General features: G+C 61.1%; 50 protein-coding genes. 40 read left to right on the top strand and 10 right to left on the bottom strand.

Annotation, left to right across the window (positions count from 1 at the left end; genetic code table 11):
* The 5 genes from ACR0NJ_RS19240 to ACR0NJ_RS19260 form a co-directional block, all read left to right on the top strand.
* A partial coding sequence (locus ACR0NJ_RS19240; RefSeq protein WP_480818713.1) for a hypothetical protein occupies positions 1-384 on the top strand: 384 nt, incomplete at its 5' end.
* A gap of 78 nt (positions 385-462) precedes the next feature.
* The gene (locus ACR0NJ_RS19245) at positions 463-1,353 is read left to right on the top strand and encodes a haloalkane dehalogenase (protein WP_480818714.1); all 891 of its coding nucleotides are present in this window, start codon (positions 463-465) and stop codon (positions 1,351-1,353) included.
* A gap of 113 nt (positions 1,354-1,466) precedes the next feature.
* A complete protein-coding gene (locus ACR0NJ_RS19250) occupies positions 1,467-2,426 on the top strand; it encodes an HlyD family secretion protein (RefSeq protein WP_480818715.1) in 960 nt (319 codons plus the stop codon).
* The gene (locus tag ACR0NJ_RS19255; RefSeq protein ID WP_480818716.1) at positions 2,423-3,349 is read left to right on the top strand and encodes an ABC transporter ATP-binding protein; all 927 of its coding nucleotides are present in this window, start codon (positions 2,423-2,425) and stop codon (positions 3,347-3,349) included. Before ACR0NJ_RS19250 ends, ACR0NJ_RS19255 begins: the two co-directional genes overlap by 4 nt.
* On the top strand, positions 3,346-4,491 hold the full coding sequence (locus ACR0NJ_RS19260) for an ABC transporter permease (protein ID WP_480818717.1): 1,146 nt from the start codon (positions 3,346-3,348) through the stop codon (positions 4,489-4,491). The genes ACR0NJ_RS19255 and ACR0NJ_RS19260 overlap by 4 nt, the downstream gene beginning before the upstream one ends.
* Positions 4,492-4,548: 57 nt before the next feature.
* On the opposite strand, the gene ACR0NJ_RS19265 is transcribed toward ACR0NJ_RS19260, so the two are convergent.
* Positions 4,549-5,907: a tetratricopeptide repeat protein gene (locus ACR0NJ_RS19265; RefSeq protein ID WP_480818718.1), complete on the bottom strand. Its 1,359-nt coding sequence runs from the start codon at positions 5,905-5,907 to the stop codon at positions 4,549-4,551.
* Between the two features lie 174 nt (positions 5,908-6,081).
* Here ACR0NJ_RS19265 and ACR0NJ_RS19270 point away from each other — a divergent pair, with 174 nt between their 5' ends.
* The 13 genes from ACR0NJ_RS19270 to ACR0NJ_RS19330 all read left to right on the top strand — a co-directional run bounded on the left by ACR0NJ_RS19270 (position 6,082) and on the right by ACR0NJ_RS19330 (position 21,886).
* Positions 6,082-6,309 carry a hypothetical protein gene (locus ACR0NJ_RS19270; RefSeq protein WP_480818719.1) on the top strand — a complete coding sequence of 76 codons (228 nt, stop codon included), beginning with the start codon at positions 6,082-6,084 and terminating at the stop codon, positions 6,307-6,309.
* 24 nt (positions 6,310-6,333) lie between these two features.
* Positions 6,334-7,566 carry a DUF3179 domain-containing (seleno)protein gene (locus ACR0NJ_RS19275; protein WP_480818720.1) on the top strand — a complete coding sequence of 411 codons (1,233 nt, stop codon included), beginning with the start codon at positions 6,334-6,336 and terminating at the stop codon, positions 7,564-7,566.
* Positions 7,563-9,227: a sulfatase-like hydrolase/transferase gene (locus ACR0NJ_RS19280; protein WP_480818721.1), complete on the top strand. Its 1,665-nt coding sequence runs from the start codon at positions 7,563-7,565 to the stop codon at positions 9,225-9,227. Before ACR0NJ_RS19275 ends, ACR0NJ_RS19280 begins: the two co-directional genes overlap by 4 nt.
* 68 nt (positions 9,228-9,295) lie before the next feature.
* Positions 9,296-10,114: a hypothetical protein gene (locus tag ACR0NJ_RS19285; protein WP_480818722.1), complete on the top strand. Its 819-nt coding sequence runs from the start codon at positions 9,296-9,298 to the stop codon at positions 10,112-10,114.
* A 464-nt stretch (positions 10,115-10,578) separates the two neighbouring features.
* On the top strand, positions 10,579-11,685 hold the full coding sequence (locus tag ACR0NJ_RS19290; RefSeq protein ID WP_480818723.1) for a cytochrome-c peroxidase: 1,107 nt from the start codon (positions 10,579-10,581) through the stop codon (positions 11,683-11,685).
* 11 nt (positions 11,686-11,696) lie between these two features.
* On the top strand, positions 11,697-12,881 hold the full coding sequence (locus ACR0NJ_RS19295) for a cytochrome-c peroxidase (protein WP_480818724.1): 1,185 nt from the start codon (positions 11,697-11,699) through the stop codon (positions 12,879-12,881).
* Between the two features lie 5 nt (positions 12,882-12,886).
* Positions 12,887-13,456 (top strand): arsenate reductase (azurin) small subunit, encoded by a 570-nt coding sequence (locus ACR0NJ_RS19300; RefSeq protein ID WP_480532654.1) that lies wholly within the window; start codon positions 12,887-12,889, stop codon positions 13,454-13,456.
* 14 nt (positions 13,457-13,470) lie between these two features.
* Positions 13,471-16,152: an arsenate reductase (azurin) large subunit gene (locus ACR0NJ_RS19305; protein ID WP_480818725.1), complete on the top strand. Its 2,682-nt coding sequence runs from the start codon at positions 13,471-13,473 to the stop codon at positions 16,150-16,152.
* Between the two features lie 144 nt (positions 16,153-16,296).
* Positions 16,297-18,504 carry a HEAT repeat domain-containing protein gene (locus ACR0NJ_RS19310; RefSeq protein WP_480818726.1) on the top strand — a complete coding sequence of 736 codons (2,208 nt, stop codon included), beginning with the start codon at positions 16,297-16,299 and terminating at the stop codon, positions 18,502-18,504.
* Between the two features lie 15 nt (positions 18,505-18,519).
* Positions 18,520-19,005 (top strand): plastocyanin/azurin family copper-binding protein, encoded by a 486-nt coding sequence (locus ACR0NJ_RS19315; protein WP_480818727.1) that lies wholly within the window; start codon positions 18,520-18,522, stop codon positions 19,003-19,005.
* A 119-nt stretch (positions 19,006-19,124) separates the two neighbouring features.
* Positions 19,125-19,688, top strand: coding sequence for a GbsR/MarR family transcriptional regulator (locus ACR0NJ_RS19320; protein WP_480818728.1), 564 nt, complete (start codon positions 19,125-19,127; stop codon positions 19,686-19,688).
* Between the two features lie 63 nt (positions 19,689-19,751).
* The gene (locus tag ACR0NJ_RS19325; protein WP_480818729.1) at positions 19,752-20,390 is read left to right on the top strand and encodes a DUF4166 domain-containing protein; all 639 of its coding nucleotides are present in this window, start codon (positions 19,752-19,754) and stop codon (positions 20,388-20,390) included.
* 8 nt (positions 20,391-20,398) lie between these two features.
* Positions 20,399-21,886, top strand: a complete 1,488-nt coding sequence (locus tag ACR0NJ_RS19330) for a TIGR01777 family oxidoreductase (RefSeq protein ID WP_480818730.1) — start codon at positions 20,399-20,401, stop codon at positions 21,884-21,886.
* Here the strand turns inward: ACR0NJ_RS19330 and ACR0NJ_RS19335 are convergent.
* The 6 genes from ACR0NJ_RS19335 to repA form a co-directional block, all read right to left on the bottom strand.
* On the bottom strand, positions 21,883-22,500 hold the full coding sequence (locus tag ACR0NJ_RS19335; protein ID WP_480818731.1) for a rhodanese-like domain-containing protein: 618 nt from the start codon (positions 22,498-22,500) through the stop codon (positions 21,883-21,885). The two genes, ACR0NJ_RS19330 and ACR0NJ_RS19335, sit on opposite strands and share 4 nt — an antisense overlap.
* A complete protein-coding gene (locus tag ACR0NJ_RS19340) occupies positions 22,497-22,697 on the bottom strand; it encodes a YgaP family membrane protein (protein ID WP_480818732.1) in 201 nt (66 codons plus the stop codon). The genes ACR0NJ_RS19335 and ACR0NJ_RS19340 overlap by 4 nt, the downstream gene beginning before the upstream one ends.
* Positions 22,698-22,762: 65 nt before the next feature.
* Positions 22,763-23,404 (bottom strand): Crp/Fnr family transcriptional regulator, encoded by a 642-nt coding sequence (locus ACR0NJ_RS19345; RefSeq protein ID WP_480818733.1) that lies wholly within the window; start codon positions 23,402-23,404, stop codon positions 22,763-22,765.
* A gap of 91 nt (positions 23,405-23,495) precedes the next feature.
* Complete coding sequence (gene repC / locus ACR0NJ_RS19350) at positions 23,496-24,695, bottom strand: plasmid replication protein RepC (protein WP_480818734.1); 1,200 nt, start codon at positions 24,693-24,695, stop codon at positions 23,496-23,498.
* Positions 24,696-24,894: 199 nt separating this feature from the next.
* Positions 24,895-25,830, bottom strand: a complete 936-nt coding sequence (gene repB / locus ACR0NJ_RS19355) for a plasmid partitioning protein RepB (protein WP_480818735.1) — start codon at positions 25,828-25,830, stop codon at positions 24,895-24,897.
* Positions 25,820-27,043, bottom strand: coding sequence for a plasmid partitioning protein RepA (gene repA, locus ACR0NJ_RS19360; RefSeq protein WP_480818736.1), 1,224 nt, complete (start codon positions 27,041-27,043; stop codon positions 25,820-25,822). The genes repB and repA overlap by 11 nt, the downstream gene beginning before the upstream one ends.
* A gap of 194 nt (positions 27,044-27,237) precedes the next feature.
* Here repA and ACR0NJ_RS19365 point away from each other — a divergent pair, with 194 nt between their 5' ends.
* On the top strand, positions 27,238-27,501 hold the full coding sequence (locus ACR0NJ_RS19365) for a type II toxin-antitoxin system ParD family antitoxin (protein ID WP_480818737.1): 264 nt from the start codon (positions 27,238-27,240) through the stop codon (positions 27,499-27,501).
* The gene (locus ACR0NJ_RS19370; RefSeq protein WP_480818738.1) at positions 27,498-27,812 is read left to right on the top strand and encodes a type II toxin-antitoxin system RelE/ParE family toxin; all 315 of its coding nucleotides are present in this window, start codon (positions 27,498-27,500) and stop codon (positions 27,810-27,812) included. Before ACR0NJ_RS19365 ends, ACR0NJ_RS19370 begins: the two co-directional genes overlap by 4 nt.
* Before the next feature lie 3 nt (positions 27,813-27,815).
* On the opposite strand, the gene ACR0NJ_RS19375 is transcribed toward ACR0NJ_RS19370, so the two are convergent.
* Positions 27,816-28,871: a tyrosine-type recombinase/integrase gene (locus ACR0NJ_RS19375; RefSeq protein ID WP_480818739.1), complete on the bottom strand. Its 1,056-nt coding sequence runs from the start codon at positions 28,869-28,871 to the stop codon at positions 27,816-27,818.
* A 187-nt stretch (positions 28,872-29,058) separates the two neighbouring features.
* Between ACR0NJ_RS19375 and ACR0NJ_RS19380 the strand changes: the two genes are divergently transcribed.
* The 13 genes from ACR0NJ_RS19380 (at position 29,059) to ACR0NJ_RS19440 (ending at position 41,346) form a co-directional block, all read left to right on the top strand.
* Positions 29,059-30,006, top strand: a complete 948-nt coding sequence (locus ACR0NJ_RS19380) for a hypothetical protein (RefSeq protein ID WP_480818740.1) — start codon at positions 29,059-29,061, stop codon at positions 30,004-30,006.
* Between the two features lie 84 nt (positions 30,007-30,090).
* Positions 30,091-31,047 (top strand): AAA family ATPase, encoded by a 957-nt coding sequence (locus ACR0NJ_RS19385; protein WP_480818741.1) that lies wholly within the window; start codon positions 30,091-30,093, stop codon positions 31,045-31,047.
* Positions 31,044-31,949 carry a DUF58 domain-containing protein gene (locus ACR0NJ_RS19390; protein ID WP_480818742.1) on the top strand — a complete coding sequence of 302 codons (906 nt, stop codon included), beginning with the start codon at positions 31,044-31,046 and terminating at the stop codon, positions 31,947-31,949. The genes ACR0NJ_RS19385 and ACR0NJ_RS19390 overlap by 4 nt, the downstream gene beginning before the upstream one ends.
* A complete protein-coding gene (locus tag ACR0NJ_RS19395; protein WP_480818743.1) occupies positions 31,946-32,308 on the top strand; it encodes a hypothetical protein in 363 nt (120 codons plus the stop codon). Before ACR0NJ_RS19390 ends, ACR0NJ_RS19395 begins: the two co-directional genes overlap by 4 nt.
* Positions 32,301-33,263 carry a VWA domain-containing protein gene (locus ACR0NJ_RS19400; protein WP_480818744.1) on the top strand — a complete coding sequence of 321 codons (963 nt, stop codon included), beginning with the start codon at positions 32,301-32,303 and terminating at the stop codon, positions 33,261-33,263. Before ACR0NJ_RS19395 ends, ACR0NJ_RS19400 begins: the two co-directional genes overlap by 8 nt.
* A complete protein-coding gene (locus tag ACR0NJ_RS19405; RefSeq protein ID WP_480818745.1) occupies positions 33,260-34,159 on the top strand; it encodes a VWA domain-containing protein in 900 nt (299 codons plus the stop codon). Before ACR0NJ_RS19400 ends, ACR0NJ_RS19405 begins: the two co-directional genes overlap by 4 nt.
* Entirely contained in the window at positions 34,156-34,830 is a 675-nt protein-coding gene (locus tag ACR0NJ_RS19410) for a hypothetical protein (RefSeq protein ID WP_480818746.1), read from the top strand. Before ACR0NJ_RS19405 ends, ACR0NJ_RS19410 begins: the two co-directional genes overlap by 4 nt.
* The gene (locus ACR0NJ_RS19415) at positions 34,827-36,008 is read left to right on the top strand and encodes a hypothetical protein (RefSeq protein WP_480818747.1); all 1,182 of its coding nucleotides are present in this window, start codon (positions 34,827-34,829) and stop codon (positions 36,006-36,008) included. Before ACR0NJ_RS19410 ends, ACR0NJ_RS19415 begins: the two co-directional genes overlap by 4 nt.
* 109 nt (positions 36,009-36,117) lie before the next feature.
* Entirely contained in the window at positions 36,118-36,837 is a 720-nt protein-coding gene (locus ACR0NJ_RS19420) for a response regulator (protein ID WP_480818748.1), read from the top strand.
* A gap of 9 nt (positions 36,838-36,846) precedes the next feature.
* Positions 36,847-38,004: an FIST N-terminal domain-containing protein gene (locus ACR0NJ_RS19425; protein ID WP_480818749.1), complete on the top strand. Its 1,158-nt coding sequence runs from the start codon at positions 36,847-36,849 to the stop codon at positions 38,002-38,004.
* A gap of 2 nt (positions 38,005-38,006) precedes the next feature.
* A complete protein-coding gene (locus ACR0NJ_RS19430; RefSeq protein WP_480818750.1) occupies positions 38,007-40,262 on the top strand; it encodes a PAS domain-containing hybrid sensor histidine kinase/response regulator in 2,256 nt (751 codons plus the stop codon).
* 47 nt (positions 40,263-40,309) lie between these two features.
* Positions 40,310-40,984: a hypothetical protein gene (locus ACR0NJ_RS19435; protein WP_480818751.1), complete on the top strand. Its 675-nt coding sequence runs from the start codon at positions 40,310-40,312 to the stop codon at positions 40,982-40,984.
* A complete protein-coding gene (locus tag ACR0NJ_RS19440; RefSeq protein WP_480818752.1) occupies positions 40,981-41,346 on the top strand; it encodes a hypothetical protein in 366 nt (121 codons plus the stop codon). Before ACR0NJ_RS19435 ends, ACR0NJ_RS19440 begins: the two co-directional genes overlap by 4 nt.
* Positions 41,347-41,364: 18 nt before the next feature.
* Here ACR0NJ_RS19440 and ACR0NJ_RS19445 read toward each other — a convergent pair whose 3' ends face one another.
* The gene (locus tag ACR0NJ_RS19445) at positions 41,365-42,177 is read right to left on the bottom strand and encodes a quinoprotein dehydrogenase-associated SoxYZ-like carrier (RefSeq protein WP_480818753.1); all 813 of its coding nucleotides are present in this window, start codon (positions 42,175-42,177) and stop codon (positions 41,365-41,367) included.
* Between the two features lie 122 nt (positions 42,178-42,299).
* On the opposite strand from ACR0NJ_RS19445, the gene ACR0NJ_RS19450 reads away from it, so the two are divergent.
* Positions 42,300-43,331 (top strand): quinoprotein relay system zinc metallohydrolase 2, encoded by a 1,032-nt coding sequence (locus tag ACR0NJ_RS19450; RefSeq protein ID WP_480818754.1) that lies wholly within the window; start codon positions 42,300-42,302, stop codon positions 43,329-43,331.
* Positions 43,332-43,337: 6 nt separating this feature from the next.
* On the opposite strand, the gene ACR0NJ_RS19455 is transcribed toward ACR0NJ_RS19450, so the two are convergent.
* Complete coding sequence (locus ACR0NJ_RS19455; RefSeq protein WP_480818755.1) at positions 43,338-43,946, bottom strand: hypothetical protein; 609 nt, start codon at positions 43,944-43,946, stop codon at positions 43,338-43,340.
* A gap of 164 nt (positions 43,947-44,110) precedes the next feature.
* Between ACR0NJ_RS19455 and ACR0NJ_RS19460 the strand changes: the two genes are divergently transcribed.
* The 6 genes from ACR0NJ_RS19460 to ACR0NJ_RS19485 all read left to right on the top strand — a co-directional run bounded on the left by ACR0NJ_RS19460 (position 44,111) and on the right by ACR0NJ_RS19485 (position 49,798).
* The gene (locus tag ACR0NJ_RS19460; RefSeq protein ID WP_480818756.1) at positions 44,111-45,223 is read left to right on the top strand and encodes an S-(hydroxymethyl)glutathione dehydrogenase/class III alcohol dehydrogenase; all 1,113 of its coding nucleotides are present in this window, start codon (positions 44,111-44,113) and stop codon (positions 45,221-45,223) included.
* A 1-nt stretch (position 45,224) separates the two neighbouring features.
* Entirely contained in the window at positions 45,225-46,058 is an 834-nt protein-coding gene (fghA, locus tag ACR0NJ_RS19465; protein ID WP_480818757.1) for an S-formylglutathione hydrolase, read from the top strand.
* A gap of 55 nt (positions 46,059-46,113) precedes the next feature.
* Positions 46,114-46,470, top strand: a complete 357-nt coding sequence (locus ACR0NJ_RS19470; protein WP_480818758.1) for a c-type cytochrome — start codon at positions 46,114-46,116, stop codon at positions 46,468-46,470.
* A gap of 131 nt (positions 46,471-46,601) precedes the next feature.
* Positions 46,602-48,404 (top strand): lanthanide-dependent methanol dehydrogenase XoxF5, encoded by a 1,803-nt coding sequence (gene xoxF5, locus ACR0NJ_RS19475; RefSeq protein WP_480818759.1) that lies wholly within the window; start codon positions 46,602-46,604, stop codon positions 48,402-48,404.
* A 64-nt stretch (positions 48,405-48,468) separates the two neighbouring features.
* Positions 48,469-48,972: a c-type cytochrome, methanol metabolism-related gene (locus ACR0NJ_RS19480; protein WP_480818760.1), complete on the top strand. Its 504-nt coding sequence runs from the start codon at positions 48,469-48,471 to the stop codon at positions 48,970-48,972.
* Positions 48,956-49,798 carry a substrate-binding domain-containing protein gene (locus ACR0NJ_RS19485; protein ID WP_480818761.1) on the top strand — a complete coding sequence of 281 codons (843 nt, stop codon included), beginning with the start codon at positions 48,956-48,958 and terminating at the stop codon, positions 49,796-49,798. The genes ACR0NJ_RS19480 and ACR0NJ_RS19485 overlap by 17 nt, the downstream gene beginning before the upstream one ends.
* The last annotated feature ends 79 nt before the right edge of the window (positions 49,799-49,877 follow it).

Below are 49,877 nucleotides of genomic sequence, written 5' to 3' on the forward strand. Positions count from 1 at the left end.
CCTGACACGACCGCCATCAACCCGACGCCCGGCGCTTCAAAACCCGTCACGCTGCGCGTGATCTTCATCCTGAACGCGCTGAAAATTCTGCTGGCCTTTGGCTTCTTCGCCGCCTTCAAATTCTACGGGCTGCAGGTCGGAGAGCTGGCTGGCCCGCAAGCCGCCAACCTGATGCTCTATACGATGCTGGGCTATATGCTGACCTTTGCCTGCATCGTCGCGTCGATCCTAAAGCGCAGCATGATCGGTATCCGCGCCGCGATTGCCGTTGATTTTCTGGTCTCGATCCCGGCGACCGCAGTCATCGGCTTTATCATCGCGATCATCAGCATGGGCCTGACCTTCACCGCCCCTGTCCGCGCCTATTTCGCGTATCATGGTTAAGATCAGCCTCCGGCCCGCATGGTATGATGAGGCGCTGGGATTAATCGAAGAGACTCGCAACGCAGAAAGGGCGGCCCAATGAGTACCGAACAGGGGATTTCACCCGACTTCCCGTTTGACTCGAAATATGTCGAGGTGAACGGGCAGCGCATCCACTATGTCGATGAAGGCGAGGGCGCACCGGTTCTGTTTCTGCACGGCAATCCGACCTCATGCTATCTGTGGCGCAACATCATCCCCTATGCCGCGCGGCAGGGTCGCGCCATTGCGATGGACCTGATCGGCATGGGCAAATCGGACAAGCCGGACATCCCCTATCGTTTCGTCGATCACGTCCCCTTCGTGGACGGCTTTATCCAGGCGCTGGGGCTGCGGAACGTGACGCTCGTCATCCATGACTGGGGCTCGGCGTTGGGGTTTCACTATGCCCACCGCAACCCTGAGAACATCCGCGGCATCGCGTTCATGGAGGGCATCATCCGCCCGATGAGCTGGGCCAGGTTCCTGCCCGACTTCCGTACCGGGTTTCGCATGATGCGGACGCCGGGTCTGGGGTGGCTGATGATCTCGGGCCTGAACATGTTCGTCGAGAAGATCCTGCCAAGCGCCATTCTGCGCGACCTGACCCCGGCAGAGATGGACCACTACCGCGCGCCCTACCCCACCGCGCGCAGCCGCAAGCCGCTTCGGGTCTGGCCCTGCGAGATTCCGATCGACGGAACGCCAGCGGATGTTCATGACATCGTCACTGGCTACAGCCGCTGGCTGGGTGAAACCCAAACCCCGATGCTGATGTTCCACGCCACGCCCGGAGGCACCATCGGGCCAAAAGAGGTCAATTGGTGCCGCCAAACCATCCAGAATCTCGACGTGGTGGATATCGGCAAAGGCATCCATTTCCTGCAGGAAGATAACCCCCATCTGATCGGAGAAAAGCTGGAGGACTGGCTGACGCGACTGCCCGCGTGACCCTGTCCTGTCATGTTTAGCGGCTGAACCGTATACATAAATCGGATTTCCTGATTTTATGCTTTGACGATCGCCCAACGCGTTCAAAGGCCAAGCACCGGAGGGAAAACCTGTTGAATCTGACGATCTCCATACCCTTGATTCTGGCGGCTGTCCTGCCCGCCTTTCTGGACCGGTGCTCTGGCCCCGATACCAGCGTCGCCTTGGGCGTATTGGCGCGCGACCGGGTGGCTCTGACCGCGACGGCCAGCGAAATCGTCGTCGATTTGCCGGTGGCCGAGGGCGCTGTTGTCAAGGCAGGCGACACGCTGGTTCAGCTTGACCCCACCCTGCAAAGCGCAAAGCTGGCCCTGGCGCAGGCTGAACTGGAAAAGGCGCAGGCCACGCTACTGAAACTGCAGGTGGGCCCGCGCGAGGAAGAGATTGCGATTGCCGAGGCCAAGGTTGCAGGCGCTGTTGCGCGTCTTGCCGATGCCGAGGCCATCTATGACCGAAACGCCAGATTGGTCGAAAACTCGGTCGTGACCGAGGCGCAAGTGGCAAATGATCTGGCCCTGCGCGATTCCGCGCGCGCTGAACTGGCCAGCGCTCAGGAGTCCTTGAAAGAGCTACAAAACGGCACACGCCCCGAAGACCTTGCGGTTGCCGAGGCCAATGTGCGGGCGGCAGAAGCCTCGGTCGCCGCCGAACAGACCGTGCTGGACGATTTGACGGTCACGGCCACCCGCGACGGCGTGTTGGATTCCCTGCCGTGGAATTTGGGCGAACGCGTGACATCCGGCAGCCCGGTTGCCGTGATGGTCACGGGCCAGACGCCATACGCGCGCGTCTACGTGCCCGAGCCGCATCGCGTCAATCTGAAACCCGGCGACACGCTGGACGTGCGCGTGGACGGGCTGGCCGATCCGCTGGACGGCGTGATCCGCTGGATCAGCGATGACGCCTCGTTCACGCCCTACTACGGGTTGAATCAGGATGACCGGACCCGGCTTGTCTATCTGGCCGAGATTGACCTGCCCACCGCATCCCCGGACCTGCCCGCCGGAGTGCCCGTGCAGGTCCCCATGCCATGAATGATGTCGTCGTCTCGACGAAAGGTCTGACCCGGCGGTTCGGGGACAACACTGCCGTGAACAATCTGGACCTCGAAATCCGAACCGGCCAAATCTACGGCTTTCTCGGCCCCAACGGCTGCGGCAAGACCACGACCATGCGCATGCTGACGGGGTTGCTGACCCCCAGCAGCGGGGCGATCTCGGTTCTGGGTCAATCGATGCCCGAAGCGGCAGAGCCGCTGAAGAATGAGATCGGGTATATGACCCAGATCTTCTCGTATTACCGTGACCTGACCGTGCTGGAAAACCTGAGGTTCGCGGCCGAGATTTACGGCATTCCGGTGAAGTCGGCCAAGGATCGGATTGACGAGTTGCTGCGGACCTACGATCTGACGACGAATGTCCATCAACTCAGCGGCAGCATGAGCGGCGGACAACGACAGAAACTGGCCCTTGCCGCAACCGTCATGCATCGCCCGAAACTGCTGTTTCTGGACGAGCCGACCTCGGCCGTTGATCCCGAAACCCGCCGCACCTTTTGGGAGCAACTGTTCGATCTGGTCGATCAGGGCGCGACGATGATCGTGTCGACCCATTTCATGGACGAGGCCGAGCGCTGTCACCGGCTGGCCATCCTGCAGCACGGGGTGAAAAAGGCCGATGGCTCTCCGCGTCAGTTGATGGACGATCTGCAGGCCGACGTTGTCGAGGTTGAAGGGCCTGACTTGAGAAAGGTGAAACACGCGTTGGACGGTCAGCCCAAGATCCTGTCGACGGCGCAGGTCGGGTCGCGGCTGCGCGTGCTGGTGGACAAATCCGAACCTCAGCCGGTGGATATGCTGCGCGGCCAGCTTGCTGCGTTTGCCGACCTGTCGCTGACCCCGCAGCGACCAAATCTGGAAGACGTGTTCGTCAGTGCCACACGGGGGCCGGAACAGTGATCTCTCCTCGTCGTATCGCCGCTGTGCTGAAGAAAGAACTGCTGCAACTGCGGCGGGACCGGATGACCTTTGCCATGGTCATCATGATCCCGCTGATCCAATTGCTGCTGTTTGGTTATGCGATCAACACCAACCTGCGCCATGTGCCCGTGGCGGTGGTGGATCAGTCCGGAACGGAACTGTCCCGCACATTGGCGCAGATCGTTCAGGCCACGCAGGTCGTTACCGTCACCGAACAGCTGACCACCCCGCAAGAGGCCGAACGCGCGATCACCGAATCCCGCGTGCGCGCCGCGCTGATCATTCCGCCGGATGTCAGCCAGCGCCTTGCCCGCAGCCCGTCGGTCGGGCTGGGCCTGCCCAACGCAACCGACCAGACCAGCAGCCGACCGGTTGCCCATTGGATCGTCGATGGCTCGGACACGATGGTCGCCAGCGCGATCAAGTCCCTGCGCACGATGCCTTTGACAGAACTGCTGAGACAGCCACCAAACCGGCAAGTGCCCACGTTTGAGGTGACGCTTTATTTCAACCCCGAGCAGCGGTCGGCGGTCAATATCGTGCCGGGTCTTGTCGGTGTGATCCTGACCATGACAATGATCCTGTTCACCTCGGCCGCCATCGTCCGCGAACGCGAGCGGGGCAACATGGAGATGCTGATCAACACCCCGATCAAATCGATCGAACTGATGATCGGCAAGATCATCCCCTATATCTTTCTGGGTCTGATACAGGTCGCAATCATCCTCGGCCTCGGGCACGTGCTGTTCGATGTCCCGATAAACGGCGGGCTGGGTACTTTGCTGGTTGTGACGTTGCTGTTCATCATCGCCAGCCTGTCGCTGGGGCTGGTGATTTCCACGCTTGCGCAGAACCAGCTTCAGTCGATGCAGATGACCATCTTTGTCCTGCTGCCCTCGATCCTGATGTCGGGCTTCATGTTCCCCTTCGACGGCATGCCGCAACCGGTCCAGATGATTGCTCAGGTCCTGCCGGCGACCCATTTCATGGACATGATCCGCGGCGTGGTCCTGCGTGACGCGTCGCTGTATGAATTGCGGTGGGAAATCTTATGGATGATCGGGTTTGCCGTTTTCGGATTGTTGGCGGCTACCCTGAGGTTCAAGAAACGGTTGGGGTAAGTGGCGCGGCTTCACACCAAGTGGACAGGGCGAAGCGGCCCCGCGCCCAAAAAGAAATCACTTCTCACCTTGCGAAGGCTCAATGGCGTCGAGTGCTGTTATGATCTGCTCGGCATGGGATGTGTCGGCAAACAGGGTCCGGAACAAAGCGGCCAGAGGGTAGCCCGGCCAGGCTTCGTCCAAAAGCAGAACCGTCGCGCGGGCCTGTTCGAGTTCGCCCAACCGTTGATAGCTGGCGGCAAGATAGCCGATCGAGATCGCGCTGACCGGGTCCCCCAGCCTGATCGCCTCGTTGAACTGGTCCACGGACCCCTGAAAATCCTGCAGGTGATAGCTGGCCGATGCCAATACGCTGCGATAAGGGAACCTTCGGTCGGTGGTGTCGCTGTCCTGCGCGCGGCGGGCCGATGCGATGGCGCGCTCGAAATCGCCGCTGAACAATGCAATCAAAGCGTCGAAATTCGTGACGTGGATATCGTCCGGTGCCAGGCTGGCCGCGCGCGCAGACTGATCGAGCGCCGCGTCGAAATCACGGCTGGCAAAGGACACCATGGCAAGCGCCGAGTGGCTCCACCCCTGGTCCGACGCCAGTTCCAGCGCCGTGTTGGCATGTGATCTGGCGCGGTCCAGCAAAGCGCGCTTTTCGTCACCGGGCGGAGAGGTGATCGCCAGAATGCCCAACGCCTGCGCCGCGCCCGCATAGCCGCCGAAATACGTGTCATCCAACGCAATCGCCCGCTCGAACATACCGCTGACAGCCTGAAGCCGTTCACGATCAAGGGCCGGAAACATCAGCGGGCGCGCTTCGCTCACCAGATTGACCGCCTGCAATTTGGTTGGGTTGGTGGAAAACAGCGCTTCTCGGACAGCTTGTTGCTGTCTGCGGTCTTCGGAGGGCGCTGCGGCGTTTTGGGGGGGTGGCGACGTTCTGAAATAGAACACGCTTCCTGCGACAAGTGCCAGCGCCGCCAAAACTGCGGCGGCCAAATTCCAACGCGGCCGAGGGGGGCGGGTCGGAACCTGGCTCTGTTCAGACTGCAGCACCTCGAACCGGGGCACGTATCCGCCGGGGTCGATGTGGATACGCAGGCACTGATTTTTGCCCGAGTTCGAATAGTAATTGGCCAGTCTTCGGCGCATACGCCCGGCATCGACACGCACGACGGCCATCGGGTCCCCACCCGCGTTCAGTGAAATGCCGTACACATCCTCGGCAATGGACTTGGCGCGAATGTCCCCGGATTGGCCCGCCAACAGCTTTTCGACCACATAGCGCAGAAAGGACTGCAGCCGCTCGGCCCCGTCGAATTCCGGGCTGTCCAGAACGGCCTGCAAGGCCTGCCGAATCTCGGAATCCGGCGGGTCTTTCCGGCGCGGACCGGGGTCTGTTTCAGAATCTGGATGTGGTGACGACATCGCTTTGGCAGCTTTCCGGCGGGCCCTAAACCCCTGATAAATAACGTGTTACGTCGTAACATACGTTAAGATACCTGAATATGTAAGAGGCTTTCAGCGATACTGAACCGGAAAGGAGGGGGAAAATGCCCCGCCACCGGGGCCTTGTCAGGAATTCCCCATCAGGGGTGCGATATGGATGCGTTGTCGATGTTGTTTCCGGATCAGGCAAATGAAATCGGACGCCTGCGCAGCTCGGACACGGTGTTTGCCCAGATCTGTACCGATTACGAGAAACTGGCCGCGCTGCTGCCCTGCGATGCCAGCGCCCCGACCTACCCGGATTTGCACGACAGCCTTCGGGGGCTTGAAAGCGAAATCCGGCTTTATCTGGCGTCAAAGCCGACGCCCTCCGAACTCTGACCACGATACGAAAAGGCGATCTCAATGCTGGCCAATCTTCTGTTTTATGCCGGGCTGATCCTGTCGATGACCATCGGGTTCATGTATTTTCGTGATCTCGGCGATGTCAGCCAGATGGTCCTGAAGGTCAAGCGGAACAACATGATCCGCTTCATCCGCAATGAAAACACCTATCTCGCCGCCGGTCTCGGCGGGTTGGTCTTGCTGCTGATCGGTCACTGGATGGGCGGCGGCCCCGGCTGGCTGTTTTTCCTTGGCGTGCCTGCGGTGACCCTGCTGATCATCTTCCTGTTCGTGTTCCCCTGGGTCTGGGTTCATGTGGGATTGCGCAACCAGCAAAACAGCGCGCGCTATTATCCGATCTCTGAGGCGCGGAATTTCATCAACCCCTCTGCCAGCGTTTTGGTGATCGAAAACAACGGCCATGCACGGGCACATTCGGACGCGCAGCTGATGCGGCCGCATCTGGCCGGGGATGCCCAGGGGCTGGGTGGCGACGACATCGTGATGACCTATTGCGCCATGGCCAATCTGGGCCTGGCCTACAAACCGGTGATCGACGGCAAGCGGCTGGACCTGGAAGTGATGGCCCAGCACGGCAACAACCTGATCCTGCGCGACAACACCACCGGAGAGCCGATCCAGCAGATCTATGGCCATTTCGACAGCGATGCCTCGAAACAATCCGCAATGCAGCCCTGGCCAACCTTCCGGATGAGCTTTCGCGGGTTTCAGAAGGCCTATCCGAATGGCGAGGTTTTTCTGAACAAACCGTCTTCGAACCCGTTGCTCAGACTGTTCGATACGTTCACCGAAACCGTATTCTCCTCGGGCATCGCCAAACAGCATCAAGAGGCCGCGCCGGTGATGGACAACATGAGCCACAGCGATGACCGGTTGCCGAACAAGACCTATGTCTGGGGTGTAACCGTGGGCGACGACGCGGTGTGCTGGACCGATGATTTCATTGCCGAAAACCACGGGCTGATCAACGCCACGGTCGGCGGCCGTGATGTCGTGGTATCTTACGACCCGGCCTATGAAAGCGTCGGCGTCTGGTACAATGACAGCGGCGCGCCCGTTAGGGAAATTGACTTTTTCGGCCATGCAGATTGCGGAACGCTCAGCCGCGTTGAAACCCTGCGATCGGGGATGTTCTGGCATGTCTGGGTCGAGTTCTTTCCCGGCACCGATATCAACCGCAAAACCGATCCCGATCCCGCAACGGAACCGACCCAACAAGGAGCTCCGAAATGAAAAACCTGTCTGGCCTGTCGGCGCTCATGTGTCTTGCGGTTACGTCCGCGACCGCTCAGGAAAGTCCCATCATCCATGATGCCGAGTATTATATTCTCGAGGCCCAGAACGCCGACCAATGGGCGGCGGACAATGCCGAGGTCGACCAGCTGCTCGACGCCTTCCGCCGCTCGAACGGGGGCAAGCCGCCCAACATCCTCAATATCCTGATCGACGATATCGGCTTTGGCGATCTGGGGATACCGGAACTGAATGCCGTGCGTGGGTATTCGACCCCGCACATAAACGCCTTTTCCGACGAGGCGATGCGGATGGTGCGCATGTATACCGAGCCCTCCTGCACCCCCACGCGGGTTGCGATGATGACCGGGCGGCTGCCGGTGCGTATGGGCATGGGCGACACCACCGTCGACATCGCAGGGTTCGGATTGCCAGCGGATGAGGTGACACTGGCCGAGGTCCTGTCGGACGCGGGCTATGCAACCGCCCACGTCGGCAAATGGCACATGGGCGACATCCCCGAGGCCTGGCCCCACAATCAGGGGTTCGACTGGGCAGGTTTCCCGGTGCATCAGCAGGGCCAGCTGACAATCTACAATGATGACGCGATCAAGGAACAGGTCTCGGTCGGAATATCGGATTTCGACGACCGGTTCATTCTGGACGATTTCTTTCGCCCCGACCCTGCCGCCATGGTCACCGGGCTGGAGGCCGAACGGGGCGGCACTGCGCGCGAGGTCGAGATGACCGCAGGCGAACGGTGGACGGCCGAAAAATATGACGACATGAACAAGCGCTATCAGGATCAGACGCTTGAAAAACTGCGGGAACTGGCGGGCGGGGACAAACCCTTTTTCCTGCAATACTGGCCCCTGATCCCGCTGGACAATACCCGCGCGGGCCGGGGCGGGCCGCAATCGCCAAACGGCGGGCTTTATGTCGACAAGATGCAACTGCTCGATAGCTGGCTGGGTGACATCTTCAACGAAATGGACGCGCTTGGCCTGACCGAAAACACCATCGTCATCGTCATGGGCGACAATGGCCACTTTACCAAATACTCGCCGCAATCGGGTTTCACACCGATGGTGTTCGCGGGCGGCAAGGGTGACGTGTCCGAGGGCGGTATCCGGGTCGACAGTTTCATCCGCTGGCCCGGAATGATCGAAGCCGACGGCATCGTCGGCGATATCGTCCACGTGTCCGACCTGTATACAACGCTGGCCCGCTTTGCCGGGGCCGAGGCCGGTATCCCCCGGGACAGACTGGTCGATGGCGTCGATCAGTCAGCGCTGCTGCTTTTGGGTGAAACAAAAGGGCGGCGGGATCACCTGATCGTTTATTCCGTCCACACCCCCCGGGCGATCATCAAGGATCAGCTCAAGCTGCGCATTCCAGGCTCCGGTGAAAGCGCGATCCTTGCGGATTTCTTCGATGTTTACCGCGACACGCATGAAAAATACCCGGTCTCTACCGAGGTCGGGGCCTGGGGCGGTCAGGAATTCGTGCGCATTCTCGGGCGTCACCTGAAGCGCAAGGAAAAATACCCCGATACCGAACCTGCGCGCGGCGTTCCCTATGAAGGCATCGAAAACCTGCGCCCGGAAACCGAGGCCGCTGTCGAGGCCTTCCTGCTCAAGCAATCCTCGGTCAGCAAATGACCGCAGCACGCCGCGTCGGCACCCCCGATAACCGGATTTCGCCGGACCACACGCAAGGAGATTGACACATGGCCCTAAGATCAGCCCCCTGCGCCGCAGGCACCATTGCCCTGTCCTGCCTGCTGGCCTGCGGCGCGTCAGCCCAATCGCTGCCCGCGCCGGGGCAGGCGGATGACGGTTGGCGGCAAAGCTTTGGCCTTTATCTGTTCACGCCGCTCAGAACCACGGGCACATCGACCGTGGCGGGCGTTTCAGCCGATCTGGACCTTGATCTCGGCGATGTGCTGAACGTCCTCGATTTCGCCGCCGCCGGGCGGTTCGAGGCATGGAACGGGGATCTGGGGATCATCGTCGATGCCAACTACGTGGGCATCGGAGAGGATACGACCCTGCCCGGTCCCCGCAGCTCGGCCGTGGATATAGATGTGCGCCAGAAATGGTTCGCGGTCATGGGGGCCTACCGCGTCGCGAACGGAACCTACGGCACCGGGAACCAGCGCTACAGCGTCGATCTTCAGGGGGGCATCCGCTACAACTCGATCCGGCAAGAGATCAAGTTCACCACCCCGGGCCCGACGACCCCACCCACGCTGGGCGGCGACGAGGGCTGGATCGAGCCGGTCGTCGGCGCCCGCGGCATGTGGCGGCTGAACGAGCGCTGGACAACCATCGCCTCGGTGGACCTCGGCGGTTTTGGAGCCGGGGGCAATGACCTGCAGATCGGCGCGAATATCGGCTTCGACTATCAGCCCTGGGACAGAACCGCGCTTACCTTCGGCTACCGGTTTTTCAGCGTCGATTACAGCGACACGCTGAGCACCGGCGAGTTTGCCTATGATGTCACGCAGCACGGGCCGTATTTTGGACTGAAGATATTCTTCAACTAGCGTGTAACCCCTTATCTGCGACCGATCTGACGGCCAAGGATCGGAGCTGATACCCGCTGCTGCCCCGACCCATCCACCTTCTCACCAAGTGGGGATGTCATTTCGCGGAACCACGCCCGGAAAGGTGGGTGGTTCGGCCAACTGGCGGCTGCTCTTTCGGTTCGAATCGCACCGGGATGTCATGCACGGTTTTCGGGTGATTCCTGTGGGATACGGGCCCTGGGGTTCTGATCTGAGCAGGGGTTACGATCATAAGGCAACGGGCTTTGGCGCGCGTTTTGCCCCATGTTGCCCCAAAATGCGGCATCCGTCTGACTTGGCCTGAGGCGGGTTGTCGCGTACCCCAGCTAAATCCGCGCACTTTAATCCAGATCAAATCGCCGCCCCATGGCCCTCCCTATGGTCCGCCATGCCGGTCCCCGGCCATGCCGAGAAGACCGGACTAGCGAAAAAGGGGCTTTTAAATGACAACCAAAGCCAGAACATGGTTCTCGGCGCTGTCGACAGTTTCGTTGCTGACGATGGGTGCCGCTTACCCGGTTCACCAGGCCCAGGCAGAGCAGCCGGGCCCGGTAGAAGCCATTGAGTTCGACCCTGCCAAGGCGGCACTTGGCAAACGACTTTTCTTTGATCCGCGACTGTCGGGCGACGGAGAGCTGGCCTGCGCCAGCTGCCACCAGCCGGAAAACGGGTTTACCGACGGGCAGGCCCTGTCGGATGCCTATACGGGCAACCTGCATTTCCGCAACGTGCCGACGCTGATCAACAGCGCCAAGCGCAACGCGTGGTTCCATGACGGGCGCATAGGCACCAACCTCAACGACGTGACCCGCGAAAGCATCACCGAGACCTATTCCATGAACATGGACATGCGGATGATGCAGGAACGCATCAAGCAGGACCCGGTCTATGTCGAGATGTTCGAAGCCGCCGGATTTGGCGAGCCGTCGAATGGCGGCGTGCGTAATGCGATCCCGGAATATCTGAAAACCCTGATATCGCGCGGGGCACCGTTTGATTCAGGCGAGATGTCGGACGAGGCCAAGGCAGGGTACGAGCTGTTCAATGCCAGCGGCTGTAACTCCTGCCATTCGGGTGAGCGGTTCACCGATGACCTGCCGCACAATATCGGCGTTGGCGACAACCCCGATATCTGGGCGGAACCGACACGGCACATCACCTTCGTGACGATGATGAAGTTCCTCGGCGTCGAGAATTACATGAACCTGCGTGCTGATCCCGGTGCCTATATCCGCACCCACACCGCCGACACCTTCGGCACCTTCATGACCCCCACGTTGCGCGAGCTGACCTATACGGCGCCGTATATGCACAACGGCACGATGGAAACGCTCGAAGACGTGGTGTCCTTCTACAACGCCGGTGGCGGTGATGACGAAAACAAGGATCCGCGCATCAAGCCGCTTGGCCTTTCCGAGACCGAACAAGCACAGCTGGTGGCCTTCCTGAAGGCACTGTCCGGCGAGCTGCTGACCGGTCCTGACTTCGTCGCCGAGGAAATCGATACGGACTATGCGCCGATCGAGAACTGGCGCGAAACGACAAACTGAGGAGTGGACCCATGAAAGACCTTAAGTCTTACCTTTCAGGCACAATCGCCACCGCTGCCTTGTTTGCCGCCATCGGTTCGCAAGCGTTTGCTGCGGACAGTATGGAAATTGAGGCCGGTATCGGCGGGGCAGACCCCGACCCCGATGCGCCGCTGGTGGCGCTGGGCGAGCCGCCCATCCCGCTGGACAACCCGCAGACCGAGGCCAAAATCGAACTGGGCAAGATGCTGTTCTTCGATCCGCGTCTGGGCGGGAATGAAACGACGCCCTGTTCGGCCTGTCACCTGCCCGATGTGGGCTGGGACGTCGAGGCACCGATTTCGTTCGGCTATCCCGGCACGACCCACTGGCGCAACAGCCAGACGGTTGTGAACTCGGCCTATTACGGCAAACTGTTCTGGGCAGGCTCATCGAAAAGCCTTGAAAGTCAGGCCAAATCCGCCGCAAGCGGTGCGGTTGCCGGCAACGGCGAATCCGACATGATGGAGGCGCGACTGGCCTTCGTTCCCGAATATGTCGAACGCTTTAACGATGTCTTCGGCGATCAGTGGCCGCGCATCGGCAACGCATGGCGGGCCATCGCTGCGTTTGAACGGACCATCGTTCAGACCGACACGCCCTTCGACAACTACCTGCGTGGGGATGATGCGGCGCTGAGCGACGAACAGAAACGCGGGCTGGAGCTGTTCACCGGCAAGGCGCAATGTTCCGAATGCCACAACGGCGCGCTGCTGTCGGATGAGAAATACTACAACACCGGCGTTCCGCCCTATAGTGGCTGGGAAGATGACGGTCTGGCGCAGATCACCTTCCGGTACGAGCTTTATTCCAAAGGCTCGACCGAGGATTTCTATCGCCACACCAAGGACGACCCCGGCTTCTATTTCCGCACCAAGGAAAAGGCCGATCTGGGCAAGTTCCGCACGCCTTCGTTGCGCTACACCCTCTACACCGAACCCTACATGCATAACGGCATGCTGGAGACGCTCGAGGATGTGGTCGAATTCTACAATCAGGGCGGCGGCGAGAATGAATTCGCAGCAACCAAATCCCCACTGATCCAGCCGCTTGGCCTGAATGATCAGGAAAAGGCGGATCTGGTGGCCTTCCTGAAATCCCTGTCCGGTGACGAGATTCTGGTCGAAGAACCTGATCTGCCGGATTACCAGCCGCTTCCCGCGGCAGCAGAGGAGTAAGCGTCATGAAAGATCATAACGCAACCGGATGCAGTTGTACGGGTGAGGCCAAGAAGGCCTGCACCGTGAACCGCCGCCAGTTCCTGTTCGCCTCGGGCGCAACAACCTTTGCCGTGATGGTGGCCATGCCCACCCGCCACGGTCAGGCCGAACAGGTTCCTGCCCTTGTGTCCACCTATCCGCGCAAGCTGATCGGCAAACTGTCCGAACTGGAACAGGATGTGCCCGTAGAGTTCTATTACCCCGATGAGGGTGACTATTCGGACTCGATCCTTGTGAAAACCGGCGTGGAAAGCGGCGGCGGCATCGGCCCGCAAAAGGATGTTGTGGCCTTCAACCTCACCTGCACCCACCAGGGCGGGTCGATGTATGACAGCTACAAGCCTGAACATAAGGTGCTGGGCCCGTGCCCGCTGCACCTGTCCACCTATGACGTGACACGGCACGGCATCCTCGTCTCGGGGCAGGCCTATCAGTCGCTGCCGCAGGTCCTTTTGGAACTGGACGGTGATGACATCTACGCCGTTGGCATGTTCGGCCTGATCTACGGCCGCTACGACAACCTGATTGCATAAGGGGAAACGGAAACATGGCAACCCCGTATTACGTACCCGAAACCAACGTCCCGCTGCCGCCCAAAGGCGCCGAGGTCATCTCGACCGCCTGCGACTATTGCATTGTGGCCTGTGGTTACAAAGTCTACCGCTGGCCCGTGACGGCCAAACCCGGTGGCCCCACCGCGGACGAAAACGCCTTTGGCGAGGATTTCCCCGTTGCACCTTTGGGTGCATGGGTCGCGCCGAACCAGCACAATATCGTTCTGCACAAAGGCCAACCGCACCATGTGGTGATCATTCCTGACAAGGACACGCAATACGTCAACACCGACGGCGACAGTTCCTTACGGGGCGGGTGTATCGCGCAGAAATGCTATAACCCGCAGACACCGACACGCGACCGTCTGAAGACACCGCTGATGCGGATCTATGGCACGCTGATGCCGGTTCCGTGGGATCTGGCGCTGGATGTGGCGGCTGAGGTGGGCAACCACGTCATCGCCAAGCACGGCACCAATGCCTATGGCGTGAAAACCTTCAGCTATCAGTATATCGAGAACACCTATGCGATCTCGAAATACGCGCTGCGCCATATCAACACCGCGAACTTCACCTTCCACGACACGCCGTCCGACGTGACCTCGACCCCCGGTTTCCGGGATGCGGGTTTCGACAACTTTGGTCCGTCTTATGAAGACTGGCGGGATGCGGAAACCCTTCTGGTCTGCGGCACTGACCCGTATGAGACCAAGACCATCCTCTATACCCAGTGGATGATGAAGGGGATGCAGAACGGTCAGAAGGAAATCTACCTGATCCCGCGCCGGTCTGCCGGTGTGGCCCATGCCGAGAAGATGGGTGGCCTGCATATCGACGTTCTGCCCGGCACCGACCTGCTGGTTGTCAATGCCATTGCCCGCGTCATCGTGGAAAATGGCTGGGAAGACAGCGACTGGATCAAGAAATGGGTCAACAACAAGTGGGAAAGCTCGTCCGGCTTCGGTCAGGGCACCCGGAACACGCCATGGCAGTGGCGCACAACCTGGGGCAAGTTCCAGACCAAAGGCTTTGAAGACTGGAAAGAGTGGCTGCTGTCGCAGGACGAGTTCTCGCCCGAGAACGCAGCCGCCATGGCCGAAATCGACGTGCAGAAAATCTATACTGCCGCCGAATGGCTGGCCAAACCCAAGGCAGATGGCACCCGGCCCAAAACCTCGGTCATGATCGAGAAAGGGTTCTACTGGTCCAACAACACGGGCAACACACAGGCGATTTCCGCTCTGGGCATCATCTGTGGCTGTGGCGGCCGTCCGGGTCAGGTCATTGGCCGGGCCGGTGGTCACCAGCGGGGCGGCGTGAAGGGCGGGAAATACCCGCGCAACAAATCGCCCGAGAAACTGCCCGGTCGCCGTCGCCGCGCCATGGATACCGACCGGTATCTGATCGCAGGTCATACCCGTATGGCCCACGTGATCGGCACCACATGGATCCAATCCATGTGCGGCAGCCAGCAACTGGCCGACAAGTTCGAGGAACTGACCGTCCGCAACCCGCACCAGATCGCCAGCTTCGATAAGCAAGAGATGATCGATACGCTGAAGGCCCGTGCCGACAGCGGCGGCATGGTGGTGATCAATCAGGACATCTATCTGCAGGACCCGATCGGCAACCGTTACGCCGACATCGTGTTCCCCGCAGCGACCTGGGGCGAAGAGGATTTCTTACGCGCCAACGGCGAACGCCGCCTGCGCCTGTACCAGAAGTTCTATGATGCGCCGGGTGCAGCGAAACCTGACTGGTGGATCATAGCGCAACTGGCACAGCGGATGGGCTTTGACGGGTTCGATTGGCAGAGCTCAAACGAAGTCGCGGAAGAGGCCGTGCGCTTTACCCGCGGGTCGCGCAAGGACTTCCACGCGGTGCATCGTCTGGCCAAGAAAGAGGGCAAGACCCTGCACCAGAAGGTCCGTGAGTTCGGCACCGACGGTGTGCAATGCCCGGTCATGCTGGATGCCGATGGCGTCACGCTGATTGAAACCAAGCGTCTGCACGACACAACCCGCGAACTGCCCGATACCGGTGCGGCTGGTGCGGATGTGTTCAACAAGAAGCTGACGCATTTCAACAGTCAGACCGGCAAGTGCAACATTCAGAAATCGCCGTGGAATCTGTTCTCGGACTATTGGGAATGGCTGAAACCCAACAAGGACGAAGGCGAGCTTTGGGCGACCTCGGGTCGGATCAACGAACGCTGGCAGTCCGGTTTCGACGACCGCCGCCGCCCGTATATCGTGCAGCGCTGGCCGGAAAACTGGGTCGAAATCCACCCCGATGATGCGGCTGAACGCGGCATCGAAAGCGGCGACTATGTGATGGTCTATTCGGAACGTGTTCCGGGCAACAAGACCACGCTGCTGGGTGTGGAAGGCGATGACTTCCAGTTCTCGAAACTGATGGAGAACGGGCATATCGAACTGACCAAAGCGGCGATCACCGCCGTGGCCATGGTCACGCCCGCCATCAAGAAAAGCGTGGTTTACATGGACTTCCTGCACATGCAGCAGCCCGCGAACGCGCTTGAGGGCCGGATCGTCGACTGGATCAGCGGCAACTACAACTACAAGATGGGCGTTGCCAAGCTGCGGAAACTGGGGCCGAGCCCCTACAAGACCTCGTTCCGCACGATGTCCTTCGCACCGCGCGATATCGCCTGATGTCTTTCCGGGGGGCGGTCGCCATGCCGCCCCTCGGGTCTGGTCCCACTGCAGAAAGGACCACATGGAAGGCAGGCTTCGGTTGGGAAACCTGTCTTCCACTTTCACCCAACCTGTCCCAACGCAAAACATGGCAGACCCGATATGAACATGCATTCCGATACCGCCCTGCGTGATGAGGCCACCAGCCTGTTCGCTGACTACGCAAAATCCGACTATGACGTGATCCGCCTGCGCGCCATTCAGGCCCTGACGGCGATAGGTGCCGCCAACAGCCCCGCACTGGTCGAGGCGCTGCTGGACGATGACGAAGACGTGCGCCAAGACGCAGCACAGGCGTTGGGCGCGCTGGGTGTGCAGGACGCAGCACCGCAACTGCTGGAAAACCTGATCCACGACCCTTGCGGCGAGGTCAAACTGGCCTGCGTCACCGCTCTGGCCGAGTTGAAATCCGAAGACGCCGCGCCCTATTTGCGCACCCTTGTCACCGGACGCGGCGAGGACATCACATGGGACGAGGACGAGCTGCACCAGGACGAATGGGACGACTGGCTGGACACCCAGATCGCCGCCATCAAGGCGCTGGGGCGCATGGGCGACGCGGCCGCGATCGAACCCATCATCATGGCCCTGATGGACGAAGACGGGCAAGAGCTGGGCGATGTGGCTTGCGAAGCGCTGGGCCGGATCGGCCAGCCCGCCGTACCGACGCTGGGCGTATTCACCCAATCCCAAAACCGCCGCCTGCGCCACCGTGCCCTGCGCACGCTGGCCACCATCGGCGGGGCCGAGGCCGAAGCGATCCTGCGCAAAGCCACCACCGACAAGGACGGGGCCGTGCGCCTGATCGCCTATGAGGCGCTGATGCCAAGCGACCCCGCGCTGGTCGAACAGGCCCTGACGGATGCGGTCGAGGATATTCGCATCGCCGCGCTGACCCAATCCGGCTTTTCCGAACCCGAACTGCTGGACCGCATGATGCGCGACCCCGGAGCCAAGGTGCAACTGGCGCTGCTCGATCGGCTGGACCGCGACACGCCGATCACCGACCAAGAGGACCTGCGCTGGCAGGTACTGGATTTCCTGGCCACCGGCCAACAGCCCGAGGTATCCGCACAGGCGCTGGGCCTGCTGGCGGCGCTGGCCCCGGACCTTGTGGCGGATCGCCTGAACGCGCTGTTTTCGGTCGATGCGGACGACCTCAAGGCCGAGCGTATCCAATGGGCCATCGTCGACGCGCTGGCGACCTCGCCCCTGCGCGAGGCGGCGGAATGGCTGCAACGCGCCTGCCGCGCGCCGTTCCGGTCGGTGCGGCTCAAGGCCGTGGCCTCGCTGGCGATAATCGTCACCGGCACCGACCGCCCGCATGTGAACCAGCAGCAGGGCCGCGAATTGCTGCTGTCCTTCGCGCTGGCCCCGATGCCCGTGACCGCCGAGGAAACCCCCGAAGAAGAGGCCCCGCAAACCGACATCGCCGCGCTGGAAGAGGCCGGTCTGGATGTCTCGGACGGCGGTGAGAACGGCCCGACCTCCAGCCTCGGCGCGATCCTCGGTCACGACGCCATCGCCGCCGAGATGACGCAAGAGGCGCAAGAGGATGAGGTGCAACCGCTGACGCCGCGCGAACAGGCGCTGCTGGCCAAGGCCACCCGCCACCCCAAACGCCGCCGGGTGGCACTGGATGACAATGCCGAAGCGCTGGAGCGTGAAACCCGCCTCTCTGCCATCCGCCTGCTGGGCGAGGTGCCGGGCATGCAGATCATGCTGGCCCAGATCGCGCAGGACCCCGAGACCGAGATCGCGCAACAGGGCTTCTCGGCGCTGGCCGCCGCCGTCACCCGCAACGGTGTGGAATTGGAACACGACCAACTGGTGGACCTGATCACCAAGGGCCTGTCGCACACCGACTCGTCCCTTTCGCTGCAGGCGCTGAGGCTGCTGCAACAGGCCGATCTGCCGCCGCAGGACAGCCTGCGCGGCAAGCTGCGGGCGATGGTGAAAACCGGCGATACCGCCTTCCGCATCGACGCCATGCAGATCCTGACCCGCTGGGACGGCACGCCGGATGTCGCGCGCAGCCTGCTGGATGACGTCTCGGCCCCCGTGCGGCAGGCGGCCATGCGGCTCTTGTCGGAAACTGCGCCCGATCAGGCCGGTGCGGCCATCGTGCCCTTCCTGATGGCCAACCCCGAGCAGCGGATTGTGACCTATGTCAAGGACAGCGCGCCTGCGGTGGTGTCCATTGGCCGCCAATTGCTGACCGAACTGCGCGACGAAGACCGCCGCGCGCAATGGCCGGTGATGATCAGCGCATTGGCCGATCTGCTGGGGGGAACCTCTCGGGCGGCCTGAACCCCGGAGGGACAGATGAATACTTCGCTGAAACTGGCCGCAGCGATTCTGGCGGGTGCCATGACCTTTGGCCCCGCCGCACAAGCCGACGACATCCCCGAGGTCGCGGTGGTGCATCAGATCATCGACCTGAACGCCGACACCCCCGCTCATGCATTCCGGTTCGAACCCAAGTTCCTGCACGTCCCCGCCGGGGCAACCGTGCGCTTCAAGGGCTCGACCGGGCGGCATACCGTGACCGCCATCACCCGCATGATCCCCGTCGGGGCCCGCAGTTTCGAGATTCGCGGCAAGCCCGAGATGGATGTGACCTTCGAGAAAGAGGGAGTCTATGGCATCCGCTGCCGCGTGCATGGCCGCCATGGCATGGTCATGCTGCTGGTGGTCGGCGATCCGCGCTCGAACCTTGAAGAGGCCAAGGCCTATCTGCCCAAGCTGGGCGAGGCCGAACAGGCCGGTTTCGAAGAGTTGTTCGATCACCTGACCAAGGAAAATGGCTAGGCTACCTGCCCGAACAGCCCACCTGATTTTGCCATCTGCGGTCGCCCCTGCCCTGCCGAACCAAGGGCACCTGCACAAACCCGATTGACCTGCGGCTCAATCTGTCTCATATTTCTGTCATGACAGAAATCACGGACATATCCGACTCGACCGCCCGGGCGAAGTTCATCCTGTACTGGGGCGATATGGGCAGCCAGTGGGGTGTAAACCGCTCGGTCGCGCAGATCCATGCGCTCTTGTACCTCAGCGAGGCCCCCCTGAACGCCGAGCAAATCTCGAACGAGTTGGGCATTGCCCGCTCGAACGTGTCGAACTCGCTCAAGGAACTGGCCGGGTGGCGTCTGATCCACCGTGTCCCCGTCCACGGCGACCGGCGCGAGCATTTCGCGGCGGAAACCGATGTCTGGGACATGGCCCTGCTGATCGCCAAGGGCCGCAAAGAGCGCGAGATCGACCCCGCCATGCGCGCGCTCGACATCTGCGTCTCGCAGGCGGCGACCGAAACCGGCCTGTCCCCGGTCGTGCTGGAGCGGATGCAGAACATGCAGGAGTTTCTGAACACGGCGGACAAGTGGTCGGACCAGATGCTGTCAGTGCCGAAATCGAACCTGTCAGCGCTGATGAAGATGGGGGACAAAATCCTGTCGCTTCTCAAGATCGGGGGCAAGAAGGCCGGGCCGTAAAAAATTTTGCCCGGTCATTTCTCTCAATACAGAAATGTCAGTACGTAACGCATAAGGCGTCAGATGAAACAGATCAATTTCTCACCCCACTTGGCGCAAACCGACACCCGGTTTCGCGATCTGATCGGCCCAACCGCCTGGGCCGCCCTGCCGCGCCCGGTGCAGCACCGCTTTGGCCATTGCCTGACCCAAGGGGCCAGCGTGGTCTATCAGGGTCAGGTGGTGACGATGCGGATGACACGGGCGGGCCGCCTGTTGGCCCATCTGGCGCGGCTGGTGGGCGGCCCCCTGCCCTTTGACACCGCCTGTATCGGCCAGCCTGCGGTTGTCACCGTGACCGAGGACCGCGCCGGGCGCGGCCAGTTCTGGGTGCGCCAATACGGTCGCGCGGGCGGGTTCCCGCAGGTCATCCACAGCTCGAAACGGTTCGCCGGACCAACCGGGATCGAGGAATATATCGGCGCGGGCATCGGCATCGCCCTGCGGGTGCAGGCCGACCGCAGCGGCATCCGCTTTCTTAGCGACCACTACTTTGTGCAACTGGGTCGCCGCAAACTGCGCCTGCCCCGCTGGCTGGGCCCCGGCGCCCTGACCATCGCCCACACCGATCTGGGCGGCGGGCGGTTTCTGTTTTCACTCAGCCTGCGCAGCCCCCTGTTCGGAGAGTTGATCCGGCAGGACGCCATATTTCACGACGGATAGGATTTACCATGGACAACCCCCTTCTCTGGACCCTCGTCGCCCTGCAGATTGCCATGGGCGCGTTCGACACGCTGGTGCATCACGAAGGCACCGAGCGGCTGGCCTGGCGGCCGTCGCAAAGGACCGAGCTACGCCTGCACGGCATCCGCAACGCGTTTTACGCGCTGATCTTCCTGTGCCTGGGTTGGTTCGAACCGCACGGCCTGTTCACCCTTGTTCTGGCCGTGATCCTGACCCTTGAGGTGCTGATCACCCTGTGGGATTTCGTCGAAGAGGACCTGACCCGTCGCCTGCCCGCCAGCGAGCGCATCAATCACACCCTGCTGGCCTTGAACTATGGCGCGATCCTTGCGCTGGCCGCGCCGTATCTTTGGCACTGGTCCACCCTGCCTTCGGCCCTGATCCCGGTCAGCTATGGCGGTTGGAGCGTCATGGCCACCTGCGCCGCCCTTGGCGTGGGTCTGTTCAGCGCCCGCGATCTGCTGGCCGCGAACCGCAGCGCGCGGTTGACAGCTGTCAACCCGGCCCCTCTGGTCGCGCCCCTTGCGCCACGGCAGCATGTGCTGATCACCGGCGGCACCGGTTTCATCGGTCAGCGGCTGGTCGAGGCGCTGGTCGCCGCAGGCCATCCCGTCACCGTCCTGACCCGCAATCTGCGTAACGGCGACACGCTGGCGCATCCGGTGCGCCTGATCACCACACTGGATCAGATCGACCGAACCGAGCGGTTTGATGCAATCGTCAATCTGGCGGGTGAGCCGGTGGCAAACGGCCTGTGGACCGCCCGGAAACGGGACCGCATCATTCAGTCGCGGGTCGCCATGACCAAGGCGCTCTGCGCACTGATCCGCAGGCTCGAACATAAACCTGACTGCCTGATCAACGGCTCGGCCGTCGGCTGGTACGGGCTGAGACAGGACGAGACCCTGACCGAGGACGCTGCCCCCTGCCCCGCCTTCATCCATCAGGTCTGCGATGACTGGGAACGCGCCACAGACCCGATTGCCGAGATGAGCGTCCGCGTCGTGACCTTGCGGATCGGCCTTGTGCTGGGCACGCAGGGCGGGATGCTCGCGCGTTTGCTGACCCCGTTCGAATTTGGGGCCGGTTGTCAACTGGGGCACGGCCAGCAATGGATGCCATGGATCGAGCGGGACGATCTGATCCGCGCCCTCGCCTTTGCCCTGTCGCGCCCGGATATCAACGGGCCGCTCAACGCTACTGCCCCGAACCCGGTGCGCAACGCGGAATTCACGCAGGCTCTGGCACATGCGCTGAACCGCCCAGCCCTGTTGCGTGTACCTGGTTGGCTCATCGCCGCCGTCGCCGGAGATATGGGCCGCGAAACTCTGCTGGGCGGTCAGCGAGTGGTTCCCGCGAAGCTGTTGCGCCACGGGTTCCGCTTCACCCACCCGGATCTGGCCCTTGCCCTTGCGGCCATCACCGGCGCGCGGGTGGCCCCGAACAGCGCCACCCCAAAGGAACGCCGCGCCTAGGTCGCGCCGGTCCACGCAACGCCGGGACCCAAGTGGTAGCCCCACGGCAGCCCGGCGTTGCGCCAGCCATTGACCGCCCGCACGCCGTTGGCATCCTTGTCGCCCTCGAACCCTTCGATCAGGTTCCAGACATTCTGGTAGCCCGCAGCCGCCAGTTGCCGCACCGCCACCGCCGAGCGCGCGCCCGACCTGCAGGTCACGAAAATCGCATCCGTCTTTGATCTGCCCTTCTCGGCCCGCAAGGCATCGAACTCGGCCACCACATTGGGGTTGTTGGCCATGCGGTACTGGCCGCCGACCGGGTCAACCTGATGGGTCATGACGCCCAGCGGAATGATCCGGTCCAACCCTTCGGGATGGCCGACAAAGGGAATCTCGATCGGGTCGCGCACGTCCACGAACAGGATATCCGGATCGTGCTGCAAGGCCGCGTGCGCCTCGTGCGGGGTCAGGTAGAGGCCCAGAGGGGTGCGCTGCCGATCGGACAGCTGCGCCGGAACAACAGCGGTTTCAATCGGGCTGGCCGCCGCAACCACCGAGGCGGGGCCAACCAGCGCGCTGGCGGCCCCCAGTTTCAGAAGCGCGCGCCGGGTGGCATGGGCAGGCCGGGTCATTGCTTGGCCTGCGTGTCGGTGCACAGGCCCAGCATCGCATAGATCGGGCAGAACTTGATAAACGCCGTCACCACAAACACGACCCCCAGCCAGCCCCAAAGGCCGATGGTTCCGGTCACCGCCAGAAGGATCAGAACGCTGCCGAGGATCAGCCGCAGAACCCGGTCGATGGAGCCCACATTAGAGGTAAGTTGCATGGTCGAATCTCCTTGATGATCTTGTCCGAGATTCGCAGGTTTTAAGTCCGGGTTATGTGACGAGGTCACACAGATCCGGATCGCGCGTGGCGGCTCAGGGCAGGGCGGTCGTGCAGGTGAACCACGCCGCGTTCAAGCCGGACCCAGCCCCGATGCTCGAACTCCTTGAGGATGCGCGACATGACCTCGCGGGCGCTGCCAAGCTCAGAGGCGATGCGCTGATGGGTGGTGTGGATATCGGCCGATTGCGCCCCCTGATCCAACAGCCACTGCGCCAGTTTCTGATCCATGCGGTTCAGCAGAAGGTCGTCGATCACCTCGGAGAGTTCCACGATCCGCTGCGAGAAGGCCATGAAAACCGCCCCCCGAAACGCGGCATCCTTGGCCAGCAGCGTGTTGAACCGGTCCCGCCCGATGGCCAGCGCGGTGACCGGGCCCTCGGCATAGCCGAAGCCGGAATAGGGGATGTCGGACAGCATGCACGAGGTCGTCATCACGCAACTGTCGTTCGGACCAACCCGGTAGAGCACCACCGTCCGCCCCGACGGGCTGGTCTGTTCCACCCGCACGATGCCTGAGCGGACGATCAGAAACACCTCTCCATACGCGCCCGGCGCAAACAGTTGGGCCCCGTCCGGGATGGTCAGATCGGTGCCCTCGGCCATCAGCCGGTCGAGCAGGGCGGTGCTCCAGTTCTGGTCGGTCACTGTCGGATCTCCGTGCCGCTTTCCCTGTCGATGTAGGCGCGGGAGAGCCTCGGGGCAAACCCGGCCACGCGCAAAGTTGACAGTTGTCAACTCAGGCCGCCGCCCGGTTCGATCCGTTCAGCAAGGCCATCACCATAGGTCCGGGTGAGAACGCGCCGAGCGCCGCCTTGCCCGCAAGCGCGCGCAGATAGCCGCCGGGACTGTTGATGTCGCCGAACCGTTGCAGGATGCAGGCCACTGTGGCGGCGGCGGTTGCCGGGCCCATCACCTCCTGCGCCTCTTGCCAGGCCGAGGGGCTGATGCCCATCATCCCGCGCACATAGCCAGCGGCCACGACCAGATCGCGCCAGTCGCGGGGATCGCGCTCGCAATAGGGCAGGATGTCCGGGCAGGCCTTGATGACCAGAGGCAACGGGATGTTCGGAATTGCCCCGTCCACTTGCGCTGTGGTCTGAGAATCAGTCCCGACGTTGCCCCCTTTGCTTTTTTCTAAGCAAGGTTCAGATTCAGGAGTATCCGGTTTTGAATTCTGATACAGCCGCTCAGATTCACTGTCATTGCCGCTCATTTCTTCTGTTTCCAGCGCCAGAAGTGACCGGATATCTGTAAGGATATCCACAGTGCGACGCTCAAGATCGGCCAGATCGCTCAGGTCCAGCTTGCGGCGCATCTGCTTGTGAGCCTCGAGCAGGGACGCCAGCAGTGCCTCCCAATCGCCGGGCAGGGCGTTTTCCTGCCCATAGAGCGCCAGTTTCAGCGCATCGCGCTTGAGCAGCGAGAGTTTCTCGCGCGCTGCCGCCAGAAGGGCCTGATCGGCGCGGGCCTGTTTGGCGGCCTCGGTGATGTGCGCCGCGTTGTGCAGCAACGGGCGCAAGTCAAAGCCAAAGGCGCGGGCAATCTCGCCATCCGCGCCCCGGCGGGCATAGCGCTTGCCGTTGGGGCTGTCATGGCGCGAGATCAAACCGGCATGCACCAGCGCCGCCAGATGCCGGCGCAGGGTGCTTTCGGCCATGCCATGGGCGCGTTCGGACAGGGCCACGTTCGACGGGAAGACGATCAGGCTGTCATTGTCCGACAGCGCCGCGTTCGGGTGGAACGAGACCAGCGCATTCAGCACCGCCAGATCCCGATCCGTCACCTCAAAAGCGCGCCGGGCGGTGCAGAGATCGCGCAGCAGGTCCCATTTGTCGATATGCGTGACCTCTGGCGCGGTCTGCATCGCCATTGTCTGTTCGATCAGGCCAGCCGTCACCGGCCGCCGCCCGAAGGGCGTCGTTGTGATGTGTTCCATATGCTGTCACGAGACAAAACTTTTTCACCCGCCAGACTCGACGCCAGTTGACAACCGTCAACTCAAAGCCATAGAATCGGAGGTGCTAAATCACCAATTCAGGCCTCTTGGAACTTCGGTTCTGAGGGGTCTTTTCTTTCCGTCCTGTCTGTTTCGTGCCTCCTTGTCGCTGCTCCACGATTATCCCGCTTGCGCGGGGTTATTCATCCCGACCGGTTTTCCAGCGGTGATGAAGATCTGAGATATTCTCGGCCAGCCAGTCCTCGAACCCTTTGGCCGTTTTGGTGTTGAGCGTCAGCACCGCCTTGGTGCCGCTGCGCCGCATCTGCCCCAGCGCGGTTCCATCCGCGCCCCGCAGCGGCACATCGCTGCGCGGGGCAGGGGTTTTGCGGGGCGTGAGGGCGATCAGAACGGCCTCGAACCTTGCATCTGACGTCTCGCCCTCAGCCGCGTCCACCGCGCGCTGCACCTGACTTTTCGGCAGCAGATCGGCCAGCTTCAACCAGCGGTCCCTGCCCACCGAGGGCGCGGCCCCGATGGCCTGTATCAGCGCCTCGGGGATGCGGTCGGATACGGAAATCATACGTGATATCAACGTTTTATCCACATGCAGTGCGTCGCAGATCACCTTGCGGTCATAGCCCATGTCCTGCATCTGACGGGCGAAATTGACCTTTTCGATGAAGCTCAGGTCGCGCCGGGCCGAGTTCTCCTGCCCTTGCGCCAGGATCACCGCGCGGTCATCCAGCACCCGGATCAGCGCTTTGACCGGTTGCCCCAGCTCGCGCAGCGCGGCGACGCGGCGGCGGCCATAGACCACCTGATAGCGTTCGCCATCGTTGGGGTTGGGCCGCAACAGCACGGGCACCTGCTGGCCGTATTCGCGGATCGAGGTGACCAGCTCGGCCAGCCCGGCGTTTTCTTCAAGCCGGTCCTGCAGACCGCCCTGATCAATCATGCGCGGGTCAATCTCCTGCACCGCGCGCGACTTCAGGTCCGAGATCGACTGGCTCACCGCCCCGATCGCGCCCGAGCCATAGCGCGGCTTGGCCACATCCACACGCGCAGGTGCTTCGCCCTCGGTCGGGGCAGGGGGGGCTTCCATCAGCCCTTTCAGCAGGTTCTTACGCGCCATTCATCCGCCCCCAAGCCGATTGCACCAGCGTTTCAATTTCCGAATTCACCGCGTTCAGGCTTTCCATCGCGCGCTCATAGGTGGAGCGGGTGAACTGGCCCTTCTCCACCTCATAGAGCGTCTGTTTGGTGATCCCCGCATCCGAGATCGCGGTGGATTTCAGCACCGGATGGTTCAGCACATGATCGCCGAACATCGAGCGCATGAAGCTGACCATCTGGTTCTGCGGCCCGTCGCCGGGTTCATACCGCGTCACCACGTAACGCAACCAGTCATAGGACATGTTGCCCCCGGCCTCGCTAACCACGCCCAGCAGGTTCGAGGTCATCAGCAGAAACTGGCACATCGACATCACGTCCAACATCTGCGGATGCACCGTCACCAGCACGGCGGTGGCCGCGGACAGGGCGGACATGGTGAGAAACCCCAGCTGAGGCGGGCAATCGACGACAACCACATCATACTCCTGTTCAACAGAGGCCAGCGCGTCGCCGATCCTTGTGAAGAAAAGGTTACCGTCCCGTTGCGTCAGCGCACGGGGGGTGTCGTGTTCGAATTCCATCAGGTCCAGGTTGCCCGGAACGATGTCGAGATTGGTGAAATAGGTCTTCTGGATCACCTCGCGCAGCGGCACCGGATCGTCATAGCGGATCGCATCATATAGCGTGCCGCCATCCAGCAGGTCGAACTCGGGCTGGAACCCGTGCAGCGCCGACAGGCTGGCCTGTGGGTCCAGATCAATCGCCAGCACTTTGTACCCATCCAGCGCCATTTTCTGCGCAAGATGCGCGGCGGTGGTGGTCTTGCCCGAGCCGCCCTTGAAGTTGATCACGGTGATCACCTGCAGATGATCCCCCGGCCGCCGTCCGGGCAGGTAGCTGCCGGGGGCCTTGGCCCCGGCCTCAAGCAACTCGCGCAGGGCCTGAATATCTTCGGGCGAGTAGTAGCGGCGGCCTCCGGCCCGCGTCTCGGGTGAGGGGCCACGGCCATCCAGATGCAGTTTGCGCAGATAGGCGTGCTTGACGCCCAGCAGATCCGCGGCCTCGCCAGATGTGAACTTGCGCAGGGATCGTTTGGCATCGGGCGGGAACAATTGCGCGCGATGCGCCTGCAACCGTTCGGACAGCCGCCTTGCGTGATCGCCCACCAGCAGGTCGATCCGCTCCTGTGTGTGGCCTGTCTGCGGCGTCCCTGCTAGGGTTGCGTCGTCCATCTCTGCCCTCATTTGGCGCTGCGTTGTTACGCTTGCTGCCGTTTTATTCACTGCTTTCCGTAATTAATGGGGCAGGAACTGCGATTCTTGCAAGTGTTTTTTCCATATCCTGTGGTCTCAAGGGGCTGAGCCACAAGGCAAACAGGGTTGACTTGACCCACAAGTATGACCAAGTATGACTGTGGAGGCCCGCCATGACCATCAAAACCACGCTCAGCTTCACCGACCGGCATCACCGATTCCTCAAGGAAAAGGTGGGCGAGGGGGTCTATGCCTCGGCCTCGGCCGCTGTTGCCGCAGCAGTGGAACGGATGATTGAGGATGACGAAGCGCGCGAGATCGCGCTGGACGCCATGGCCGACGAAATCCGCCGCCGCGCCGCCACCCCGCGCGCGGACTTTGTCGAGCATGAGGATGTCTTTGCCCCGGCCCTGCGCCGTCTGGACCGCGACGCGTGACATACAGGCTGCGCTATCATCCGTCGGTGGCGGATGATCTGCTGACCATTTCCGACCTGATCGAAGACTATGCCGGGCCCCGGGTGGCGCGCCGCAAGCTGGCCGAGATCGCCGAAGTGGCCCAAAGCCTGCGCACGCTGCCCCATCGCGGCACGCTGCGCGACCATATCCTGCCGGGCCTGCGTGCCATCCCCGCCGCCCGCCGTGCCGTCATCGCCTTTACCGTCGATGAAGCACTGCGCGAGGTTCACGTGCTGGCGATCACCTATGGCGGGGCAGACTGGATCACGCGCACGGGTCGGCGCGCCTGATCTTCACCCCAACAGATCAGTTGCCGGGTTTTCAGCGATATCTACATCATCATAATACTTCTGCGCCTGAGCCAGCGAGCGGTGCAGCGACAAGCGCATGGCGGCCTGAATAGGGGCGCCGTCCAGCGCCGCTTGCGTCAGAAAGCCCGAGCGCAGCCCGTGGGGCGAGGCGAAGCCCTCGGGCAGTCCCGCCAGTTTCAACCGGTGTTTGACGATCTGCGCGATCGCATCCGGGGTCAGGCCACGTTTCAGCACCCGGTCGGCTTTGGAGATTGGCCGGAACAACGCACCGTCCGTTATCTCACCCACCTCGATCCAATGCACCAGCGCCTGCGCGGCGCGGCCTTTCAGAACCAGCCGGGGCGTCTCGCCCTTGCTGGTCGTCTTGGTTTCCAGCAGCGAGATCCAGACGACCCCGCTTTTGTCGAACTCTTTCAGCGAGACATCCTCACGCATTAGCCCTGTGATCTCGGACCGCCTGCGGCCCCCGCTGGCCCAGCCCAGCATCAGGATCGCCCGGTCGCGGCAATCGCGACGCGAGCCCCGGCAAGTGGCCAGCAGTTGCTCGAGCACATCCCGGGTGATCGGGTGCTGTGACTTGGGGGCAGGGGGCCGGGCTGCCGCACGACGGGCCTTGGACCGGGCCTGTTTCACCTGTGGCGCATCAAACGGGCTGGCCAGGTTCTTCATCCGATGAAACGCCAGCCACGACGCAATACGCCGATCCAGCGTCGACGGGGCCGGGCAGGCCAGAGATTTGCGCAGCCCTTGCGCGACCAGCGCCTCTGCGGTTTGGCGGGCACGGTCGTCCGGGGCTGCATCGTTCAGATCGCGCGCGTGGTCGAGAATGAAGGCCAGAGCGGTCGCCTCACTTTCCGGCCAGTCCGGTGCCGCACCAAACCGCGCCGCTTTCCAGGCGGTGATATAGAGCAGATCCCGCTCATAGGCGCGCAGCGTATTGGCGGGCGTGCCACGCACGTAGAGATCGGTCAGCGCCTCCTGATCTTCGACAGAAAGCGACGGAGAGGCGGCGGGCAGGTATGGGGCAGGGGGCTTCATGAGGTTCATTCTGCGCGGTTTGCGCGATGAAATCAATCATTACTGATAAGCGATACTTATCGAATTTAATGGGACGCCGACAACCTCAGAAAGGTAATATGCAAACCTGATACTTTATGCGCACTGCGGACGCACCGGCTCGCATATCCGGCACACTTGGATATATGCAGAACTCCGGTTACGCTGAATGAAAATTCAGAGGTACAGCGTGCGGCGTTTCATCCTTCAGATCGCGGCGATCCTGGTTTTCGCTGGAGAGCTTCATGCCGAGAAACAGGATTATCTTGAGCTTGCCCGGCGCGGCTGGGGGTACGAGCTTCGGTCCACGATGCTGGGCCGTGACATGGCCATTCCGGTCCATATCAACGGGCGGGACCTTGCCGGAGCCTCGCTGTGCCTGGTTGGGGAACGGCCGCATCCGCTGACGCTGGCAGTATTGAACACCTTTCGGGACTTGCTGAAGCACAGCTATGGTCATCCCACGCCGATGCGGTATGCGGGGCGGTCCGCCAGCGATTGCGGCACCGGGCGGACCGTGGTTCTGCGCTTGTACTCGGGATATCCACCGGAACGGGAACTGTCTTCGGATCTGGACTGGCTGAGCGAAACCCATCAGCTTGGCCTGCCTTCCGGGCGCAGATATCTGGTGACATCTCCGGCGATGGCGCAAACCTTCTTTGGCCGTCGCGGACAAGGGACGCATCTTGTGGTCAAGCAACCGGCACATGGCCGACCCGACCTGTTGGAAACGGCGTTTCACAAGTCGATCCTGCTGGAAGAGCTTTTCCAGTCCTACACGTTCGGCATGGACATTCTGCTGAGCGACAGGACAGCCGGATTTTTGTCGAAGCTGCAGGAAACGCCTGTGAACCTGCACCGGTTTCCATGGAACTCGCATGCGTTCATGCGGGCGCTGCTGAATTCCAACCCCGGCGGGCTATGTGCCTTTGACGTGTTCATGCTGCACGCGGTTGCCCAGTCGCCGGTGGATCAGACCATTGATCCAGGGTTCATCGACTATATCGACGACGAATATGATCGCCTGTGGGCGCAAACCGACGAAACGCTGACGGACCCGCAGTTTGCTTCGCTGTTCGACGAGGGCTGCACCCGCGCGGTTCAGGTTTCAAGGTAATACCATCGGGTGTATTTTGCGGGGCAGGGGACTCCGGTTAGCCTGTATTTGGGTCCCGTACCATCGGAACCCAGGGGAGGTCATATGGACACAAGGCCTGAAAACCCGCCGCGCGCGATTGCGGGGGTGTCGGGGTATCTGTCGCAAGGGCTTGTCGGGCACGAGCATCTGGTCGAAAGCCTGCTGATTGCGCTGCTCGAAGGGGGCCACCTGTTGGTCGAGGGCGCACCCGGTCTGGCCAAGACCCGCGCGGTCAAATGGTTGGCGAACGCTGTCGAAGGCAGCTTTGCCCGCATACAATGCACACCCGACCTGATGCCATCCGACGTGACGGGGACACCGGTCTATCAACCGCAGGAAGGTCGGTTCGAATTTGTTCCCGGGCCGGTTTTTCACACTCTGGTTCTGGTTGATGAGATCAACCGCGCCCCGCCCAAGGTCCAGTCGGCTTTGCTGGAAGCGATGGCGGAACATCAGGTGACCGTCGGGAATGAGACCCACGCTTTGCCCGATCCGTTTCTGGTCATAGCCACCCAGAACCCGATTGAACATGACGGGACGTTTCCCTTACCCGAGGCGCAGTTGGACAGGTTCCTGCTGCATGTGGTCCTGTCGCTGCCGGATATCGAGACCGAGCGGCAGATACTCGATCTGGTGATCTCCGAAACACAGGACGGCCCGCCGGACGTGCAGCGCATGACGCTTGCGGAATTGCGGGCCGCGCGGGCCGAGGCGCGCGCGGTGCATGTGGCCCCGGAATTGCGCGACTACATCGTGCGGCTTGTGTCTGCGACGCGCCAAGGGCCACTGGCCGAACACATTGAACATGCGGTCTCGCCGCGCGGGTCGCTGGCGTTGGCATCGGCGGCACGCGCGCGCGCCTATCTGCGCGGCCGTGACTTTGCCTTGCCCGAGGATGTGGCCGCCGTGGCCCCGGACGCGCTGGCCCATCGGATGGTTCTGACCTGGCGCGCGGTTGCGGATGGTCGCAAGCCGCGCGGATTGGTTGCGGATATTCTGAATACGGTCGAACCGTTGTGACCGCCGTTCTGTCCCATGCCGGTGTGACTTTGACCTCGGACGCTTTGATCGCATTGCGGCGCGTGGCGTTGACGACCCAAGCCGACCCGCCGGTGGTTGCCTTGCCCGGCGGGTTCCTGACGCGAAAGCGCGGGCAGGGCGTTGAGGTGGCTGATGCGCGGGAATACGTGGCCGGTGATGACATCCGACATCTGGACCGGGGCACAACCGCACGCACCGGGCGGCTGCATGTGCGTCAGTTTCAGGAAGAACGCGACCGGGTCTCGCTGCTGGTGGCCGATTTTCGGGCGCCGATGTTCTGGGGGTTGCAGCGGGCTTTCCTGTCCGTTGCCGCCGCCGAGGCGCTGGCTCTGATCGGCTGGCATCTGATTGAAAGCGGCGGGCGCGTTGGTCTGTTGGCACTCACGACCGGAGCGCCGGTCATCATTCCGCCACGCGGCAGAACCCGCGGGATGCTCGATGTGATCGGCGGTCTGGTGCAGGCCCATGGGCGCAGCCTTGCATCCCTGCAAAACGGTCAGGATGACGCGCGATCACTGGAACAGGCGCTGGAAGGTGTGGAACGCCTGACCCGATCCGGGTCAGAGGTCATTGTCGCCTCGGGCTTTGAAATGCCGGATGCCGCTTTGGCGGATCGGCTGGACCGGATCGCCCATCGGCGCAGCCTGCGGCTTATACTGACCACCGAAAGCAAGACCCATGACATGCCACGCGGCTGGTATCCCATGCGATTGCCCGACGGGCGGCAGAAACGCGTCTATCTCACCGGAGCCGGGACCGGGGGTGAGCTGTTGTATCAGAGCATCGGCACCCATCAGGCGCTTGTTCTGAACGCAAGTGATCCGGTGGAAGACACCGGTCAACGCATCGCGCTTGCGTTCTCGGAAAGGTCTGCCGCATGAGCGAAACGGCGATGTCCGACACCACAATGCTGGCCAGCTTGCGGGACATACGTTTACCGGCACAAGCCGCAGGTGGCGTTTGGGCGGACTACGCTGTGGTCATCGGCCTGTCGGCTCTTGTCGCCATCTGCGTCGTGTTTGTGTTGCGGGTGTTAAGCACCCGGCGGCCCGCGACCCGGGTGGGCCCCAAGGTTGAAGACGTCACAGGCTGGTCGGAAGACCGGCTTAGGGTGGCGCTGCTGCACCAGCTTCGCGAGCAGGACCCGCAGCGGTATTCGGAACTCTCAGAAGGTCTCTATCGCCCGGACGGCGGGCCAAGTCTTGCGGCCTTGAAGGATGAGGTAGCGCATAGTGTTTGAGCTTGCCGATCCCTGGGTGTTGCTTCTTCTGCCTGCCCCGTTGCTGATCGCGCGTCTTCTAAACGCGCGGCCCATGCTGGATCGCGGCTTCCCGGTTCCCGAACGTATCGGTGCGATGCTGGACGCCGCAAGTTCTGGCGGTGATCCCGGCAGGCGCAGGTTCGCAGATCAGGCAGTGTTGTGGGCCATCTGGGTCCTGCTGGTTGTTGGGCTGTCCGGCCCGCGTGAACTGACGCCAGTGAGCGCGCTGAAAGTCTCGGGCCGTGATCTTGCGATTGTTCTGGATCTGTCCGGATCAATGGTGCGGGACGATTTCTATCTGGATGACCGCCAGATCACACGGCTCGAGGCTGTCACGACCGTGGGTGCAGATTTCGCCAGACGCCGGGCAGGGGACCGGGTCGCGCTGATTGTCTTCGGGTCCGAGGCCTATTTCGCCACGCCGTTCACCTTCGATACCGAAGCTGTGGCCAACCGGATCGAAGAAGCCAGCATCGGCATTTCGGGACGCGCAACGAACATCTCGGACGGTCTTGGACTGGCGTTGAAACGGCTGGCAGACAGTCAGGCGGCGTCCCGGGTTGTCATTTTGCTGTCGGACGGGGTGAACAATGCCGGTGCCACCAATCCGCGCGGGGTTGCGGAACTGGCCGCCGGAATAGGGGTGCGTGTCCACACCATTGCCCTGGGGCCGAAAGATCTGGAAAGCGCTGCGGTCGGTGAGCGCGGCGTGGTCGACGCCGCAACCCTGCGGGCCATTGCGCAGGTGTCTGGCGGAGAGAGCTTCCGCGTTAAAACCACCGATGATCTGATCGAGGTCACACAGGCGCTGGATCGTCTGGAAGCCAATGACAGTGCGGGTCTGACCGCCGAGGTCTATCGCGACTACTGGACCTGGCCCGCCGCGCTGGCCGCAGCCCTGGCGCTTTTGGCAGCGTGGAGGCATTCGGGATGATGGAAACCGATTTCAGCCTCCTCAGACCCTATTGGATGCTGGCTGTTCCGGTTGTTGCAGGCCTGGCCTTGTGGGTGCTGTCAAACACCCGTGGATTTGGCACGTGGGACAAGGTCGCTGACGCCGCATTGATGCAGGCGATGGCGGCAATAGGCCGGATCGAAGGGGCGTCCTTGCCCCTGACGCGGATTGCGCAGCTTTCGGTTGCCGGGCTCTGCGTGATTGCCCTGACCGGTCCGGCGATCGAACGGCGCGGTGCCGAGACCTATCGAAATCTGGACGGGGTTTTGTTTCTGGTCGATGCGTCGGCAAGTGTGTCAGGCAACGAGCGCTGGCCGCAAATGCTGACCATGGGGCGATTTGGTGTCAGTGCGCTGGGGTCACGGCCCGGCGGGATCATCGTTTTTGCGGGCGATGCTTATGTCGCGACTGACATGACAACCGATCACCGGCAATTGGGCCAGACCTTTTCTCTGATTGATGCCGATACCGTACCGGACAAGGGCTCGCGCCCCGAGCGCGCGTTGGCATTGGCTGCGCAGCGGATGGATGAGGCCGGTATTCTGGCCGGTGACGTGGTTCTGTTCACCGATGGCGAAGGTCTGGGGGTGGCTTCGCTGCAGGCCGCCGCCGCGCTGGCGGATCGCGGTGTCAGGGTGTCCGTGGTTTCGCTGGACCAGCCCTCTGCGCAGATCCAGACCCATGCCAGCGTCGGCAGCGGCGCGGTTTTCACATTGGATCAGACCGATGATCTGGGGGGGTGGTTGTCAGAAGACGCCGCGACGCGGCTGGAGAAGTCGGATTTCCCGGTGCTCTTCTGGCACGATCTGGGGCGATACCTGCTGATCCTCGCGCTGTTCCCGATGCTGCTGCTGTTCCGGAGGGAACGGGCATGAAGTGGCTCGCGGTCTTCAGTGTGGCCCTGATTGCCTTTGCGATTGCACTGGGGGGCGCGGCCCCGTTTGGCCGGGTCGCTTTGGCGCTTGGGATGAATACGGTTGCCGCCCGGCTGTTTGAAGACCCGGATTGGCAGGGTGTGGCCCTATACCGGGCGGTCCAATTCGATGCTGCGGCGCAGGCGTTTGAGGATGCGGGGTCGTTGTATAACCTCGGGAACGCTCAGGTTCATGGCGGTCGTATTGCCGCCGCGCTAGAGGCTTATGATCAGGCGATTGTGACGGGTGACGCGGACGCGCAGGCCAATTTCGATGTTGTCGCCGCCTTTTATGCAGGCCTGCAGATCGATCCCGAAGCGCTTGGCCTGTTCCCCGAGCGAAAAAGCGGGCCTCAGGCGGACAGCTTCGTCGCGCGCGGTGATGCGCGTGCGGCGGGCACGGGCAGCGAGGTCACCAATTCCAACACGATGCTCGGGCTGGCGGAACTGGACAGTCGCGGGCGTCTTGGGGTGCGGCGTATTTTTGACGACAAGTTCATGGTGGCGGATGAACGATGGCTCAACCAGTTGTCCGACGTACCGGGGGAATTCATGGCCGCCCGGATCGCGCAGGAACACAAACGCCGCGAAAAACTGGGGCTTTCACCACCGGAACCGGAGGACCCGCAATGAAGTGGTTGGTTCTTGCATGGCTGTTTTTCCCTTTGCAGGTCCTGGCGCAATCGAAAACCGTTTTGCCGTCGGAACTGTCAATTGAGGTAACGGTCGAGGACAGCAGCGTTGTGCCGTTCACACGCGAAATGATCCTGATCACCATTCGGGGCGTGTATCGGCGCCATATTACGCGGGAAAAGCTGATACAGCCGGATTTCGATGGTTTCAGCTGGGCGCAGCTTGGACCGGATCACTGGACCGAGGAACGGATCAACGGGCGGAACTTCAAGGTTTTCACCCGGCGCATGGCGGTCTACCCGGTCAGGTCCGGTGAACTGACCATTGGCCGGTTCACCCACAGCCTGACGCTGACCGATGAAAGTGACGACTGGTTCGAACATAACATCCAGTCCGAACCTCTGACCATCGAGGTCGCCGAAGCCCCAGCCTCGGCGGACTGGTGGTTTCCGGTGCGTGATCTGCAGATCTCGGACCAATGGTCGAACGCACCGGATCAACTGTCGCCGGGTGAGGGCGTTCTGCGTGTAATCCGGATTGAGGCGCTGGGGGCGACGCCCGAGATGGTTCCCCCGATGCCCGATCTGCGCTCACCTTCCGCCATGATCTTTGCCCATCCGGAAAAACGGTTGGTGGAACTGACACCGGAAGGTCCGGTGACCTATGCTTTCTGGCGCTGGACCATTCGGCCCGGCAATGACATTTCGGGCATCGTGGAGCCCCTGCAACTCAGCTACTTTGACACCGTCACGCGCGAGGCGCGCGAGGTCACAATCTCGGCGCAGCGGGTGGCCTATGGGGCCGTCGCAAACAGTGAAATCGCCGAGGCACCCCCACCCGTTCCCAACGCCGCAAGGTTACCAGGTTGGCCGACGTTTGTGCTGGCTGTCATCGTGTTCGCAGCTGCTGTGTGGGTGGGCATGTCGGGCCGCAAACTGACCGGTTTGCAGGCGTTGCAGCGCTTTGCGGCCTTTGATCCTCTGGCGCGGGATCTCAGGGCGTGCGCCAGAAACGGAAGTGCCGGCGGTGTGCGTCAGGCCGCGGCTTCAATCATGCGGCGTGATGGACCGTCACCAACGCGCGTTGCGCAGTTGCAGGACTTTGATCGAGGCTGTTTCGATCCAAAATCTCCGGCACCCGATTTGCAGCGGTTTGCCGGGAAATTCCTGCGCAACTGACCCTTCATGAACGTCAAGGTTCTGTTTATTGGCGCATTTTTTTCGGTTTCATCCTGAAACAGTTGAACTGATCCCGATTTGCTGTACCTTTCCCAGCGGAGGAGAAATAATGCATACGGTGGGGTACCCCAAAGCGGTGGACCAGGTGTCCAACGTTTTGATTGTGGATGATCATCCGCTTTTTAGCGATGCGCTGGCTGCAGCATTGCAGCTGAGTTTCGACGACTGCTGTATCAAAAAAGCAAGCACGCTGAAACAGACGTTCGAAGTGCTTAGCGGCGGCTTCAAAGCCGACCTGATCATGTTCGACCTGAAACTGCCGGATGTGACCGGTATTTCGGGGTTTCAGCAATTGCGCGACCGGTGGCCCTCGGCCCCGGTTCTGGTGATCTCGGCGTTGGCATCGGCTGAGCTTGTCCGGTCTCTGCTGGACTATGGCGCCATGGGGTTTCTGCCCAAGGACACCTCGGCGCAGACGCTGAAATTTGCCATTCAGGAAGTTGTCGCAGGGCGCAGGTACATACCGGCAGAGTACAGCCATGCGGAAGAACCGAAATCGCCGGAAAACACGGTGTATCAGTCAAGCCCCGAGCTTTCGACGCTGACGCCGCAACAGGTGCGCATTCTCAAGCTGATCTGCGTGGGAAAGTCGAACAAGCAGATCGCATATGAACTGTCTTTGGCCGAAGCCACCGTCAAAGCGCATATCACCGCATTGCTGCGCCGTCTGGGGGTGCGCAATCGTACGCAGGCCGCTGTTCTGGTGGACTCTGTCATGGCCCGGCAAACACGGCATGAGCCGGAGGTCAAATCCTTTCTGCAACACTGAGGATCGCAAATGCGGGACCTGAAGCTGGGACCAAACTTCATCGCGATCGGCCGGTCGCTGGCCTCGGACCCACATGCCGCCGTCGAAGAGGCATGTGCGGATATCGACAGCCAGAAATCCTGCTTTGTGCTGGCATTCATTCCAAACAGGCTGGACCCGGCCGAGGTATCGCGCGGCCTGAACCGCAAACTGTCCGGCGTGCCGGTTTTTGGGTGCACCACCGCCGGGCAGATCACCGAGCTTGGATATGAATCCGACGCCCTGCTTCTGCTGTCCTTCCCAAAATCGAACTTCCGCTGCTCGTCCATCCTGTTCGAAGAACTCAGACCGCTGAATTCCACGGAAATCGCCGCAGTTGCGCAACGCCAGGCCGAGCGTTTCCGGCACACTGCAGGCTGGAACAGGCTGGCGCTGGTGTTCTCAGACGGGCTGTCGAAACAGGAGGATCTGCTGGTCTCGACGCTTGAGACTGTTCTGGATGGCCTGCCGATTTTTGGCGGATCGGCAGGCGACGGTCTACAATATGAAGAGACGTTTGTTCTGCACAGCGGCAGGGCTTACAGCAATGCTGCTGTCTTGTTGCTGATTGAAACCAACCTGAGATTCCAGGGCATTGGGTTTGATCACTTCCTGCCCATCGGGTCCGAGATCATTATAACCGATGCCGACCCGGACGAGCGCATGGTTTACGAGATAAACGGCGCACCTGCGGCGCAGGAATATGCGCGACTGGTCGGGTGTGCGGCCTCGGACCTGTCACCGCTGGTCTTTGCCGAAAACCCGCTCTTGCTGCGGCAGGACCTGAACTATTATGTCCGCGCCATACGCGAGGCGACGGATACGCAGGCCCTGTCATTTCTGGCGGCGATTGACGATGGCCTTATCATGACCCTGGGACGCGGCAAAGAGATCATCAAGACGCTGGAAGCCGGGTTGGACATTCGCGACAACGTGGGAAACGCTCCGGATTTCATTCTTGGGTTCGATTGCGTCCTGCGCAAGCTGGAAATCGAACAAAAACAACTTGGTAAACAGGTTTCGGACGTGTTGCAAACCCGTCGGGTGGTTGGGTTCAACACCTATGGGGAACAACAATCCGGCGTACATATGAACCAGACTTTCGTGGGTGTGGCCTTTTTCAAACCCGAGAAACGTGAACTGAGCTGACCATGCTGAACCCCGACGATCCGCTGGAACTTCAGGTCGTCAAACAGGCGAAAATCATCGATGCGCTGATGCGCCGTGCCAATCGCCAGAAGGATGTGGGCCCATCCGCATTCCGCGCCTTTCAGTCCGCAATCGAGCTTCAGCAACGTGTGGTCGAGCAAAGCCGGGATCTGGAACGCGCAACCACTGAACTGGAAAGCGCCCGGTACGAGCGTGAACAAACGCGAAAAACACTGGTCAAAGCCCTGTCTTCGATGGAGGAAGGGTTTGCCCTGTTCACCGACGGTGAGTTGAACCTGTGTAACGAGCTGTTTCAGGCCGTGTTTCTGGATGTGTCCGAACTTGTCAGGCCGGGACTTCGCCTGAGGCGGTTCTTTTCACTGGTAAAGGACAGCGGGCAGTTTGTTTCCTCGGACCGGGGCGTGTCGAACATGATGGATACGCTGGAACGCAATTCTCATTCCGGGATGGTATCGAGTGAGGTGATCGAACTGCGCGGCGACCGCTGGTACAAGCTTAGCGCGCAATATACCTCACCCGAGAATGTGGTCATTCTGCTGACCGACATCACGTCGGTTGTGCGACGAAATCGCGACGAAAAAGAAACCCTCATCGACCGGCAGGAGGACTATCTTCAGGCGGTTTTTCAGAACATGAGTTCCGGCGTGTGCACATTTTCCGCGGATGGCGGCATCATGATGCACAACGCGCGGTTTCGGAACCTTCTGAATGTGCCCAGATCATTGCTGCAGGGCAATGTGCCGGTGCAGACACTTTTGGATTTGTTGCGCGCGCGCGGGCTGATCAGGGCCGATGATCAACTGAAGATCGCAAAATGGCAGCTTGAGCTGAACAGCCGGGGTTGGCTGCGCAAACGCGTGCGCGACGGGGCGGACCGGGTTCTGGACATTCAGGCCAACCAATTGCCGGATGGCGGGTTTCTGGTTGAACTCAAGGACGTGACGCTTGAGGCGCGCGCCACAGAGACGCTGGAGAACCGCGTCATGGAACGCACCGCCGAACTGACCCGCGCCAATGAAAAGCTGACCCGCGAATATGAAGAAAAGGCCAATGTAGAAGAGGCGCTGCGCATCGCCAAAGAACGCGCCGAGGCGGCGGTGTCGTCCAAGACCCGTTTTCTGGCGGCCGCCAGTCATGACCTTCTTCAGCCGATCAATGCCGCCAAGCTGATGATTTCGACCCTGACCGAAATTTCGCGCAACACCGAGCTTTACGAGATGGTCGAGCGTCTGGACGGTGCCTTTGGATCAGCCGAACAGCTGCTTCACTCGCTGCTCGATATCTCGCGGCTTGAAACGGCTGATCCGGACACGGTGTCGCCAACCAATGTCAGTCTGGCCTCGGTCATTGCCGGTATTCAGGGCGATCAGTCGCTGGTGGCCGAGAACAAGAACATCCGGTTGGACGTGGTGACTTGTTCGGGCTTTGTGTATTCCGACCCGGTCTATCTTTTGCGGTCGATCCAGAATCTGGTCGTAAATGCCATTCAGTACACCGAACCTGGCGGCAGGGTTCTGGTGGGGTGCCGCAACCGCGGTGACAAAATCGTGCTGCAGGTGTGGGACACCGGAATAGGCATCGCGCGAAAGGATCAGGCGCGCGTGTTCGAGGAATTCGCCCGGGCGGACAACGTGCCGCTGGGCTCGGGCATGGGGCTGGGTCTGTCTGTGGTCGACCGGGCCTGCCGTCTGTTGGGGCACACATTATCCCTGCGGTCCAAGCCGGGCGTCGGGTCCGTGTTCAGCATCGAAATGGACCGGGTCGAGGCGGAACGCAGCGCAAGCGAGCCCCTTGATTTGCTGCCAAACACCGGGGACGTGCCGCTGGATTACATCGCGCTTGTCATCGAGAATGATCGCGATGTTCTTTTTGGCACAACCCAGTGGCTGGAACAAAACGGTGCCAGCGTCCTGCCCGCCGGATCTCCGCAAGAGGCCATTCAGTTTGTCACCGATATCGGGATGCCGCCCGACATCATACTGGCGGATTATCAGCTTGATGACGGCGAAACCGGCGTGGACGCGATCCGTCAGATCCGCGAAATGACCCAGACACGGGTTCCGGCCATTCTGATCACCGCAGATCGCAGCGAGGCGGTGCGCAAAGCCGGTCTGCGGCATGAGATATCGGTGATGACGAAACCGGTGAAACTGTCGCGATTGCGGCCATTGATTATATGGAAGATCCAGCGCAGCGTGGTGACTCAGGCGCTGGACACCGACAAAAGTCGGCAATGACACGACCGCTGAAGGCCATACTCTCAACTGTGGGAGGAGATCGACTCATGAGGATGATTTTATTCGGGCTGGCGATGGTCGGCCTAAGCTTCAATCCGGCCCATGCGGCACCGGTTGAGGCGGAACAGGCCTATGATCTTCTGTTTCAGGGGGGTGTTCTGGACACGATCGGCCGGGACAAAGAGCTTGTTTACCAGCGCACTGTGACAAACCGACTGAAACCCGAAGCCGCCGAGCGCGATACCGGGGACATCGCGCTTAGTTTCACCGAGGACGGAACAGAGATGGCACAGCTAGAGTTCCGTCAGGACGAAAAGCACCGTGCGATGGGGGTCTTTCCGGCCAGTGTCGGCAACCCGATGATCATGGTGTTCTATGAAAGCACCATCCGGGACATGGCGGAATCCGCCGGTGGCAGCCCGTTCTACATTCGCAACCGAGTCAAGGACGCCTTGGTGCAACCAGCCGAAATGGTTGAAGGCGAGGCTGTGGTCGACGGCAAAACCGTGCCCGTGCAGACCATTCGAATGCGCCCCTTTGCACAGGACCCGAACAGGGATCGGATGCAGGGCTTTGGGGATCTGGTTCTCAGCGTCACTGTTTCCGAGCAGGTGCCGGGCTGGTATCTGCGCCTTGTCGCCGAGACTGAACCCGCAGATGGCAGCAATGCGGTTTACCGGTCGGAAATGCAGTTCGAAGGGGTGCAGGAGGGGCGGCAATGACAAAAACGGCCCGGCTGGCAGCTTTTGCCGTGGCGATCTGCGCGGCGATCCCATCCGTATCTGTGGCGCAAAGCGTTGCAGAGCGGTTGAATGACTATCCCACCGCTGCGCGGGCTGATTACGTGTTCGCCTGTATGGTCACGAATGGTCAGTCCCGCGAAATGCTGGACCGGTGTTCGTGCTCGATTGATCTGATTGCGTCGATTCTGCCCTATGAGAGATATGAGCAGGCCGAAACGGTCCTATCGATGCGCCGGGTAGGCGGCGAGCGCATGGCGTTTTTCAAAAGCGCGGTCATGGCGGAAACGATGGTGGCCGACCTGCGCAGGGCACAGGCCGAAGCTGAAGTGGTCTGTTTCTGAACCCGAACCGTCCGCCGATTAACTGGACGTTGATTTCGGCAGGTCGGCTTGGAAACTGTTGCCTTCGGTATCGGTTGCCTTGACCGTCAGCGTGGTTGTTCCGTTGTCGTTATACGCAAAGCGGAAGGCCGGGTTTTCCGAAATGGAAATGCCGCCTTCCATGGTGAACAGCAACTCATCGCCCTGCCAGACCTCAAGATGGTCAATGAAATGCGCGGGGATAAACAGCTGGGTGATCTGATCGCGCTGCAGGCCTGAATAGTTCGGGTGCCGGATCATGATCTGGGCTTCGCGGCGCGGGGTCGAGATTTGCGCCTGCTCCCCAAAGCTGCGCAGCTTCATCTTGCCCATCGACGCCAACGCCACCTCGGGGTCGCGGCTGGCTGGCGCGGAACATCCACCAGACGCTTTTACAAAGCGGCCCGCCATATGCAGCCCCTCTTGTGTCTCGGCAATCACGCGGATGTTCGAATACTGGTCAACGCGCACCCGCATTTCGAAATCCAGTTCCCCCATGGCCGGGGAAAAGGTGAAAACGCCGGCAATCGGCGCCGGGTTTTCATCAATCACGACGGTCGCGGATTTGATTTGCGCGTTTGGGTCGAGTTGCTTCAACAGGATCGGAACCGTCGCCGCATCATGGGCGCGGTAGGGCGCGTCCACGGACAAAAAAGTTTCGGCACTGCCGAGTTGGGCGTCACCGACAACATCGTAGCGCAAATCCTGCCAGGTCTCGCTTTCGACCAGCGGATTCTTGGCGGATTGGTCTGCCCAAACAGGCAGCGACAGTGCAAGTGAAAGGACCATCGAGGGTCCGACGAATCTGGCCATGTTGTCTCCTCCGGCAACCGGTGCCGCAAAATATGCCACAAAACCCCAATAAAATATACGCCGACAAAAGGCTGTGTGGCTTCCACGGCGCGTTATGTCAAAGTTCCGGGCGGAGGATTGCGATGTTTGAAGCCGTTTTCATGTTGTGTCTGGAAGCGTCAGACGGGCTGTGCAGAAATCAGCTTTTGCCGGGATACGAGGCCTCAAGTCAGGAGGTATGCGAGCAGATGCTGGTCGCGGACCCTCCGTTTGACGATCCCGAACAGACTGCGGATGCCTTTTGCCAACCCGTTGGCATTTCGCTGGAATTTGACGAGATCGCGCCCGGTCTGTTTGTCCATCGCGGCCGGATCGAAGAACCGAACGCCGACAATCTTGGGGACGTGTCCAATATCGGGTTTGTCCTCGGTGAGGACAGTGTCGCAGTGGTGGACACCGGCACCGCCCCCTGGATGGGAGAGGCCATTTGGCGCGCCATTCGGCAACGAACGGACAAACCCGTCAGTCACGTAATTTTGACCCATATGCACCCGGATCACGTCCTTGGAACCGCGCCCCTGGCGCGATCGGGCGCGCAGGTGGTGGCCCATTCGGGGCTGGAAAGGGCGCTGCTGGACAGACAAGCCAACTATGTCGAAAGCCTGAGCGCCCTGATCGGCCCCACGAAATACCTTGGGGCTGATCCGGTCGTGGTCGATATGCCGGTCAGCGGGGACGGCGAGATTGATCTGGGCAACCGCAGGTTGGCCCTGCGCGCCTGGCCGTCTGCGCATACCAGCAACGATCTGACCGTTTTGGATCAGGACTCGGGCATTCTGTTCACCGGTGATCTGGTTTTCCACATGCACACGCCAGCACTGGACGGTCGGCTGGTCGGCTGGCGGCGTGTGTTGAATGAGATGTCAGATATGGATGTCACCCGGATCGTGCCGGGGCATGGCGGTCCGGTGCTGGCATGGCCCGAGGGCGGGGAAGATATGCAACGGTATCTGGACGTGCTGGAAACCGACACGCGGGCGGCAATTGACAGCGGCCAGCGGCTTGGCGACGCGGTGGAAACCATCGCGCAGGGCGAGGCCGGAAAATGGGAGTTGTTCGAGGCCTATAACCCCCGCAACGCAACCGTCGCCTTTACCGAGCTTGAATGGGAATAAACCCGCTCAGCCCTGATCCGACGCGAGTTGTTGCAGCATCTGCGAAATGGCGAACAGGCGGCGCTCGATGATCTGCGGGGTTTCGCACAGATAGGTGATCGAGCGCTGGCGGTCGGAATAGATCAACTGATCCCAATCCAACTGCTCTTCCAGCGCATCGACCCTGTCATAGTCCGGGGGATCGGCGGTCAGGGCCTGATCCATATCGGCGCGGGCCAGGTCGATCTTGTCTGCCAGATCAATCTGTTTCAGCGAAAACTCTCCGATGCCGCCGATGATACGGGCACGGCGTTTTGACAGCGTGTCGAACACTCGCTGAAAGACCCGGCCCAGCACATCCGTGTCGCCGTTGTGGCGGGCCGCGAAGGCTGCGACGCTTGGCTGAAGCTCTTCCAATTCGATGCGGCGCAGGGCCAGAAGGCCTGCCATTTCGTCGATCTCGGGCTGCAGGTCGGTTGCCGCGTCGTCAATCTGATGCGGCCACATCAGGCCCAGGGACAGATTTTCGACCTTGCGTTGAATACAGGGCCAGGTCGGGTCGGAAAAATCCGCCGCAAAACCGGGGCCCGCCACACTGATCAAGGCCAGGGCCGCTATGGTCTGCTTGTTCAACATCGCAGGTCTCCTTCCCCCGGATACTATGCCCGAAGCCTGCGCGCTGAGTCTACCAAACCCAATACACACCATTGTCTTAATTGTTTGAGTGACATGCCAGCCGTCATACTCGAACCAAGCACACGGTGTCTGAATGATTCCGGTGCAAGGGAGGACAGACACATATGAGAACGCGCGCGGCAGTTGCTTTGGCGGCAGGTCAGCCTTTGGAGATTATGGAGGTTGAGCTTGCTGGCCCCAAGGCGGGCGAAGTTCTGATCGAGGTCAAAGCAACAGGGCTTTGCCATACGGACGAATTCACCCGGTCCGGTGACGATCCCGAAGGTATCTTTCCGGCCATCCTGGGTCATGAGGGCGCGGGCGTTGTTCTTGAGGTGGGCGAAGGCGTCACCAGCCTGGAAGTTGGTGATCACGTGATCCCGCTTTACACGCCCGAATGTCGTGAATGCGAATATTGCCTGAACCCCAAAACAAACCTCTGCCAGAAAGTGCGCGCCACGCAGGGGGCGGGCTTGCTGCCGGATGGCACCACCCGGTTCAGCATGTTGGATGGAACGCCGATCCATCACTACATGGGCTGCTCGACCTTCGCCAATCACACGGTGGTGCCCGAGATTGCGCTGGCCAAGGTCCGCAAGGACGCCCCGTTCGACAAGATCTGCTATATCGGCTGCGGCGTCACCACCGGCATCGGCGCGGTGATCAACACCGCCAAGGTCGAGATCAGCTCGCGCGGGGTTGTGTTCGGCCTGGGCGGTATCGGGCTGAACGTGATCCAGGGTCTGCGCATGGCGGGTGCGGATCAGATCGTTGGTGTCGATCTGAATGACGGCAAGGCTGAAATGGCGACTCATTTCGGCATGACCGATTTCGTGAACCCGTCGAAAGTCAGCGGCGATCTGGTTGCGCATCTGGTCGAACTCACCGGCGGCGGCGCGGATTACACCTTTGACGCAACGGGCAATGTGGGCGTGATGCGGACCGCGCTGGAATGCGCGCACAAAGGATGGGGCGAAAGCATCATCATCGGCGTGGCGCCTGCAGGGGCGGAAATCTCGACCCGTCCGTTCCAGCTGGTCACCGGCCGGTCCTGGCGCGGGACGGCGTTCGGAGGCGCAAAGGGCCGCACCGATGTGCCCAAGATCGTCGACTGGTACATGGACGGAAAGATCGAGATCGACCCGATGATCACCCACAAGCTGAAGCTTGAAGAGATCAATCACGGGTTCGATCTGATGCACGAAGGCAAATCGATCCGGGCAGTAGTGGAGTACTGACATGGATCTCAAGGTCATCTCACAAAACCGCAGTTTCGGAGGGGAGCAGACAGTTTACTCTCACCAGTCCGAAACCTGCGATTGTGAGATGACCTTTGCAGTTTATCTTCCGCCTCAGTCCAGGAATGGCCCGGTCCCGGTTTTGTGGTACCTGTCCGGACTGACTTGCACCCATGAAAACGCCATGACCAAAGGCGGGTTTCAGGAAGCTGCAGCGGATTTCGGGGTCGCGGTGATCTTTCCCGACACATCCCCTCGCGGGGAAGATGTTGCAGACGATGATGCCTATGATCTTGGGCAGGGGGCTGGCTTTTACGTCAACGCAACCCGCGATCCGTGGCGGTCGCATTTCAGGATGTATGACTACATTGTCGAAGAGCTGCGCGACATCGTTCTAAGAAACTTCCCGGTTCAGGACGTGCACGGAATTACCGGCCACTCCATGGGCGGGCATGGCGCGCTGACGATCGCGATCCGCAACGCTGAGAAGTTCGAAGCACTGTCGGCCTTTGCGCCGATTGCCCATCCGACCCGGTCCGATTGGGGCCGCAAGCAACTCAGCAGCTATCTGGGCGATGACGAAAACACCTGGGCCGAACACGATTCAACGCTACTTTTGGAAGAGTACGGCTGGAAAGGCGATCTGCTGATTGATCAGGGCGCGGATGACCAGTTCCTTGACCTGCTCAAGCCAGAAGCCCTGGCCAACATGATGGCAAAGCGTCGCCAGCCCGGACAGATCAGAATTCAGCAGGGGTATGACCACTCGTACTTCTTCGTGAACAGCTTTGCGCGGGACCATGTGGAATGGCACGCCGAGCGGCTCAGCCAATGAAAACAGCAAGGAAAGATCAATAGTGTTCAGAACAGTTATATCAGCGGCCTGCCTCATGATTGTGCCGATTGTTGCAAGCGCCGAGGGCGACCCGGAAGCAGGGGCCAAGGTGTTCCGCAAGTGCAAGGCCTGCCATGCGGTCGGCGAAGGGGCCGAAAACAAGGTCGGCCCGGCGTTGAACGGCATTGTTGGCCGACAGGCCGCCACGGTCGCGGATTTCGGCTATTCCCCCACCCTGATCGAACTGTCCGAGGGCGGTCTGGTCTGGACGCCTGAAGAACTGGACGCGTTCCTGACCAAGCCGCGTGACTATGCCAAGGGCATCAAGATGACATTTGCCGGTCTGCGCAAGGAAGAGGACCGGGTCAACATTATCGCCTATCTTGCGACCTTCCCCGACGAAGGATCGTAAGACGCGAAATCGCTCGCCCCCGAACTTGGCCAGAGGAGAGGCCGCCGGGTGAGCAAACTACGGCACCGTAGTCCAACCTGGCTGAGGTGTTTCATTGCAGCGGCATCGCTGCACTCAAGGGAGGAGATTGAATGAAAAAGTTATCGCTTTGGACCTCCGGGATCGCCATTGCCATGGCCAGCACGGCATATGCCAATGACGACCTGATTGCCCAGATGGATAACCCGAAACAATGGGCGATCCAGACGGGTGACTACAAGAACCAGCGCTATTCGGAACTGGATCAGATTACTGCGGACAACGTAGGCGATCTGCAGGTTGCGTGGACATTCTCGACCGGCGTTCTGCGCGGGCACGAAGGTTCCCCGTTGGTGATCGGCGACATGATGTATGTCCACACGCCGTTCCCCAATATCGTTTACGCGCTTGATCTGGCCAACGAAGGCAAGATCGTCTGGAAGTATGAACCCAAGCAGGACCCGGACGTCATTCCGGTGATGTGCTGTGACACCGTGAACCGCGGTGTGGCCTATGCGGACGGCAAGATCTTCCTGCATCAGGCGGACACCAAGGTTGTCGCGCTGGACGCCAAATCCGGTGACGTGGTCTGGGAAGTGCAGAACGGCGACCCGGCGATTGGTGAAACCAACACGGCCACTGTGCTGCCGGTGAAGGACAAGGTCATTGTCGGCATTTCTGGTGGCGAATTCGGTGTGCGCGGGTCGGTCACGGCCTATGACATGAACTCGGGCGAGCAGGTCTGGCGCGCCTATTCCATGGGACCGGATTCCGACATTCTGGCCGACCCGGAAAAGACCACCCATCTGGGTAAACCGGTTGGCGCGGACTCGGGCACCAATACCTGGGAAGGCGATCAGTGGAAGATCGGTGGCGGCACCACATGGGGCTGGTACTCGGTCGATCTGGACGAGAACCTGATGTACTACGGCACCGGGAACCCGTCGACATGGAACCCGGCGCAGCGTCCGGGCGACAACCGCTGGTCGATGACCGTCATGGCACGTGACATCGACACTGGTATGGCGCGCTGGTTCTACCAGATGACGCCGCATGACGAATGGGACTATGACGGCATCAATGAAATGATCCTGACGGAACAGGAAATTGATGGCACCGAGCGCAAGCTGCTGACCCATTTCGACCGCAACGGTCTGGCCTATACGATGGACCGCGTGACGGGTGAGTTGCTGGTGGCGGAAAAGTATGACCCGGTCGTCAACTGGACATCCGGCGTCGACATGGACCCCAACAGCGACACCTATGGTCGTCCGGCGGTTGTGGCTCAGTATTCGACGGAACAGAACGGCGAGGACGTGAACTCGACCGGTATCTGCCCGGCGGCTCTGGGTACAAAAGACCAGCAGCCTGCGGCCTATTCGCCGAAGACCCAGGTGTTCTACGTGCCGACAAACCACGTCTGCATGGACTATGAACCCTTCCGTGTCTCCTACACCGCAGGTCAGCCCTATGTGGGTGCGACGCTGGCGATGTACCCGGCCCCCGACAGCCACGGTGGCATGGGCAACTTCATCGCGTGGGACAACATCAACGGTGAGATCAAGTGGTCGCTGCCCGAGCAGTTCTCGGTCTGGTCCGGTGCTCTGGCAACTGCGGGTGACGTCGTGTTCTACGGCACGCTCGAAGGCTATCTGAAGGCCGTTCATGCCGAAACCGGTGAGGAACTTTACAAGTTCAAGACACCGTCGGGTATCATCGGTAACGTGATGACCTATGAACAGGGCGGCAAGCAGTACATCGGCATCCTGTCGGGTGTTGGTGGCTGGGCCGGTATCGGTCTGGCGGCTGGTCTGACCAACCCGAATGACGGTCTGGGTGCTGTGGGTGGCTATGCCGCGCTCAGCGACTATACCGCGCTGGGTGGCCAACTGACCGTGTTCGCTCTGCCGAACTAAGCAAAACCCCGGCGCGGCCCGTGATGGCCGCGCCGGATTTCCACTTGCAGCAAACGAGACATCCATGACGCATCTAAAACGTCTTTCGGCAGCTTTACTTTTGTCCGGCCTTCCGCTTGCTGCGGCGGCCGACAATCTGACGGTCGCGTATTCCGAGGATGGGCGGTACTACACCGAAGACGATATCCCGACGTTCAACATCGCCGAAGACGGAACGGTGGACTGGATGACATTCTCGGGCTTTCGCCGCTATCATGCGGAATGCCACGTCTGTCACGGCCCGGATGGCGAGGGATCAACCTATGCCCCGGCTTTGAAGCAATCCGCGCTGGACATGGACTATTACGATTTCGTCGATGTTGTCACCAATGGACGCCAGGTGGTCAACGCCGCCGAAAACTCGGTCATGCCGGGCTTTGGCGACAACCCGAATGTGATGTGCTTTCTGGACGACATCTATGTTTACCTGAAAGCGCACGGTTCTGAGGCGATCCCGCGCGGACGCCCGCCGAAGAAAGAAGCGAAATCGGATGTAATCCGAGAGGATGAAGATGCCTGCATGGGCTAAGACCTGCCTTGCCATTCTGGGGTTTGCCGCCTGTTTTTCGCAGGCGGCGCCTGCTGTTGCGCAGACCTCGGATCTGGTTTCGAACACGGCTTTTCGTGTCTGCGCTGACCCGGCCAATTACCCTGTCTCGTCCGAAGATGGATCGGGATACGAAAACAAACTGGCCGAGCTGATGGCGGGGAAACTGGAACTGCCGGTTCAATATGTCTGGTTTCCTCAGGCGACCGGGTTCATTCGCAACACGCTGACCGCCAAGCGCTGTGATGTCGTGATCGGCTATGCGCAGGGGCATGAGCTGGTGCAGAACACCAATCACTACTATACCTCGGCCTATGCGCTGATCGTACCCGATGACAGCGACCTGGCACAGGTCGATACGCTGGCCGACCCGGCGCTTCAGGGACGGAAGATCGGCGTCGTGGCCGGCACGCCGCCGGCGGCCCATATGGCGCGCAACGGCCTGATCGGAAAAGCCAAGCCTTACAACCTTTTTGTCGACCGCCGTGTGGAAAGCCCCGCCATCGATATGCTGAACGACCTGCAATCCGGCGAGATCGACGCCGCAATCCTGTGGGGTCCTTTGGGCGGCCCTCTGGTCAAGGCGGATTATCCGGGCTTCAAGGTGATCCCTCTGGTCAAGGAAGAGCTGCCGCCGCGTCTGTTCTACCGCATCACTATGGGTGTGCGACAGGGCGAGAAGGTGTGGCAGCGGCAGCTGAATTCCCTGATCCGGCGCAATCAGGATGAAATCAACGCGGTTCTGGCCGAAGCAGGTGTGCCGCTGGTGAACGATCTGGGAACCGAGGTGCTGGAGCTGTCGCAATGATCCGCGCCCTTCTGGCATTTGCGATCCGCACAGGCGCTGCGGCGGCCCATACCGTTCCAGAGCCGTCCGACTACGGCAT

This window comes from Ruegeria sp. F11, assembly GCF_056533855.1.

Excerpts from the sequence above, each read along its gene's own strand:
- ACR0NJ_RS19245 (WP_480818714.1), top strand. The coding sequence starts at position 463 with ATGAGTACCGAACAGGGGATTTCACCCGACTTCCCGTTTGACTCGAAA.
- ACR0NJ_RS19255 (WP_480818716.1), top strand. The coding sequence starts at position 2,423 with ATGAATGATGTCGTCGTCTCGACGAAAGGTCTGACCCGGCGGTTCGGG.
- ACR0NJ_RS19265 (WP_480818718.1), bottom strand. The coding sequence starts at position 5,907 with ATGTCGTCACCACATCCAGATTCTGAAACAGACCCCGGTCCGCGCCGG.
- ACR0NJ_RS19270 (WP_480818719.1), top strand. The coding sequence starts at position 6,082 with ATGGATGCGTTGTCGATGTTGTTTCCGGATCAGGCAAATGAAATCGGA.
- ACR0NJ_RS19275 (WP_480818720.1), top strand. The coding sequence starts at position 6,334 with ATGCTGGCCAATCTTCTGTTTTATGCCGGGCTGATCCTGTCGATGACC.
- ACR0NJ_RS19280 (WP_480818721.1), top strand. The coding sequence starts at position 7,563 with ATGAAAAACCTGTCTGGCCTGTCGGCGCTCATGTGTCTTGCGGTTACG.
- ACR0NJ_RS19285 (WP_480818722.1), top strand. The coding sequence starts at position 9,296 with ATGGCCCTAAGATCAGCCCCCTGCGCCGCAGGCACCATTGCCCTGTCC.
- ACR0NJ_RS19290 (WP_480818723.1), top strand. The coding sequence starts at position 10,579 with ATGACAACCAAAGCCAGAACATGGTTCTCGGCGCTGTCGACAGTTTCG.
- ACR0NJ_RS19295 (WP_480818724.1), top strand. The coding sequence starts at position 11,697 with ATGAAAGACCTTAAGTCTTACCTTTCAGGCACAATCGCCACCGCTGCC.
- ACR0NJ_RS19300 (WP_480532654.1), top strand. The coding sequence starts at position 12,887 with ATGAAAGATCATAACGCAACCGGATGCAGTTGTACGGGTGAGGCCAAG.
- ACR0NJ_RS19305 (WP_480818725.1), top strand. The coding sequence starts at position 13,471 with ATGGCAACCCCGTATTACGTACCCGAAACCAACGTCCCGCTGCCGCCC.
- ACR0NJ_RS19310 (WP_480818726.1), top strand. The coding sequence starts at position 16,297 with ATGAACATGCATTCCGATACCGCCCTGCGTGATGAGGCCACCAGCCTG.
- ACR0NJ_RS19315 (WP_480818727.1), top strand. The coding sequence starts at position 18,520 with ATGAATACTTCGCTGAAACTGGCCGCAGCGATTCTGGCGGGTGCCATG.
- ACR0NJ_RS19320 (WP_480818728.1), top strand. The coding sequence starts at position 19,125 with ATGACAGAAATCACGGACATATCCGACTCGACCGCCCGGGCGAAGTTC.
- ACR0NJ_RS19325 (WP_480818729.1), top strand. The coding sequence starts at position 19,752 with ATGAAACAGATCAATTTCTCACCCCACTTGGCGCAAACCGACACCCGG.
- ACR0NJ_RS19330 (WP_480818730.1), top strand. The coding sequence starts at position 20,399 with ATGGACAACCCCCTTCTCTGGACCCTCGTCGCCCTGCAGATTGCCATG.
- ACR0NJ_RS19335 (WP_480818731.1), bottom strand. The coding sequence starts at position 22,500 with ATGACCCGGCCTGCCCATGCCACCCGGCGCGCGCTTCTGAAACTGGGG.
- ACR0NJ_RS19340 (WP_480818732.1), bottom strand. The coding sequence starts at position 22,697 with ATGCAACTTACCTCTAATGTGGGCTCCATCGACCGGGTTCTGCGGCTG.
- repC (WP_480818734.1), bottom strand. The coding sequence starts at position 24,695 with ATGGAACACATCACAACGACGCCCTTCGGGCGGCGGCCGGTGACGGCT.
- repB (WP_480818735.1), bottom strand. The coding sequence starts at position 25,830 with ATGGCGCGTAAGAACCTGCTGAAAGGGCTGATGGAAGCCCCCCCTGCC.
- repA (WP_480818736.1), bottom strand. The coding sequence starts at position 27,043 with ATGGACGACGCAACCCTAGCAGGGACGCCGCAGACAGGCCACACACAG.
- ACR0NJ_RS19365 (WP_480818737.1), top strand. The coding sequence starts at position 27,238 with ATGACCATCAAAACCACGCTCAGCTTCACCGACCGGCATCACCGATTC.
- ACR0NJ_RS19375 (WP_480818739.1), bottom strand. The coding sequence starts at position 28,871 with ATGAAGCCCCCTGCCCCATACCTGCCCGCCGCCTCTCCGTCGCTTTCT.
- ACR0NJ_RS19380 (WP_480818740.1), top strand. The coding sequence starts at position 29,059 with ATGAAAATTCAGAGGTACAGCGTGCGGCGTTTCATCCTTCAGATCGCG.
- ACR0NJ_RS19385 (WP_480818741.1), top strand. The coding sequence starts at position 30,091 with ATGGACACAAGGCCTGAAAACCCGCCGCGCGCGATTGCGGGGGTGTCG.
- ACR0NJ_RS19395 (WP_480818743.1), top strand. The coding sequence starts at position 31,946 with ATGAGCGAAACGGCGATGTCCGACACCACAATGCTGGCCAGCTTGCGG.
- ACR0NJ_RS19405 (WP_480818745.1), top strand. The coding sequence starts at position 33,260 with ATGATGGAAACCGATTTCAGCCTCCTCAGACCCTATTGGATGCTGGCT.
- ACR0NJ_RS19410 (WP_480818746.1), top strand. The coding sequence starts at position 34,156 with ATGAAGTGGCTCGCGGTCTTCAGTGTGGCCCTGATTGCCTTTGCGATT.
- ACR0NJ_RS19415 (WP_480818747.1), top strand. The coding sequence starts at position 34,827 with ATGAAGTGGTTGGTTCTTGCATGGCTGTTTTTCCCTTTGCAGGTCCTG.
- ACR0NJ_RS19420 (WP_480818748.1), top strand. The coding sequence starts at position 36,118 with ATGCATACGGTGGGGTACCCCAAAGCGGTGGACCAGGTGTCCAACGTT.
- ACR0NJ_RS19425 (WP_480818749.1), top strand. The coding sequence starts at position 36,847 with ATGCGGGACCTGAAGCTGGGACCAAACTTCATCGCGATCGGCCGGTCG.
- ACR0NJ_RS19430 (WP_480818750.1), top strand. The coding sequence starts at position 38,007 with ATGCTGAACCCCGACGATCCGCTGGAACTTCAGGTCGTCAAACAGGCG.
- ACR0NJ_RS19435 (WP_480818751.1), top strand. The coding sequence starts at position 40,310 with ATGAGGATGATTTTATTCGGGCTGGCGATGGTCGGCCTAAGCTTCAAT.
- ACR0NJ_RS19440 (WP_480818752.1), top strand. The coding sequence starts at position 40,981 with ATGACAAAAACGGCCCGGCTGGCAGCTTTTGCCGTGGCGATCTGCGCG.
- ACR0NJ_RS19445 (WP_480818753.1), bottom strand. The coding sequence starts at position 42,177 with ATGGCCAGATTCGTCGGACCCTCGATGGTCCTTTCACTTGCACTGTCG.
- ACR0NJ_RS19450 (WP_480818754.1), top strand. The coding sequence starts at position 42,300 with ATGTTTGAAGCCGTTTTCATGTTGTGTCTGGAAGCGTCAGACGGGCTG.
- ACR0NJ_RS19455 (WP_480818755.1), bottom strand. The coding sequence starts at position 43,946 with ATGTTGAACAAGCAGACCATAGCGGCCCTGGCCTTGATCAGTGTGGCG.
- ACR0NJ_RS19460 (WP_480818756.1), top strand. The coding sequence starts at position 44,111 with ATGAGAACGCGCGCGGCAGTTGCTTTGGCGGCAGGTCAGCCTTTGGAG.
- fghA (WP_480818757.1), top strand. The coding sequence starts at position 45,225 with ATGGATCTCAAGGTCATCTCACAAAACCGCAGTTTCGGAGGGGAGCAG.
- ACR0NJ_RS19470 (WP_480818758.1), top strand. The coding sequence starts at position 46,114 with ATGATTGTGCCGATTGTTGCAAGCGCCGAGGGCGACCCGGAAGCAGGG.
- xoxF5 (WP_480818759.1), top strand. The coding sequence starts at position 46,602 with ATGAAAAAGTTATCGCTTTGGACCTCCGGGATCGCCATTGCCATGGCC.
- ACR0NJ_RS19480 (WP_480818760.1), top strand. The coding sequence starts at position 48,469 with ATGACGCATCTAAAACGTCTTTCGGCAGCTTTACTTTTGTCCGGCCTT.
- ACR0NJ_RS19485 (WP_480818761.1), top strand. The coding sequence starts at position 48,956 with ATGCCTGCATGGGCTAAGACCTGCCTTGCCATTCTGGGGTTTGCCGCC.